Origin of the sequence: Rhizobium sp. Root482, from assembly GCF_001426565.1 — a bacterium.
GTDB lineage: Bacteria > Pseudomonadota > Alphaproteobacteria > Rhizobiales > Rhizobiaceae > Pararhizobium.
Map to the genome: position 1 here is coordinate 285,716 of NZ_LMFA01000020.1, position 55,213 is coordinate 340,928.

57 protein-coding genes (1 of these 57 only partly in view) are annotated in these 55,213 nt (G+C 62.5%); 25 read left to right on the plus strand and 32 right to left on the minus strand.

What is annotated here, in order from left to right:
- Positions 1-29, minus strand: the start of a protein-coding gene (locus tag ASD31_RS13590) for an extensin family protein (protein ID WP_056334367.1). The gene continues 766 nt to the left of window position 1, outside the view; 29 of the gene's 795 nt are visible here — the first part of the coding sequence; it begins with the start codon at positions 27-29; the stop codon falls past the left edge of the window.
- A 288-nt stretch (positions 30-317) separates the two neighbouring features.
- Here ASD31_RS13590 and ASD31_RS13595 point away from each other — a divergent pair, with 288 nt between their 5' ends.
- The 7 genes from ASD31_RS13595 (at position 318) to leuA (ending at position 9,213) form a co-directional block, all read left to right on the plus strand.
- Positions 318-2,528: a TonB-dependent hemoglobin/transferrin/lactoferrin family receptor gene (locus ASD31_RS13595; protein WP_056334371.1), complete on the plus strand. Its 2,211-nt coding sequence runs from the start codon at positions 318-320 to the stop codon at positions 2,526-2,528.
- Between the two features lie 63 nt (positions 2,529-2,591).
- A complete protein-coding gene (gene trpLE / locus ASD31_RS26350) occupies positions 2,592-2,636 on the plus strand; it encodes a trpE operon leader peptide TrpLE (protein WP_200952192.1) in 45 nt (14 codons plus the stop codon).
- Between the two features lie 105 nt (positions 2,637-2,741).
- Positions 2,742-4,931, plus strand: a complete 2,190-nt coding sequence (locus ASD31_RS13600) for an anthranilate synthase (protein WP_056334374.1) — start codon at positions 2,742-2,744, stop codon at positions 4,929-4,931.
- A 74-nt stretch (positions 4,932-5,005) separates the two neighbouring features.
- On the plus strand, positions 5,006-5,932 hold the full coding sequence (locus ASD31_RS13605) for a cation diffusion facilitator family transporter (protein WP_056334377.1): 927 nt from the start codon (positions 5,006-5,008) through the stop codon (positions 5,930-5,932).
- A complete protein-coding gene (gene queF, locus ASD31_RS13610) occupies positions 5,929-6,393 on the plus strand; it encodes a preQ(1) synthase (RefSeq protein ID WP_056334379.1) in 465 nt (154 codons plus the stop codon). The genes ASD31_RS13605 and queF overlap by 4 nt, the downstream gene beginning before the upstream one ends.
- A 143-nt stretch (positions 6,394-6,536) precedes the next feature.
- Positions 6,537-7,118: an ATP-dependent Clp protease proteolytic subunit gene (locus tag ASD31_RS13615; protein WP_056334381.1), complete on the plus strand. Its 582-nt coding sequence runs from the start codon at positions 6,537-6,539 to the stop codon at positions 7,116-7,118.
- Positions 7,119-7,503: 385 nt separating this feature from the next.
- On the plus strand, positions 7,504-9,213 hold the full coding sequence (leuA, locus tag ASD31_RS13620) for a 2-isopropylmalate synthase (protein WP_056334384.1): 1,710 nt from the start codon (positions 7,504-7,506) through the stop codon (positions 9,211-9,213).
- A 75-nt stretch (positions 9,214-9,288) separates the two neighbouring features.
- Here leuA and ASD31_RS13625 read toward each other — a convergent pair whose 3' ends face one another.
- The 4 genes from ASD31_RS13625 to ASD31_RS13640 all read right to left on the minus strand — a co-directional run bounded on the left by ASD31_RS13625 (position 9,289) and on the right by ASD31_RS13640 (position 12,409).
- Entirely contained in the window at positions 9,289-10,119 is an 831-nt protein-coding gene (locus tag ASD31_RS13625) for an anti-sigma factor family protein (protein ID WP_056334387.1), read from the minus strand.
- A 3-nt stretch (positions 10,120-10,122) separates the two neighbouring features.
- Positions 10,123-10,641 (minus strand): RNA polymerase sigma factor, encoded by a 519-nt coding sequence (locus ASD31_RS13630; protein WP_056334390.1) that lies wholly within the window; start codon positions 10,639-10,641, stop codon positions 10,123-10,125.
- Between the two features lie 170 nt (positions 10,642-10,811).
- The gene (locus ASD31_RS13635) at positions 10,812-11,363 is read right to left on the minus strand and encodes a hypothetical protein (RefSeq protein WP_413813815.1); all 552 of its coding nucleotides are present in this window, start codon (positions 11,361-11,363) and stop codon (positions 10,812-10,814) included.
- 143 nt (positions 11,364-11,506) lie between these two features.
- A complete protein-coding gene (locus tag ASD31_RS13640) occupies positions 11,507-12,409 on the minus strand; it encodes a metallophosphoesterase family protein (protein ID WP_056334392.1) in 903 nt (300 codons plus the stop codon).
- A gap of 83 nt (positions 12,410-12,492) precedes the next feature.
- Between ASD31_RS13640 and ASD31_RS13645 the strand changes: the two genes are divergently transcribed.
- The gene (locus ASD31_RS13645) at positions 12,493-12,981 is read left to right on the plus strand and encodes an NUDIX domain-containing protein (protein WP_056334744.1); all 489 of its coding nucleotides are present in this window, start codon (positions 12,493-12,495) and stop codon (positions 12,979-12,981) included.
- On the opposite strand, the gene ASD31_RS13650 is transcribed toward ASD31_RS13645, so the two are convergent.
- The gene (locus tag ASD31_RS13650; RefSeq protein WP_056334395.1) at positions 12,982-13,965 is read right to left on the minus strand and encodes a glutathione S-transferase family protein; all 984 of its coding nucleotides are present in this window, start codon (positions 13,963-13,965) and stop codon (positions 12,982-12,984) included.
- 274 nt (positions 13,966-14,239) lie between these two features.
- Between ASD31_RS13650 and ASD31_RS13655 the strand changes: the two genes are divergently transcribed.
- Entirely contained in the window at positions 14,240-14,740 is a 501-nt protein-coding gene (locus ASD31_RS13655) for a GNAT family N-acetyltransferase (RefSeq protein ID WP_056334748.1), read from the plus strand.
- A gap of 2 nt (positions 14,741-14,742) precedes the next feature.
- On the opposite strand, the gene ASD31_RS13660 is transcribed toward ASD31_RS13655, so the two are convergent.
- From ASD31_RS13660 to ASD31_RS13680, 5 genes are read right to left on the minus strand one after another with little or no spacing between them, the layout of a single operon-like run.
- The gene (locus tag ASD31_RS13660; protein WP_244483848.1) at positions 14,743-15,231 is read right to left on the minus strand and encodes a GNAT family N-acetyltransferase; all 489 of its coding nucleotides are present in this window, start codon (positions 15,229-15,231) and stop codon (positions 14,743-14,745) included.
- Complete coding sequence (locus ASD31_RS13665) at positions 15,228-17,312, minus strand: hypothetical protein (protein WP_056334402.1); 2,085 nt, start codon at positions 17,310-17,312, stop codon at positions 15,228-15,230. Before ASD31_RS13665 ends, ASD31_RS13660 begins: the two co-directional genes overlap by 4 nt.
- A gap of 10 nt (positions 17,313-17,322) precedes the next feature.
- Positions 17,323-20,127, minus strand: a complete 2,805-nt coding sequence (locus tag ASD31_RS13670; protein WP_056334408.1) for a DUF4159 domain-containing protein — start codon at positions 20,125-20,127, stop codon at positions 17,323-17,325.
- On the minus strand, positions 20,124-21,044 hold the full coding sequence (locus tag ASD31_RS13675; protein WP_056334409.1) for a DUF58 domain-containing protein: 921 nt from the start codon (positions 21,042-21,044) through the stop codon (positions 20,124-20,126). Before ASD31_RS13675 ends, ASD31_RS13670 begins: the two co-directional genes overlap by 4 nt.
- On the minus strand, positions 21,045-22,061 hold the full coding sequence (locus tag ASD31_RS13680) for an AAA family ATPase (protein WP_056334410.1): 1,017 nt from the start codon (positions 22,059-22,061) through the stop codon (positions 21,045-21,047). It abuts the gene before it with no gap.
- Between the two features lie 166 nt (positions 22,062-22,227).
- Here ASD31_RS13680 and ASD31_RS13685 point away from each other — a divergent pair, with 166 nt between their 5' ends.
- From ASD31_RS13685 to ASD31_RS13695, 3 genes are read left to right on the plus strand one after another with little or no spacing between them, the layout of a single operon-like run.
- Complete coding sequence (locus ASD31_RS13685) at positions 22,228-22,851, plus strand: DUF1285 domain-containing protein (protein WP_056334413.1); 624 nt, start codon at positions 22,228-22,230, stop codon at positions 22,849-22,851.
- Positions 22,848-23,480: a CoA pyrophosphatase gene (locus tag ASD31_RS13690; RefSeq protein ID WP_056334416.1), complete on the plus strand. Its 633-nt coding sequence runs from the start codon at positions 22,848-22,850 to the stop codon at positions 23,478-23,480. The genes ASD31_RS13685 and ASD31_RS13690 overlap by 4 nt, the downstream gene beginning before the upstream one ends.
- Positions 23,477-24,727, plus strand: a complete 1,251-nt coding sequence (locus ASD31_RS13695) for a CCA tRNA nucleotidyltransferase (RefSeq protein ID WP_056334419.1) — start codon at positions 23,477-23,479, stop codon at positions 24,725-24,727. Before ASD31_RS13690 ends, ASD31_RS13695 begins: the two co-directional genes overlap by 4 nt.
- A gap of 16 nt (positions 24,728-24,743) precedes the next feature.
- On the opposite strand, the gene ASD31_RS13700 is transcribed toward ASD31_RS13695, so the two are convergent.
- Entirely contained in the window at positions 24,744-24,929 is a 186-nt protein-coding gene (locus tag ASD31_RS13700; RefSeq protein WP_056334422.1) for a DUF1059 domain-containing protein, read from the minus strand.
- 306 nt (positions 24,930-25,235) lie between these two features.
- Between ASD31_RS13700 and ASD31_RS13705 the strand changes: the two genes are divergently transcribed.
- Complete coding sequence (locus ASD31_RS13705) at positions 25,236-25,670, plus strand: DUF4168 domain-containing protein (protein ID WP_056334425.1); 435 nt, start codon at positions 25,236-25,238, stop codon at positions 25,668-25,670.
- Between the two features lie 176 nt (positions 25,671-25,846).
- Complete coding sequence (locus ASD31_RS13710) at positions 25,847-26,392, plus strand: adenine phosphoribosyltransferase (protein WP_056334750.1); 546 nt, start codon at positions 25,847-25,849, stop codon at positions 26,390-26,392.
- Between the two features lie 124 nt (positions 26,393-26,516).
- On the opposite strand, the gene ASD31_RS13715 is transcribed toward ASD31_RS13710, so the two are convergent.
- From ASD31_RS13715 to ASD31_RS13755, 8 genes are all read right to left on the minus strand, one after another.
- Positions 26,517-26,984 (minus strand): MaoC family dehydratase, encoded by a 468-nt coding sequence (locus ASD31_RS13715; protein WP_056334430.1) that lies wholly within the window; start codon positions 26,982-26,984, stop codon positions 26,517-26,519.
- A complete protein-coding gene (locus ASD31_RS13720) occupies positions 26,981-27,436 on the minus strand; it encodes a MaoC family dehydratase (protein WP_056334432.1) in 456 nt (151 codons plus the stop codon). The genes ASD31_RS13715 and ASD31_RS13720 overlap by 4 nt, the downstream gene beginning before the upstream one ends.
- 31 nt (positions 27,437-27,467) lie before the next feature.
- Positions 27,468-28,571 carry a redox-regulated ATPase YchF gene (ychF, locus tag ASD31_RS13725; protein WP_056334435.1) on the minus strand — a complete coding sequence of 368 codons (1,104 nt, stop codon included), beginning with the start codon at positions 28,569-28,571 and terminating at the stop codon, positions 27,468-27,470.
- A gap of 307 nt (positions 28,572-28,878) precedes the next feature.
- Entirely contained in the window at positions 28,879-29,286 is a 408-nt protein-coding gene (locus tag ASD31_RS13735; protein WP_082520569.1) for a GNAT family N-acetyltransferase, read from the minus strand.
- A 59-nt stretch (positions 29,287-29,345) separates the two neighbouring features.
- On the minus strand, positions 29,346-30,059 hold the full coding sequence (pth, locus tag ASD31_RS13740) for an aminoacyl-tRNA hydrolase (RefSeq protein WP_056334439.1): 714 nt from the start codon (positions 30,057-30,059) through the stop codon (positions 29,346-29,348).
- Positions 30,060-30,161: 102 nt separating this feature from the next.
- Positions 30,162-30,881 carry a substrate-binding periplasmic protein gene (locus ASD31_RS13745; RefSeq protein ID WP_056334440.1) on the minus strand — a complete coding sequence of 240 codons (720 nt, stop codon included), beginning with the start codon at positions 30,879-30,881 and terminating at the stop codon, positions 30,162-30,164.
- A 22-nt stretch (positions 30,882-30,903) separates the two neighbouring features.
- Entirely contained in the window at positions 30,904-33,270 is a 2,367-nt protein-coding gene (locus ASD31_RS13750; RefSeq protein ID WP_056334757.1) for a putative bifunctional diguanylate cyclase/phosphodiesterase, read from the minus strand.
- Between the two features lie 232 nt (positions 33,271-33,502).
- A complete protein-coding gene (locus tag ASD31_RS13755) occupies positions 33,503-34,114 on the minus strand; it encodes a 50S ribosomal protein L25/general stress protein Ctc (RefSeq protein ID WP_056334444.1) in 612 nt (203 codons plus the stop codon).
- 316 nt (positions 34,115-34,430) lie between these two features.
- On the opposite strand from ASD31_RS13755, the gene ASD31_RS13760 reads away from it, so the two are divergent.
- Positions 34,431-36,515, plus strand: coding sequence for a putative bifunctional diguanylate cyclase/phosphodiesterase (locus ASD31_RS13760; RefSeq protein ID WP_056334447.1), 2,085 nt, complete (start codon positions 34,431-34,433; stop codon positions 36,513-36,515).
- A 9-nt stretch (positions 36,516-36,524) separates the two neighbouring features.
- Here ASD31_RS13760 and ASD31_RS13765 read toward each other — a convergent pair whose 3' ends face one another.
- The 7 genes from ASD31_RS13765 to lgt form a co-directional block, all read right to left on the minus strand.
- Positions 36,525-37,709, minus strand: coding sequence for a benzoate/H(+) symporter BenE family transporter (locus ASD31_RS13765; RefSeq protein WP_056334450.1), 1,185 nt, complete (start codon positions 37,707-37,709; stop codon positions 36,525-36,527).
- 199 nt (positions 37,710-37,908) lie between these two features.
- Complete coding sequence (locus ASD31_RS13770) at positions 37,909-38,841, minus strand: ribose-phosphate pyrophosphokinase (RefSeq protein WP_056334453.1); 933 nt, start codon at positions 38,839-38,841, stop codon at positions 37,909-37,911.
- Positions 38,842-39,133: 292 nt separating this feature from the next.
- Positions 39,134-40,015 carry a hypothetical protein gene (locus ASD31_RS13775; RefSeq protein WP_056334457.1) on the minus strand — a complete coding sequence of 294 codons (882 nt, stop codon included), beginning with the start codon at positions 40,013-40,015 and terminating at the stop codon, positions 39,134-39,136.
- A 79-nt stretch (positions 40,016-40,094) separates the two neighbouring features.
- The gene (locus ASD31_RS13780; RefSeq protein WP_056334460.1) at positions 40,095-41,246 is read right to left on the minus strand and encodes a M24 family metallopeptidase; all 1,152 of its coding nucleotides are present in this window, start codon (positions 41,244-41,246) and stop codon (positions 40,095-40,097) included.
- A 1-nt stretch (position 41,247) separates the two neighbouring features.
- The gene (gene pgeF / locus ASD31_RS13785; protein WP_056334759.1) at positions 41,248-42,042 is read right to left on the minus strand and encodes a peptidoglycan editing factor PgeF; all 795 of its coding nucleotides are present in this window, start codon (positions 42,040-42,042) and stop codon (positions 41,248-41,250) included.
- Between the two features lie 157 nt (positions 42,043-42,199).
- Positions 42,200-43,294, minus strand: a complete 1,095-nt coding sequence (locus tag ASD31_RS13790) for a class I SAM-dependent methyltransferase (protein ID WP_056334462.1) — start codon at positions 43,292-43,294, stop codon at positions 42,200-42,202.
- Between the two features lie 10 nt (positions 43,295-43,304).
- Positions 43,305-44,117 carry a prolipoprotein diacylglyceryl transferase gene (gene lgt / locus ASD31_RS13795; protein ID WP_056334762.1) on the minus strand — a complete coding sequence of 271 codons (813 nt, stop codon included), beginning with the start codon at positions 44,115-44,117 and terminating at the stop codon, positions 43,305-43,307.
- A 214-nt stretch (positions 44,118-44,331) separates the two neighbouring features.
- Between lgt and ASD31_RS13800 the strand changes: the two genes are divergently transcribed.
- From ASD31_RS13800 to ASD31_RS13825, 6 genes are all read left to right on the plus strand, one after another.
- Positions 44,332-44,592, plus strand: coding sequence for an accessory factor UbiK family protein (locus ASD31_RS13800; protein WP_056334466.1), 261 nt, complete (start codon positions 44,332-44,334; stop codon positions 44,590-44,592).
- 429 nt (positions 44,593-45,021) lie between these two features.
- Positions 45,022-45,522: a YbjN domain-containing protein gene (locus tag ASD31_RS13805; RefSeq protein ID WP_056334469.1), complete on the plus strand. Its 501-nt coding sequence runs from the start codon at positions 45,022-45,024 to the stop codon at positions 45,520-45,522.
- 2 nt (positions 45,523-45,524) lie between these two features.
- Positions 45,525-46,343, plus strand: coding sequence for a pyrroline-5-carboxylate reductase (proC, locus tag ASD31_RS13810; RefSeq protein ID WP_056334471.1), 819 nt, complete (start codon positions 45,525-45,527; stop codon positions 46,341-46,343).
- A 14-nt stretch (positions 46,344-46,357) separates the two neighbouring features.
- Positions 46,358-46,699 (plus strand): tRNA-binding protein, encoded by a 342-nt coding sequence (locus ASD31_RS13815; RefSeq protein ID WP_056334474.1) that lies wholly within the window; start codon positions 46,358-46,360, stop codon positions 46,697-46,699.
- An 87-nt stretch (positions 46,700-46,786) separates the two neighbouring features.
- The gene (locus ASD31_RS13820; protein WP_056334477.1) at positions 46,787-47,089 is read left to right on the plus strand and encodes a hypothetical protein; all 303 of its coding nucleotides are present in this window, start codon (positions 46,787-46,789) and stop codon (positions 47,087-47,089) included.
- Positions 47,073-47,354: a hypothetical protein gene (locus tag ASD31_RS13825; protein WP_056334480.1), complete on the plus strand. Its 282-nt coding sequence runs from the start codon at positions 47,073-47,075 to the stop codon at positions 47,352-47,354. Before ASD31_RS13820 ends, ASD31_RS13825 begins: the two co-directional genes overlap by 17 nt.
- Before the next feature lie 19 nt (positions 47,355-47,373).
- Here ASD31_RS13825 and ASD31_RS13830 read toward each other — a convergent pair whose 3' ends face one another.
- From ASD31_RS13830 to ASD31_RS13840, 3 genes are read right to left on the minus strand one after another with little or no spacing between them, the layout of a single operon-like run.
- Positions 47,374-48,750 carry an ATP-binding protein gene (locus tag ASD31_RS13830; RefSeq protein ID WP_056334483.1) on the minus strand — a complete coding sequence of 459 codons (1,377 nt, stop codon included), beginning with the start codon at positions 48,748-48,750 and terminating at the stop codon, positions 47,374-47,376.
- A 23-nt stretch (positions 48,751-48,773) separates the two neighbouring features.
- The gene (locus tag ASD31_RS13835; protein WP_056334486.1) at positions 48,774-49,475 is read right to left on the minus strand and encodes a response regulator; all 702 of its coding nucleotides are present in this window, start codon (positions 49,473-49,475) and stop codon (positions 48,774-48,776) included.
- A 41-nt stretch (positions 49,476-49,516) separates the two neighbouring features.
- On the minus strand, positions 49,517-50,002 hold the full coding sequence (locus ASD31_RS13840; RefSeq protein WP_413813816.1) for a MarR family winged helix-turn-helix transcriptional regulator: 486 nt from the start codon (positions 50,000-50,002) through the stop codon (positions 49,517-49,519).
- 252 nt (positions 50,003-50,254) lie between these two features.
- On the opposite strand from ASD31_RS13840, the gene ASD31_RS13845 reads away from it, so the two are divergent.
- The gene (locus tag ASD31_RS13845; RefSeq protein ID WP_056334764.1) at positions 50,255-51,145 is read left to right on the plus strand and encodes a branched-chain amino acid aminotransferase; all 891 of its coding nucleotides are present in this window, start codon (positions 50,255-50,257) and stop codon (positions 51,143-51,145) included.
- A gap of 298 nt (positions 51,146-51,443) precedes the next feature.
- Positions 51,444-52,592: a DUF930 domain-containing protein gene (locus ASD31_RS13850; RefSeq protein ID WP_056334491.1), complete on the plus strand. Its 1,149-nt coding sequence runs from the start codon at positions 51,444-51,446 to the stop codon at positions 52,590-52,592.
- 18 nt (positions 52,593-52,610) lie between these two features.
- Here the strand turns inward: ASD31_RS13850 and ASD31_RS13855 are convergent, their stop codons facing one another.
- Positions 52,611-53,066, minus strand: a complete 456-nt coding sequence (locus ASD31_RS13855; protein ID WP_056334495.1) for an SRPBCC family protein — start codon at positions 53,064-53,066, stop codon at positions 52,611-52,613.
- A gap of 56 nt (positions 53,067-53,122) precedes the next feature.
- Between ASD31_RS13855 and ASD31_RS13860 the strand changes: the two genes are divergently transcribed.
- Both ASD31_RS13860 and ASD31_RS13865 read left to right on the plus strand, forming a co-directional pair.
- Positions 53,123-53,452: an ArsR/SmtB family transcription factor gene (locus ASD31_RS13860; protein ID WP_056334499.1), complete on the plus strand. Its 330-nt coding sequence runs from the start codon at positions 53,123-53,125 to the stop codon at positions 53,450-53,452.
- 188 nt (positions 53,453-53,640) lie between these two features.
- Positions 53,641-54,087: a hypothetical protein gene (locus ASD31_RS13865; RefSeq protein WP_056334502.1), complete on the plus strand. Its 447-nt coding sequence runs from the start codon at positions 53,641-53,643 to the stop codon at positions 54,085-54,087.
- 236 nt (positions 54,088-54,323) lie between these two features.
- Here ASD31_RS13865 and ASD31_RS13870 read toward each other — a convergent pair whose 3' ends face one another.
- Entirely contained in the window at positions 54,324-54,911 is a 588-nt protein-coding gene (locus ASD31_RS13870; RefSeq protein WP_056334507.1) for an Imm42 family immunity protein, read from the minus strand.
- Positions 54,912-55,213: the final 302 nt, after the last annotated feature.

Here is a 55,213-nt window from a genome sequence, read left to right on the forward strand (position 1 = left end):
AGCAGGAGGAAGATCAGTCGAAAAGCCATGAAGAACTCCGCTTCTGCCGGGGCGGCAGGGTGAAGGGACAACGCATGAGGGCGGTGCGTGGTTGCATCGCAGGCGGTGAACGATGCGGCACGGATGCGTCGGTTCCAACTGAATGCCCGTCAGCGGCGGCAAAACCGGGGCAAATGTGGTTTTTATATGTTGACAATTATAGTCATGTTTAATAGCAAGCTGAGCAGGCCGCAATTTTCTGCGGCCGATACCTAGCCAGCAATGGAGCCCATGGGCTCGCCAGCCAGCCCGGTGCAATTTCTCAAAGGACTGGCCCCATGATTACCCGGCATCATCGCTCGGCTCTTTTGGCGTGCGCGACGTTTTGTTTCGCTGCCTTCCCGCTTCAATCCACCCATGCCCAGCAGGCGGACGACGTGCCGCCGGCGGAAACGCAGAACGGTGCCACCGTCCTGAAAAAGCTTTCCGTCAGGGCGCCCGTGACCGGCGTTGCCGCCACGCCGCTGGCCAGCGAGACCACGGCCGAGCAAATCCGGGACAACCAGATTTCCAGCTTCGAGGATCTGGGCCGAAGCCTGCAGCCGGGCGTCGGGTTTAACCGCGCCAATGGCAGCGTCAATGTTCGCGGGCTGGACGGTCCGCGCGTCCAGACCACCATCGACGGCATCGTCATTCCCTTTCTCGATGATGGTGCCCGCGATGCGAATGGCGGTATCGACAGCTTCGATTTCGACGCGCTGTCCGCCGCCGATATCGTTCGCGGTGCGGATTCGAGCCGGGCCGGCGATGGCGCGCTTGGCGGTGCCGTCGTGCTGCGTACGCTGGAGCCGGAAGACCTGATCGGCGAGGGAAAGACCTGGGGCGGCATCTTCAAGTTCACCTATGACAGCGAAGACAGGAGCTGGGGCACATCGGCCGCGGCTGCAGCCCGCTTCGACAATACCGCCATCCTGTTCCAGGGCGGCTACAAGAAGGGCCATGAGCGCGACAGCAGCGGCGATGCCGATCTCTACGGTTCGGGCCGCACCGAGCCAAACCCTGCCGATTTCGACCAGAAGAACGTGCTGGTCAAGGTCAAGCAATATACCGATACCGGCCACATTTTTACCCTGACCGGCGAGCGCTTCGACCGCGACAAGGATATCGATCTCAGGCATCTGCAATTCAACAATTTCGCGCCGAACGGCCTAGATGGCATAGAGACCGTGAAACGTGACCGCATTTCCTTGAACTACGAGTTCGAGGCGACCGACGAAGGCGCCTTGATCGACGCCGCCAATGCGGTTTTCTACTGGCAGGACCTGGTGCGCGAAAGCGGCAGCAGCGGTTATCGGGTCAAAAGCCCCATCGGCGACTATTCGCGGTTGAGCGAAGTCGAGAATCGCTCCTTCGGCGGCGCCGGCTATGCCGAGAAGGGCTTCGATACCGGACGCCTGCATCACACCGTCCGTCTTGGCGGCGATTTCTCCATCGGCACGACCAGCCAGTATTCTTCCGGACGAGACAATTGCCCGGCCGGGCCGCTCCCGCCCTTCGATCCCTGCAACTTCCTTCATACCAATCAGGCGGATATGCCTGATGTCGATACCAAGAAGTTCGGCATCTATCTCGAAGACGAGATCGCCTTCGGTGACAGCGCTTTCTCGCTGACGCCGGGCCTGCGCTACGACTGGTACGACCAGTCGCCGCAGGAGACCCCCGCCTATACCAGCAATCCGAACTATGACGGCATGCCGCCGGGCCAGAATGGCGAGGCCTTCTCGCCCAAGCTGCTCGCCAAATACCAGGCGGCGCCGGACGTGGAACTGTTTGCACAATGGGCGATGGCTTTCCGTTCTCCGACGGCCACCGAGCTCTATCTCGATTACGGCGCGCCCGGCACCTATCTCAGGATCGGCAATCCCAATCTGAGGCCGGAAACCAGCAATGGTTTCGAAATCGGCGCCAATCTCGGCGACGAGGATTTCGGCGGTCGGATTACCGGCTTCTACAATCGCTATCGTGATTTCATCGACACGGAAGCCGTCCCAGGCTTCGATCCGACCTATCCCTTCGGCATCACGCGCAGCATCAACCGCGACCGGGTGCGCATCTACGGCGTCGAGCTTTCCGCTTACAAACGCTTCGACAATGGCTTCCACATCAACGGCTCGCTGACCTATGCCGATGGTGAGGATCTGACCACCAATGTGAAGCTCGGCTCGGTGGCGCCCCTGAAAGGCGTGATCGGCGCGGGATATGCAACCGATACCTGGGGCGCCGACGTCACCTTCATCGCGGCCAAGTCGGTCTCGCAGAACAGCGACGCGACGCTCAAGGCGCCCGGATATGGCATCGTCGATCTCACCGGCTGGTGGAAGCCGGAACAGGTCGAGGGCCTTGCCGTGCGGGCAGGGGTCTACAACCTGTTCGACAAGGAATATTACGACGCCGTCAATGTTCGCGACGCCGTGCTTTCCAGCGCCGGACAATCCTATTTCTCCGAGCCGGGGCGCACCTTCAAGCTGTCGCTGACGCAAAGGTTCTAAGCCGTGCCGATTTCTCGCCCGTGGCGCTTGCGCAATCTCGCGTCACGGGCTAACAATTCCGCGATGACACAGGCACGCAACATTTCGATCTGGTGGTGGGCTCGCTAAGGCGGCCTTGACCAGTCATGCGTGATTGAGACCAAAAGCCGCCCGGATTTCGAGGCGGCTTTTTGTATTCCGCCACGGATATGACGGGCTTCAACGGAGCGAAACATGGCGACGACAATTCTTGCAGACGGCGCGGAAGCCTATGTCACCAAGGGCGGTATTTCCGTTGCCCGTAAGCGGCGCGAAGCGCCCTATGGCGATGCGATTTCCAGCTATGTCGACAGGCTCGACGAGCGCCGCGGCGCGGTATTTTCCTCCAATTACGAATATCCGGGCCGCTATACGCGCTGGGATACGGCGATCATCGATCCGCCGCTCGCGATTTCCTCCTTCGGCCGTTCCCTCTGGATCGAGGCCTATAACGAGCGTGGCGAGGCCTTGCTGGCTATGGTTTCGGCGCATCTGGCCGGTGTTGTCGATATTACGCTCGGCACTTCCAGCGCCCGCCGCCTGGACTTGACGATCAACAATCCGGACCGGGTGTTCACCGAGGAGGAGCGCTCGAAGATCCCGACGGTCTTCACCGTGCTGCGCGCCGTCACCAGCCTGTTCTTTTCATCCGAGGATGCCAATCTCGGGCTTTACGGCGCCTTCGGCTATGATCTCGCCTTCCAGTTCGATGCGATCGACCTGAAGCTCAAGCGCCCCGACGACCAGCGCGACATGGTGCTCTTCCTGCCCGATGAGATCCTGGTGGTCGACCACTATGCCGCCAAGGCCTGGATCGACCGCTACGACTTCGCCAAGGGCGATCTCACGACCCGTGACAAGGCCGGCGATATCGCGCCGGAGCCGTTCCGCACGGTCGACAGCATTCCGCCGCATGGCGATCACCGGCCGGGCGAATATGCCGAGCTTGTTACGAAGGCCAAGGAGAGTTTCCGGCGCGGCGACCTGTTCGAGGTGGTGCCGGGGCAGAAATTCTTCGAGCGCTGCGAAAGCAAGCCGTCGGAAATCTCCAACCGGCTGAAGGCGATCAATCCCTCGCCCTATTCCTTTTTCATCAATCTGGGCAATCAGGAATATCTGGTCGGCGCCTCGCCGGAAATGTTCGTGCGCGTCTCCGGCCGGCGCATCGAGACCTGCCCGATCTCCGGCACGATCAAGCGCGGCGACGATCCGATCGCCGATTCCGAACAGATTCTCAAGCTGCTGAATTCCAAGAAGGACGAGTCGGAGCTGACCATGTGCTCCGACGTCGATCGCAACGACAAGAGCCGCGTCTGCGTGCCCGGATCGGTGAAGGTCATCGGCCGCCGTCAGATCGAGATGTATTCGCGGCTGATCCACACCGTCGATCACATTGAGGGCCGGCTGCGCGACGACATGGATGCTTTCGACGGGTTCCTGTCCCATGCCTGGGCGGTCACCGTCACCGGCGCGCCGAAACTCTGGGCCATGCGTTTCATCGAAAGCCATGAAAAAAGTCCGCGGGCCTGGTATGGTGGGGCGATCGGCATGGTCGGCTTCAATGGCGACATGAACACCGGCCTGACGCTGCGTACCATCCGCATCAAGGACGGCATCGCCGAGGTGCGGGCCGGCGCCACACTGCTCAACGACAGCAACCCGGAAGAAGAAGAAGCCGAAACCGAACTGAAGGCCTCCGCCATGATCTCAGCGATCCGCGACGCAAAATCCGCAAACAGCCGTGGAACCGGCCGCGACGTCGCCTCCGTCGGCATGGGCGTCAACATCCTGCTCGTCGATCACGAGGACAGTTTCGTCCACACGCTGGCCAATTATTTCCGCCAGACGGGTGCTGCCGTGACCACGGTGCGCTCGCCTGTCGCCGAGGAGATCTTCGACCGGGTAAAGCCCGACCTCGTCGTCCTGTCGCCCGGTCCGGGCATGCCGAAGGATTTCGATTGCAAGGCGACGATTACCAAGGCGCGCGCCCGCAACCTGCCGATCTTCGGTGTCTGCCTGGGCCTGCAGGCACTTGCCGAAGCCTATGGTGGGGACCTGCGCCAGCTGGCCGTGCCCATGCATGGCAAGCCCTCGCGCATTCGAGTGCTCGAGCCCGGCATCGTCTTTTCCGGTCTCGGCAAGGAGGTGACCGTCGGGCGCTACCATTCGATCTTCGCCGATCCATCGACCCTGCCACGCGATTTTACCATCACCGCCGAAAGCGACGACGGCACGATCATGGGCATCGAGCACACGAAAGAACCGATCGCGGCTGTGCAATTCCATCCGGAATCGATTATGACGCTCGGCGGCGATGCCGGCATGCGAATGATCGAGAATGTGGTGGCGCATCTTGCGCGGCGGGTAAAGACCAGGGCCGCCTGAACGATCGGGACGCGCGCACTCACCGCCGTGCCCGAAAGGTGCGGCGGTTTTTTTTATTGGAATGGAGGCCAGCGATGGCAACTGAAAAAATCCGCCGCGCCAGGGCGCAGCGGCTGGCCTTCTGGGGCATCCCGCTGTCGATTGTGGTGCTGGGGCTGAAACTGCTCGCCTGGCGGGTCACGGGGTCGGTGGCACTGCTGTCCGACGGCCTGGAATCGATCGTCAACGTCATCGCCGCCATCGTCGCCTTCGTCGTCATTGGTTATGCGGCCAAGCCGGCCGATGCCGATCATCCCTTCGGGCATCACAAGGCGGAATATATCTCGGCCGTCATCGAGGGCGTGCTGATCGTCGTGGCTGCGTTGCTCATCCTGCGCGAGGCCGTTCCCGCCGTTCTGTCGCCGCGTTTGCCGAATGCGCCGGTGCTGGGGCTCGCCATCAATTTTCTGGCAGGCGTGATCAATGCGGTCTGGGCCTATGTGCTGATCCGGGCCGGAAAAGCCTGCCGCTCCCCGGCGCTGACGGCGGACGGGCATCATATCCTTTCCGACGTGGTGACCTCCATCGGCGTTCTGGTCGGCCTCGGACTGGCGTTCACCACCGGCTATGCGGTGCTCGATCCGCTGCTGGCGCTCCTCGTTGCCTGCAATATTCTCTATCAGGGCGGCAAGGTGATCATGCGTTCGGTCGATGGCCTGATGGACCGGGCTGTCTCGTCCGACGAGGAGGCCGCCATCAAGGAGGCGATCGCCGCCCACGCGGCCGGCTCGCTCGGCGTCCATGATCTGAAGACGCGTCAGGCAGGGCCGGCGATCTTTGTCGATTTTCACATGGTCGTTCCGGCGAGCATGGCGGTCGGCGAGGCGCACGACATTTGCGACCGGCTGGAAGATTCCATCCGCGAGGTCAATCCAGGTGCAAGAATAACCATCCATGTCGAGCCGGAAGGCGAGAAGGCGCATGGCATAAGGGTCAAGGTGATCGAAGGAATGAAGAGATGACGCAAACCGATGTTTCGGGGCTTTCCCAGCTTGGCCGGGCGGTGGCGACGCCTCGAAATCCGCAGGAGGCCGTGCTCGAGCGCGTGCCGACCAGCCATGCCGGGACCGATTTCGTCGTGCGCTTCACCGCGCCCGAATTCACCTCGCTCTGCCCGATGACCGGCCAGCCGGATTTCGCCCATATCGTCATCGACTATGTGCCGGACGGCTGGCTGGTCGAATCGAAATCGCTGAAACTCTATCTGCATTCCTTCCGCGACCACGGCGCCTTCCATGAGGATTGCACGATCGATATCGCCCGGCGCCTTGTCGATCTGCTTGCGCCCAAATGGCTGCGGATCGGTGCCTACTGGTATCCGCGCGGCGGTATTCCGATCGATGTCTTCTGGCAGACGGGAAAACCGCCCGAGGATCTGTGGCTGCCGGACCAGGGCGTCGCGCCCTATCGCGGCCGCGGCTGAGATTGCCGCCGATCTTTACCATGCCGCAAGACCGTCTGTGTTTGGCCTTTCGCCGGCATCCGCTTTTGTTGCATTGTTTTCACAGTCGAGTCGCCTTATCTGACAGCGGCAGGACATTTGATTTATTTTGCGGGAGACTTCGCATGAACGAAGAAGACGACGACAAGACAAAGGAACTGCCGCTCGGCAAGGAAACGGAGGCGAACCTTTTCAAGTCGCGTTCGATCTTCATCTATGGCCCGATCACGCAGGAACTGGCGCAGAAGGTCAACACGCAACTCGTGGCGCTGTCAGCAGCCAGCGACGAAGACATCCGCGTCTACGTGAACTCGCCCGGCGGTCACGTCGAATCCGGCGATTCCGTCCATGACATGATCAAGTTCATCAAGCCGAAGGTCTGGATGATCGGTACCGGTTGGGTCGCCTCCGCCGGCGCGCTGATCTATGTATCGGCTCCGAAGGAACGGCGTATCTGCCTGCCGAACACCCGCTTCCTGCTTCATCAACCGTCGGGCGGCACCCGCGGCATGGCTTCGGACATCGAGATCCAGGCACGCGAAATCATCAAGATGAACGAGCGCCTGAACAGGATCTTCGCCGAAGCCACCGGTCAGTCCTACGAGAAGATCGCCAAGGATACGGACCGCGACTACTGGCTCTCTGCCGAGGAAGCCAAGAGCTACGGCCTGGTTTCGCGGATCGTGACGTCGCAGGCTGATATCTGATTTGTTCACCGGTGCATTAGAATTGAAGGCGCTTGCTTCGGCAGGCGCCTTTTTCATGTCGGCCTTGCCCTTCGTTTCTTCTGCGGTTATACACGTCCCATGTCGAAGACAGGCGCCAACATCGTCGAGCAGGTTTCCCGCGGGCAAATCGCCTTTGCGGAACGTTCGCGCGCCTTTACCTCTCTTCTTCTTCTCGGCCTTACACGCGGTTGCCGGGTTCTTTGAAGGAGCGCCCGGTGGCCGAAAGCCCACCGGCCCCAGCTCCTTGCCTTCCCTGAATTTCAGAACCGAAAAGAACCAGAGAGCCGGCATTTGCCATCGCCATGCGACCGATGATCGGTTATTGCAGGCGGGCCATGCGCCTCACAGACGAAGAGAAGCCGCGATGATCATGAAATCCCATACCGTCAAGCAGGGCATGCCCGAGGCAGCGGTCAAGTACCAACCCTATCCGCAGATCAATATCGCCGACCGGACATGGCCGGGCAAGACGATCACCAAGGCGCCGATCTGGTGCTCGGTGGACCTGCGCGACGGCAATCAGTCGCTTGTCGATCCGATGGGCCACGACCGCAAGGCACGGATGTTCCAGCTGTTGCTCGACATGGGCTTCAAGGAAATCGAGATCGGCTTTCCTTCCGCCTCGCAGACGGATTTCGACTTCGCGCGCTGGTGCATCGAGGCAGGCAATGTTCCGGCGGACGTGTCCCTGCAGGTCCTGGTCCAGTGCCGGCCCGAACTGATCACCCGTACCTTCGAGGCGCTTGAGGGCGCCACCCGGCCGATCGTGCACTTCTACAATTCCACCAGCGAATTGCAGCGCCGCGTGGTCTTTGCCAAGGATGTGGCCGGCATCAAGCGGATCGCCACGGATGCCGCCAAGATGATCGCCGACATGGCGGCCAAGGCTGGTGGCGGCTTCCGCTTCGAATATTCGCCGGAAAGCTTTACCGGCACCGAACTGGAGGTCGCGCTGGACATCTGCAACGCGGTCACCGAGATCATCCGGCCGACCCCGGACAACAAGCTGATCCTCAATCTGCCCTCGACCGTCGAGATGGCCACCCCCAACGTCTATGCCGACCAGATCGAATGGATGTGCCGCAATCTCGACAATCGCGAGAGCCTGATCATCTCGGTCCATCCGCACAATGACCGCGGCACCGGTATCGCTGCCACCGAACTCGCCCTGATGGCCGGCGCCGACCGTGTCGAAGGCACGTTGTTCGGCAATGGCGAGCGTACCGGCAATGTCGATGTCGTCACCCTGGCGCTCAACATGTTCACGCAAGGGGTCGATCCGCAACTGGATTGCTCGGATATCCAGCGGATCAAGGATGTCTTCGAATATTCCAACCAGATGATCATCCCGGAGCGTCATCCTTATGTCGGCGAACTGGTCTATACGGCCTTTTCCGGCTCGCACCAGGATGCCATCAACAAGGGCATGAAGGCGATCAAGGTCGCCAACAAGCCGCTTTGGGAGGTGCCCTATCTGCCGATCGATCCGCAGGATGTCGGCCGTTCCTATGAGGCGATCATCCGCATCAACTCGCAATCCGGCAAGGGCGGCATCGCCTATATCCTGCAGCAGGACTACGGCATCAACCTGCCGCGCAACCTGCAGGTGGAATTCCGCGAGGACATCCAGCGCATCACCGACGAAGAGGGCAAGGAACTGCCGTCGAAGGCGATCCATGAGCGCTTCATCGAGCGCTATGTCGATCAGCCGGGCGGGCGCATCCGTTTCGTCGATCACCACACCTATCCGCTCGGTGAACACAAGGGCGTCCGGCTTGTGACCGCCGATATCACCGATAATGGCGAGGCAAAGCAGATCGAGGGCAGGGGGACCGGCCCGATCGACGGCTTCATCAATGCCCTGTCGCAGTATATCGGTATCGAGATGTCGGTCGCCGACTATTCCGAGCATTCGCTCCAGCATGGGTCCAATGCCGCGGCCATCGCCTATGTCGAGGTCGAGCATCCCGGCGGCAAGCTGTTCGGCGTCGGCATCAGCACCAATATCGTCGGCGCGTCGCTGGAAGCGATCGTCTCGGCGGCAAACAGGCTCCTGGAACAAGCGTCGGCTTAATCGAGCCGGAGCCTGCTCTCCATAGGTGAGGAGGCTGCGCCCATGGCGCGGCCTTCACGATGATTTCACCGAAGTTCATATGGAGGTCGATACGGTCTCTGCGAGCGTATGGAGATTGGCGTCGGCCGAAGGGCCGACCACCACATAGGCGGCACCGGCCTTCTGCCAGGAGATCATCGCGATATCGTCGCGGATGCTCTCGGCCATCACTCCCTCCGGTGCGCCGGGCTTGCCCTTGAGGAAACAGATGGCGAAGACATTACCTTCGTCGTTCCTGTAGATCAGCTGCGCCACCGGCTTTCCGACGGCGACGAGCAGGCGGGCGCCCTCAAAGGTCAGGCCTTCGTCCTTCAGGTCCGGCAGGGCAAAATTCACCCCGACGCTGGCGGCAAGCCAGGGCTCGATCTTTGCGCCCTCTTCAGCCGGCACTTCGACGAGATGCTCGGTCTGGCGCGAATAGATGCGGTGATAGGCGGCGATATCGTCGAGCCAGGTGCGGGCGGTGGTGAGGCTTGCCGGCGGCGCGCCGTCATTACCGGTCTTGCCGATGATGAAACCGGTCGCGCCCCCGACGATCAACAGCACGATGGCCGCGGCAAGCGCCCGTGGCCAGAAGCGGGCTCGCGGCGGGCGCGGTGCGGCCTTTACCACCCGCTCGGCCTTCGGATTGATGCCGGGGCCCTGCTTGATCCGCCTGACGAGCGAAAGCGGGACGGGGTCGTGCAGGAAATCCTCGAAAGCCTTGTCGCCGAAGGTGTTGCCGGCCTTCAACATTTCGAGAACCAGCCGGGCCTCGTCGTTGCGCGCCACCAGATTTTCCAGTTCCCTGCTCTCGGCGTCACTTACCTCGCCGTCGAGATAGGCCGAAAGACGGGCCTCCAGCGCGAGCCCTTTCGTATTCTGCAATCTTCAGGCCCTCCTTTCCGTCGTTTCCGTGATCATCGCGGCAAAGCGCATGCGCGCCGCCGAAAGCCTGCTCATGACCGTGCCGATCGGGATTTTCAGGATATCGGCGGCTTCCCGGTAGCTGTGTCCCTCGACATTGACCAGCAGGAAGACGCTTGCCAGCCCCTCAGGCATGGATAGGACCATCTTCTGCAACTGGTTGGCATAAATGGCCTTTTCGGCGGATGCCTCGACCGACAATGCGTCCTGCTCGGACACGTCGATCGTGCCTGCGCCGCCGCGCACCTTGCGCTTTCTGATTTCGTCGATCCATAGATTGCGGGTCATCGCATATATCCAGCTTTCCAGCCGCCCTTCGCCGTTCCAGAGGTGATGGCGGGTGATCGCCCGCTCGCAGGCCTCCTGGACCAGATCGTCGGCATCGGCGGCGTTGCGGGTCAGTGTCATGGCGAAGCGGCGCAACCTGGGCAGGACACCGACCAGATTGCGCCTGAATTCGCTTGATTCCGCCGCTGGACGCATTGCTCTTCCAAGGAAACGTTCCGGATCGGGATCTCTACGTCCGGGTCGAATACACACTTCCCTGATATGAAACATTTTGCCCCATGCTTCGCAAGCCGGGCAGATGGAGGCATGCGCATATTTCGGCGCGCATACCCGTCCTGTCGCTGGAAGATGCCAGGCCGATCCGATCAATAATGGCGGACGCCGCCGATCGATCCGAGCAAGGCACGATAGGCCCAACTGTTTTCGCCGCCGCGGTCGCGGATCTCGATCAACTGGATTTTTGCCTCCTGCACCTTGCCCTGCTCCATCAGCGCCTGGCCCATATAGGAGCGGGCGAGGATATAATTCTCGTCGGCCTGCAGCGCGCGCCTGTAGAAGCGCATGCCAAGCTCCATGCGCCCGGCCTTGCGGTTCGAATAGCCGCGATAGTTGAGAATGCGGGCGCTCTCCTGGTCCTTGACCGCGTCGAGAACCTTCAGCGCGTTTTCATACTGGCCGGCATAGGCGAGTTCCCGTGCCGCGTTGAACAGGATATCGTCGTCAAGGCCGCTCTTCTTGGCATTGACGCATTCCTTCTTCTTGGCGTCCCAGATCTTTCCGTCCTGGCACTCGGTCGATGTCTTGGTCTTTTTCGGCGGCGCGGTGGTGTCTTCGCTGACAGCCCCGGCGGTCTGGCAGAGGGTAAATGTAGAGAGAGTGGTAAGCAGGACGAACAGTGCTGACATGCGTTTGGTCATGACGATCATCTCCTGGTGGAATCTCTGGCGGCAGACGTCAGCCCACCGCGATCCGGTGCAAGTGCTGCCCTGCTGTCAGTCTTCTAATGACGGGCGACCTTGGCCGAATATTCCCGGCGGAGATAATTTCGCCATAAGGGGCGTCAGAAGCGCGTGGTTTCCGCAAGCGTCACCGAACGGCCGTCCGGGGTCAGTTCGAAACGTTCGCGCAGAAGGTTCCATTGGCCCGGGCTGCCGGCGATGGAAAACAGGTTGAAGGCGGCCGGCGGTTTCCTGCCGCCGGGTCCCTGCGAGGCAGAGGCGATGCCGACGACGGGCACGGGGCCGACCTGGCCCTTCAATTGATAGACCGTATTGAGATGCGTATGGCCATGCAGCACCAGTTCGGCGCCGCCGGCTGAAATCGTTGCGGCGAACCGCCGGATGCCGAGCATGCGCTTGTGCATGGAAGCGGCGCCGCGGATCGGGGGATGGTGGATCATTACCACGCGAAACAGGCCGGCTTCGCCCGTGGCACGCAACAGATTGACCGTTTCGCGCGCCTGGCGGCTGCCGAAATAACCGCTGGCGGCAAAGGGCGGGGTGGCAAGCGCCGTCGAGCAGCCGATCAGGGCGACAGGCCCGCGGACGCGCAGATAGGGAAAGCAGTGGAAATCCTCGTCCCATTCCGCCGGGCCGCGCTCTCCGCACATGAACGGATACCAGGCCTTGGTGGTCTTCTCGTAGGCGCCCGGCACATAGGCATCGTGGTTGCCCGGCACCACGGAAATGTTTTCCGGCTCGCCCGCCTCCTTCAGCCATTCCGTCACCACCTCGATCTCGCGCGACGAGGCGAGATTGACCAGGTCGCCGGTGATCGCCAGATGATCGGGATCGACCCGGACGATCTCGTCCATCAGGAGATTGAGTGTATTGCCGACCAGATGGTTGCGGCGATTGCGATGCCAATTGACGAAACCGGTGATGCGCTTGGAAAAAAGTTCGCGAAATGAGAGATCGGGCAGGGGGCCAAGATGGATGTCGGAAATATGGGCAAGTTTGAACATCACTGGTACCTAGCGCATATTCCGCCAAAGGGGAATCGATCCGGATGCATTATCCCTGGTCGTGGAAAGACAGGGACATCGGCATGACACAGGGACCGCCGGAACTGCGCAACTGGAAGGCAAGGCTCGTCACACGGCTGATGCACGGTTATTTTGCGCTTGCCCGCGGCATGACCATGGGCGTGCGCGCCGCCTGCTACGACGCGGAAGGCCGGATTTTTCTCGTCCGGCATTCCTATGTGCCCGGTTGGCATATGCCGGGCGGCGGGCTGGAGCGGCACGAGACGGCATTGAGCGCGCTTGCCAAGGAATTGAGGGAAGAGGGCAATCTGGAACTGACCGGCCCGCCCGAGCTTTTCCATGTCTATTTCAACCGCGCCACCAGCAAGCGCGATCATGTGCTGTTCTATCGCTGCCGCGACATCCGCCAGGTTTCGCCGAAGGTGCCGGATCGCGAAATCGTCGAGACCGGGTTTTTCGCCCTCGACGACCTGCCGCCCGGCACCACTGCCGCCACGCATCGGCGGCTGGCGGAGCTTTCAGGAAGCACGCCACCCGCCGAATTCTGGTAATCAGGCCGAGAGGTTTTCGCGCCCATGGGGGGCGTCGAGCGCGAGAACAGGGCCGGCGGGAACGACGCCGGTCGGATTGATCGTCGCATGGCTGCGGTAATAATGCTCCTTGATATGGCGCAGATTGACCGTTTCGGCCACGCCTTCCACCTGGTAGAGGTCCTGCAGATAGGCCTGCAGATGGGCATAGTCGGCGATGCGGCGCAGATTGCATTTGAAATGGCCGACATAGACCGGGTCGAAGCGGACAAGCGTCGTGAACAGCCGCCAGTCGGCCTCGGTGATCGTCCGGCCGGTGAGGTAGCGACGCGTCGCGAGCCGCTGGTCCAGTTCGTCCAGTACCTCGAATAATGTCGTTACATTTTCCTCATAGGCTTCCTGTGTGGTCGCAAAGCCTGCCTTGTAGACGCCGTTGTTGACGGCGTCGTAGATGTGTTCGTTCAGGGCGTCGATCTCGCCGCGAAGAGCTTCGGGGTAAAAATCCTCGCGCGATCCGGTCAGCCCGTCGAAGGCGGAATTGAACATGCGGATGATTTCGGCGGATTCGTTGGAGACGATGCGGTTCTGCTTCTTGTCCCAGAGCACCGGCACCGTGACACGGCCGGAATAATGCGGATCGTCCTTGACATAGACCTGCCAGAGCGTTTCAGCGCCGAACAGGTGATCGACGGTGCCGCCGATCTCGTTCTTGAATTCCCAGCCCTTGGAAAGCATCAGCGGATCGACGATCGAGACGGAAATCAGGCCTTCCAGCTTCTTCAGCTTGCGGAAGATCAGGGTGCGGTGCGCCCAGGGGCAGGCGAGCGACACATAGAGATGATAGCGCCCGGCCTCTGCCTTGAAGCCCGCCTCGCCGGTGGGACCCGCCGTGCCGTCGGCGGTCACCCAGTGGCGGAACTGCGATTGCGAGCGCTTGAAATGTCCCTTGGTCTCGTTGGTGTCGTACCAGACGTCGTGCCAGACGCCGTCAACCAGCATACCCATTTTTCTTCTCCTGCGGCCAGATGCCGTTCGTTGTTGAAACTTATCCTCCAAGATAGTCTGGAAATCCGGCAAATGCAGTCGGCTAGGGATGAACAGTGCGTTTTTGACTTTGACGCCACGTTTTTTTCTGCTATCGGGCCAGACAGACTTTCTGCAACCGGATTTTTCCATCGATGCTTTTTTCGGGAACCCCACGACGACGCTGATGCTGAAAACGCCTTGAGGGCGAAGCCATCACCTATTTCCGTCTCGTATGCCCGGTTTCCCGATGTTCATGAACAAGCACGACCTCGTCTATCTCGCCGAAGACGCCTCCCACGACGCTGCCATCGAAATCATCAATGAAGAGGCCTTCGGTCCCGGCCGTTTCACGCGCGCCGCCGCCCGCATCCGCGAGCAGGGGCCGCACGATCTGTCCATGTCCTTCGTCTGCGCCGACAAAGGCGAGGTCATCGCCTCGGTGCGGATGACGCCGGTTCTGGCCGGGTCGATCAGGGGGCATCTGCTCGGGCCACTTGCGGTGCGCCCGTCGCACAAGAACAGGGGCATCGGCCGGGAACTGGTGCGCATCGCCGTCGAGGCGGCCCGGCGCAACGGGTCCGAAGGTGTCATCCTGGTCGGCGATCCCCCCTATTACCAGCCGCTCGGCTTCGAGAAGGTCGCCTATGCCGCGCTTGATTTCCCCGGGCCGGTCGACCCCAACCGCGTCCTCGTTGTGCCGATCGGCGAGGATGTGCATGCCGGCCTGAAGGGCGAAATCCGCTGGCGTGGGTAATCTCAGGTCAATGCGGCGACATCTGACTGCATCCGGAAGACGATGAGGCCGTCGCCATCGACATTCTCCTCGAGGACCTCCCATCCCATGGCGGTGTAGAAGCCGCGTCGTTGCGGGGTGGCGCAGAGATAGATGGTCTCGAAACCCAGCGCGAAGGCGCGATGCGCCGCTTCGAGGACGATTGCGCGGCCGATGCCGGCGCCACGCGCCTGCGGCTCCACCCAGACCGCTGCAACCCAGGGTGACAGAGCCGGCCGCTCGTCGCAATCCGACACGATCACCGAGGCCGTCGCAAGGAAGGCATCGCCACGATGGGCAATAAGCGCGAAGGGCAGGGCTTCGGCGTCCAAATTGTCATCGACCAGCGCGGCGATCTGCGCCAGTGTCGTGCCCTTGTCCTCCCACCAGGCTTTCCAGATGCGCTGCGCCATCGGGGCGGCGAAGTCCGGCCGTGCGCGCAAATCCGAGAGCGTAACGGCGACGGTGGTCACCGTCCCTCGCGGTGCCAGGTGGCGGAGAGAACGAGGAGCAGGGCGGCAAGGCCGAGGAAGCCGGCAAACAGCGACAGCGAGTTGATGCCCTTCAGGACCGTTTCCTCGGTCATACGCAGCGACATGCGCCGGTCGTCGGCAACCCGTACAGTGCCGCGCACCGGCAGGATCGACGGCAGGTCCACCGCGCCATCGGCGTCGGCCAGGCGCTGCACCAGTCCCTTGGTCTTCCGGGCCCAGGGGGCAAGCAAGTCCGGTGTCGAAATCGCCGCCTTGAACTCGGGCGCATCGACGCTGCCGACATGGACCAGTGTTTCGAGATCGCCATTGGTGATTTCGAACAGGCCGGTTTCGGTGGTATCGAGGCGCGCCGTGTAGAGGCCGGGCTCGCTTTGCGCCAGCGTCACCCTCTCTGTCTTGCCGGAGGGGGCTGTCAGCACTGCCTGGCCGGGTTCGCCGGCGATGGTCTGGCGGGCGATCTCCAGCGAGCGGCCGCTGGCATGGGCTGTCAGCGCCTCTTCCTCCAGCGCCGGTTCCTGCATCAGCCAGTGGGCGGTGCGGCGGTAGAGGGAAACGCTTGGGCCGCCGCCTTCAAAGCCGCGCGCCCAGAGCCAGCCCTGGTCGGACAAGAGCATGGCGACGCGGCCCTCGCCGACGCGGTTAAGCACCAGCAGCGGCTTGCCATCGGCCGCCGTCATCACCGTCTGTCCCTGCGGTTGGTCGACGTCGACGGTGCGGAACCAGCGGCCCCATTGCGGCGGCTCGGCTTCGGCGCCTTCCAGCCCGCGTGTGACCGGATGCTTCTTGCCCTCGTCCGAAAGGCGCGGATAGAAGGCCTCCTCGCTGACGGCGCCGGTGGGATTAGCCGGAAGAACCGCCGACAGCGGCGTGGTGGCGATCGAATCCTCGCCCGCATGCTCAGGCCCGGCCGCAATCAGCAGCGCTCCGCCGTTTTCGACATATTGGGCGATATTGTCGTAATAGAGGATCGGCAGCACGCCGCGATGCTGATAGCGATCGAAGATGATCAGGTCGAATTCCTTGATCTTGTCGACGAACAGCTCGCGGGTCGGAAAGGCGATCAGCGACAATTCGTTGATCGGCGTGCCGTCCTGCTTTTCCGGCGGCCGCAAAATGGTGAAATGAACGAGATCGACGGCGGCGTCCGATTTCAGGAGATTACGCCAGGCCCGCTCGCCGGCATGGGGCTCGCCGGACACCAGAAGCACGCGCAGATTTTCACGGATGCCGTCGATCACATGGACGGCTCGGTTGTTGGCCTGTGTCACTTCGCCAGCGACGGGGGCGACGGCGAATTCCAGGATATTGTTGCCGCCGCGCGGAACGGTGAAGGAAAACGGGATGTCGGTTCCCGGCTGCGCCATTTCCGTGGCGATCGGGTTGCCATTGAGGCTGACGGTTACCTCCGCCGTCCCGCCGGGCGCCATCTCACCGGGCGCCTTGCCGTCGTCCGCGACCCGGAAGCTGACGGTCTGTTGCTCGCCGACAATGCCGAAGCGCGGGCCGCTGACAATCTCGATGCGCCGGTCGAATTCGTCGGGCTTGCCGGTGATCAGCCCATGCACGGGAGCATCGAAACCGAGCGGCTGGTTGATGTCGGGGACATCGTGGATCTGGCCATCGGTGATGAAGATCGCGCCGCCGACGCGGGCAGGCGGCACGTCCGAAAGGGCGGTCGAAAGGGCCGAGAACAGCTTTGTCGAAGGCGTCTCGGTGTCCTTGTCGTCGGCCGCCTCGACGATGCGCGCCTCTATCTGCGGGAATTTGGCGAGCCGCTCCTTCAATGTCGCCAGCGCCGCATCGGTGGCGGCGCGGCGGCCGGCATTGTCCTGACTCTGGCTGCGGTCGACGACGACGCCGACGATGGTCGAGAGCGGCTCGCGTTCCTCCTGGAAGATCACCGGATTGGCGATCGCCAGGCACAGTGCCGCCAGCGCCGCCGTGCGCAGCACAGCACCGCGAATGCCGCGCCAGAAGCCGAGCGCCGACAAAAGGATTGCGGCGGCGGCGAGGATTGCGATGAACGGCCAGGGCAGAAGCGGCGAAAAATCGAGTGTCATGGCGCCGCCCTCATTGTCCGAGCCGTTCGAGCAGGGCGGGAATATGCACCTGGTCGGCCTTGTAGTTGCCGGTCAGCATATACATCATGATGTTGACGCCTGAGCGGAAGGCGAGTTCGCGCTGATGCTCGTCCGGCGGCACCGTCGGCAGGAGCGGCACGCCATTGATGTCGATCGCCCAGGCGCCGGCAAAGTCATTGCCGGTGATCATGATCGGCGACACGCCATCGCCGGAACGGGCGGGCCGGCCGGCCGGCTGGGAGGCGTTGTCGGGCTGCGCCTCGATCCACAGCGGGCTGCCGCTATAGCGTCCCGGAAAGCTGGACAGGAGATAGAAGGATTTGGTCAGCACATTGTCGATCGGCACCGGTTCCAGCGGCGGGATGTCGAGATCGGCAAGGATAGCCTGCAGCCGCTCGCCGTTCGGGCTGGTGCCGGAACCGGGTTCGAGCGATGAGAACTGGTCGCGCGTGTCGAACAGCACCGTGCCGCCGGAGCGCATATAGGCATCGACCCGGCTGATCGCCTCCTGGCTCGGCATCGGCGCGGTGGCGGACACCGGCCAGTAGATCAGCGAATAGAAGGAGAGTTCGTCCGAGCCGATATCGAGGCCAACGGGGGCGCCGGGCTCCAGCGTGGTGCGGTAGGTGAGGAAATCGGTCAGGCCCGCAAGGCCGCGCTCCGACAGACGGTCGACCTCGGCCTCGCCGGTGATCACATAGGCAAGATGGGTCTTGTCCAGCCGTTCGAAGATGACATCGTCGCCGGGCTTGCTGTCGTCGGCAAGCGAGGAGCCGGGTGTAGCCACAAGCGCTCCCACGGCAAGTGCCAAAAGGACGGTTGCCGCCGCCGGCATTCGCCGCCGCGCAAAGGCGCCGCCCATGAACAGCACGATCGCCGAATCGATCAGGAGCAGGATGAAGGCGAAGGTCAGCAGGGCCGGCTTCAGCGACCAGGCCTCGGCGCCGATCAGCGGCTCCACGGTATAGGGCATGGGCAGGCCGGCCGCCTCGAGCGGCTTCAACTCGGTCTCGGGGGGCATGAGGTTGAGCGCGGTAAATCCTTCCTGCGAGCCGTAGAGGCCAGGCGGATGCTCGGCGCTGGAGACGGGGACCGTTCCGGCATTGATCTCCAGCGGCCGTGCCTTGCCGGTTTCGCTGACAAGAACGCCATCGGCATTGAGCAGCCGGTAGGGCGCAAGCGTCTGGCCCTTGCCGGTCTCGTCTCCCGTCACGCCGCCGCTGCGCGACAATTGCACGCTGCGGCGCAACATCTCGACGAAATCGCCGGAGATCGGCAGGTTCGACCAGGTTGCCTCGGCGCTGACATGGAACAGGATGATCCGGCCGGAGCCTTGCGTCTTCGTGGTCACCAGCGGCGTTCCGTCGGCAAGGCTTGCCCAGGTGCGCGCGGAGAGATCGGCGGTGGGCTCGGCCAGCACCTGGCGGCGAACCAGGATGTTTTCCGGGCGCGGCATGCCGGCAAAGGGGCTGAGTGCCGGATAGGCGGCCAGCGGCTGCGGCTCCGACCAGGACATGGCGCCGCCGAGCGCCCGTTCGCCCTGGCGAAGCGTCACCGGCACCAGCGGATCATCAGCCGGGGCGGCGGCAAGGCGCGGCCCGGCGAAGCGGACCAGCGTGCCGCCATTCTCGATCCATTTGAGAACCGGCGCATAGGTCTGTTCCGGCAGGCGGCCGATATCGGCCATGATCAACATGGAGGGTTTTTGCGCCAGAAGCTCGGGGATGGAGATCGCCAGGTCGGCCTCGTTGGGCTGGATGAGGTCGGCATAGGGGGCGAGCGCCCGGTTGATGTAATAGAGCGGCGACAGGAGCGGCTGCGACTGGTCGCGCGCCTCGCCGCTGAGCAGCGCCACGCGGCGGCGGCGGAAGCCGTCGTCGAGCAGGAACGTTCCCCCCGCCGTCGCCGCGCCGTCGATGGCGATGCGGGCGAAATCGTTGCGCAGTTCGAACGGAGCCGCAAGCCTGCCCTTGGCAAGACCTTCGCCGGCGGCAAAGGCGAGCGTGCCATTGGCGATCGCCCGGCCGCGCGTGTCATAGGCGGTGATCGGCAGGGTCCGCGCACCGGTGGTTTCCAGCCGGCTGGCGCTGACCACCATGGATTCCGCGTCATTGGTTGAACCGGTGATCGCCACGGCCTGGTTGCCGTCACCCTCGATCAGCCTGAAACCGGCGGGTGAGAGTGCCGCAAGCCCGGCCATGATCCCGTCGCCGCCATCCATGCCGTCGGAGAGAAAAGCGAGCGTTCCGGGCGCTGTTCCGTCGAGGCCGGTCGCCAGCGCCTCGAGCGCCCGCTTGCGGTCAGGCCGCAGCGGTTGCGGCGCGGCCGCGGTCAGCCGGTTGCGGGCGGTGGTCGCCGATCCTAGCGCGGCATTGTGCTCGGTGTCGGCGGTGAAGACGACCGACACCGGCAGGTCGCGCGCCTGCGCATCCTCGATCAGCGCGTCGGCGGTTTCCACCCGCCGTTCCCAATCGCTGGCCGTCGCCCAGCCATTGTCGATCACCAGCGCCAGCGGGCCGTCGGTCGAGAGCGTGTTGGCGCGTGGATTGAGGACCGGCTCGGCAATGGCGAGGATGATGGCAGCCGCCATCAGCATGCGCAGCAGCGTCAGCCACCAGGGGCTTTTCGAGGGCGTCTCCTCGCGCTTCAGAACGCCGGCAAGGATTCTGAGCGGCGGAAACACTTCCGTCACCGGCTTGGGCGGCGTCATGCGCAACAGCCACCAGATGGCGGGCAGGGCGACCAGCGCCGCCAGCATCATCGGATTGGCAAAGATGAAGGGCAAGAGGCTCACAGCTGGCCTCCATGGGTGGCGCGCGCCGGCAGGCCGGAGAGATACATATGGATTGCCACCAGCGCCTCGGAAGCGAGATGGTCGGTGCGGTGCGGCGTAAATGTCCAGCCGAGATGGCGCAAAGTCTCGCCAAGGCTGTCGCGGCGCGCGACATAGGCGCGGCGGTAATCGTCGCGCAGCGTCTCGGCGCGCCCGGCGGTCAGCTTCTGGCCGGTTTCCGGATCTGTGAATTCGGTGCGCCCGGCATAGGGAAAGCTTTCCTCCGCCGGATCGGCGATCTCGACTACATGGCCGCGCAGGCCTCGGCGGGCAAGCGGCGAGAGCTCGGCCATGATGCTGTCGGCCGGATCGAGAAAATCGCCGATCAGAACCAGGTCGCTGGCGCCGCGGATCATGCCGGTCTGCGGCAGGCCGCCGGAGAGCGGCGTGTGCATCAGCGCGGTTGCCAGCCGCTCGGCCGCATTGCGGGCCGAAACCGGCTCCATGACGCCGGGGCAGCCGATGCGCTCGCCGGAGCGGGCGAGGATTTCGGCCAGCGCCAGCATCAGCACCAGGGCGCGGCTCTCCTTGGACACAGCGGCGAATTTCGATTTGTACATCATCGACGGCGAGAGGTCGGCCCAGAGCCAGATCGTGTGGGCCGCCTCCCATTCGCGGTCGCGCACATAGGTATGGTCGTCGCGGGCCGAGCGGCGCCAGTCGATGCGCGACAGGCTTTCGCCATCGCTATAGGGCCGGAACTGCCAGAAATTCTCGCCGATGCCGCGCTTGCGCCGGCCATGCCAGCCGGAGATCACCGTATTGGCGATGCGTTTCGCCTCGACCATGCAGTCCGGGATCAGCCGGGCACGGCTCTGCGCCCGGGAAAGAACCTCACCCGACGGCGTTTTTTCGACGATCTGCCCTATCGAGGCCATTCACTGTCCCTTGGCTTGGCTGACCAGACCGGCGATCACATCGCGCACCGTCATGCCTTCGGCCCGTGCCGCGAAAGTGAGCGCCATGCGGTGCTGGAGAACCGGTTCGGCCAGCGCCATGATATCGTCGATGGATGGGGCGAGCCTGCCGTCATAGAGCGCGCGGGCGCGGGCGCACAGCATCAGCGACTGGCCGGCGCGCGGGCCGGGGCCCCAGGCGACATTCTTGTCGGTGGCGGCATTGCCGTTGCCGGGGCGGGCCGAGCGGACCAGCGACAGGATGGCGTCGACCACCTTTTCGCTGACCGGCATCTGGCGGATCAACTGCTGGATATCCTGGAGCTGGCGGGCATTGATGACGCCGCGTGCGCCGGATTCCTGCATGCCGGTGGTCTCGAGCAGGATCTGCCGCTCGGCGGCAAGCTCGGGATAGCCGACATCGACCTGCATCAGGAAGCGGTCGAGCTGCGCCTCGGGCAGGGGATAGGTGCCTTCCTGCTCCAGCGGGTTCTGCGTGGCGAGAACATGGAAGGGCCGCGGCAGATCGTTGCGCTGGCCGGCAACCGTCACATGATATTCCTGCATGGCCTGCAGGAGCGCCGATTGGGTGCGCGGGCTGGCGCGGTTGATTTCGTCGGCCATCAGCAATTGCGCGAAGATCGGCCCCGGCACGAAGCGGAAGGAGCGGCGACCGTTCTCGTCCTGGTCCATCACCTCGGAGCCCAGAATATCCGAGGGCATCAGGTCGGGGGTGAATTGAATGCGGCTGGAATTGAGGCCAAGAACGGTGCCGAGCGTCGAGACCAGCTTGGTCTTGGCAAGGCCGGGAACGCCGACCAGCAGCGCATGGCCGCCGGAAAGCACGGCAAGCAGCGTCTGCTCGACCACGTTTTCCTGGCCGAAGATCACCTTGCCGACTTCCTTGCGAATGAGCGCGATCTCGTCCAGCGCCTTTTCCGCCGCGGCGATGATGGCCTTGTCATCGACGGCGCCGTCCTTCGTCTTCATTACATTCATCGCCTGTCTCCCTTGGCCGCCGGCGGTGGCGATTCGCAAAAAGCGCGCATTCCGTCCGTGTTTTTCAATCTAAGCCCCACCCGGTGGCTGACAAGCCGCCCGTGACGCACTATCTCGTGAGCCAATGCCCGATAAAACGCAACATAAAGCCAAACGGGACGGAACAATGGCGGATGCTCAGACAGACGAGACAGGCAGCGCTGCGGGACTGGCGGCGCTGATCGCGCGCGCGGCCGCGCAAACCAATGGCAAGGACAAGGGGCCGCCGCCCGTCGAACGCTGGAATCCGCCCTTCTGCGGCGATATCGACATGGAAATCCGTTCCGATGGCACCTGGTTCTATATGGGCTCGCCGATCGGCCGGCAGCCGCTCGTCCGGCTGTTTTCCACCGTGCTGCGCAAGGACGAGGATGGCCGCACCTATCTCGTCACGCCTGTGGAAAAGCTCGGGATCCGCGTCGTCGATGCGCCCTTCGTCGCCGTTGAGATGAATGTGTCCGAGCGGGAGGGCGAGCGGGTCATCACCTTCCGCACCAATGTCGGCGATATTGTCGAGGCCGGGCCGGAGCATCCGTTGCGCTTCGTCGTCCATGGCGAAAACAACGAGCTGAAACCCTATCTGCATGTGCGCGGCCGGCTGGAAGCGCTGGTTTCGCGCGCCGTCATGTATGATCTCGTCGCGCTTGGCGAAACCGTCGATGTCGATGGCATCTCGATGTTTGCCCTGCGTTCCGGCGGACAGGTGTTTCCCGTCATGCCGGCGGGTGAGCTGGAAGCGCTGTCTTCATGACGGATATGCTGTTTACCGCCGATGAATTCCGCCGGCGCGCCTTCAGTCAATCGGGCAATCCGGTCGAGGAGGCCTGGCGCGAGCATGGCGATTTCCTGCTCAATCCCGATGCCGTGCCCTATCTGGAAACCCTGAAGCTGCGCGATGCCGCCGTGCTGGTGCCGGTCGTCGACGAGGGCGCCGATGCACGGGTGATCTTCACCCAGCGCACCATCACGCTGCGCAAGCATTCCGGCCAGGTTGCCTTTCCGGGCGGCGCCGTCGATCCTGAGGACGAAACCCCGGAAATTGCCGCCTTGCGCGAAACCGAGGAAGAGATCGGCCTCGATCGCCGCTTCGTCGAGACCGTCGGGCGGCTGCCCTATTACATGGCGATGTCGGGTTTCCGCATCACGCCGGTGCTCGCCGTGGTGCAGCCCGGTTACGAGATCGTCCCCAATCCGGCCGAGGTCGATGCGGTTTTCGACGTGCCGCTGTCCTTCCTGATGAACCCCGACAATCACGGCCGCGGCCAGGCCACATGGAAGGGCGCCGAGCGGCATTTCTACAGCATGCCCTATGGCGAGCGGAATATATGGGGCATTACGGCGGGCATTGTCCGCATGTTGTATGAAAGGCTTTATGCATGACCTCCGTTGCCTCCGAAACATGGTTTTCGGCGCCCGCGCTGCGGCGCGTCTTCGATCTCCTGAATGCCGATGGCGGCGAGGTCCGCGTCGTCGGCGGTGCGGTGCGCAACAGCCTGATGGGGCTGGCGGTCGCCGATATCGACATGGCGACGACGCTCCTGCCGGAAGAGGTCGTCGCGCGGGCAAAAACGGCCGGCATCAAGTCTGTCCCGACCGGGATCGCGCATGGCACGGTGACGCTGGTGATCGACGGCATGCCCTTCGAAGTCACCACCCTTCGCCGCGACGTGGAGACGGATGGCCGCCATGCCGAGGTCGCCTTCGCCACGGACTGGCGGGTGGATGCCGAGCGTCGCGACCTCACCATCAACGCGCTCTATGCCGATTCGAGCGGCGCGGTGATCGATCTCGTCGGCGGTCTCGCCGATATCGAAAAACGCAATATCCGCTTCATCGGCAATGCCGCCGAGCGCGTCGCGGAAGATTATCTGCGTGTGCTGCGCTTCTTCCGCTTCTTTGCCCATTACGGTGCCGGCCGGCCGGATGCCGACGGATTGCGCGCCTGCGCACAGGCGCGCAGCAAATTGTCCGGCCTGTCGGCCGAGCGCGTCTGGTCCGAGATGAAGAAACTGCTGTCGGCACGAGATCCCGGCCGGGCGCTCCTGTGGATGCGGCAGGCGGGTGTGCTCACCGAAATCCTGCCGGAAAGCGAGAAATGGGGTATCGACACCATTCCGGCGCTGGTCGCTGCCGAACAGGCCTTCGGCTGGTCGCCCGATCCGCTCCTGCGGCTTGCCGCCATCGTTCCGCCGGATGCGGAGCGGCTGGAGGCGATGGCAAAACGGTTGCGGCTGTCGAAGGCCGAGGCGGCGCAACTTGCGGCCTGGGGAAAGGCGCCCCGCCTGCCGGACACGATCGCCGACACGGCCTTCGACCGGTTGCTTTACAGGCACGGAAGGCAGGGGCTGGCAACGTTCCTGCAACTGGCGCTGGCGACATCAAGGCAGAAATCGGAAAACGACCCGGCGCAATTGCCGGAGACGGCGCGACTGCATCGCCTGTTCACGCGGGCGGAAAAATGGCACAAACCGGTCTTCCCGCTGACGGGCGCCGATGTGCTGGCGCTCGGCATTCCGGCCGGGCCACGGATCGGGGAAATGCTCGGCGAAATCGAGCAGCGCTGGGTGGAAGGGAATTTCAACGCGGACCGGGCAACGCTCATTGCCCGGCTCCAGTCGATGGCCTGATCTGAGGGATCCGACCTCAGGCCGCCTGGCTTTCTTCGACGATCCGAACCTTGATATTATCGATCATGTTCTCGCGGATCAGCGTTTCTCCGTGCGCCTGGCGCATATGATCGACAGTGCGTCGCACCACCTCGGCGTCGTTATCGGCCCGGGTGTGCCAGGCGCATCCGGGAACGAGAGAACCGCATTCGAACAATCGCATGATGCTTCCTCCTTGCGTTGGTCGCCCACCTGAAACTCGTGCCAAACGGTGGACTGCCGGTCCAGTATAACCGGAAACCGCCTTCAATGGTTCCTCAAATCGACCTTTTTGGCTCGACCGGCCGATCAGGTGGCGCTTGAGGCCGGGTTTTATCGTCTCGACATGGTCACGAACCTTCCCCGGGAGGGCCACATTGTCGCCCGATCCTTCCCTGACCCTTCGCCTGGGATCAAATCCCTTCGGACGGGTGGCGTAGGCCGCCCGAGAGGCCCAAGGCCCGAGAAAGACCTAAGGAAGGACATGCCTATGACCATACGCCACATGCCCGTTGCAGCGCTCGGCGCTGCCGCATTGAGCCTGATCGTCATCAATGCACCGGCTTTCGCCCAGACCGCAGCCGAGCCGCAGGCAAGCCAGCCGGTACAGGGCCAGCCGGCACAGGGCCAGCCGGTGCAGAGCCAGGCGCCCGCCATCAGCGACCAGAAACTGGAGGCTTTCGCGGTCGCCTATCTGCAGGTCGACAAGGTCCGCAAGGATTTCGCCGCCAAGATCGGCGCCGAGGAGGACAAGGTGGCAAAGCAGAAGCTCCAGAACGAGGCCAACAAGCAGATGATCAGCGCCGTCGAGACATCGCCGGACATGTCGCTCAACGAGTACAAGACGATCATCACCGCCGCGCAGTCCGATCCGGACGTTGCCCGGAAAGTCCAGGAAAAGCTGAAGACCACGACCGGCCAGTAGCGCCACGGAAAACGAACGGCAAGCGGGACGGAAGGGCTGTCGTCCCGCCTGCCGTTTCTCATGGCGCTGTTTCGCAGGCCAGCTTCGCTTGCCGCGTCAGAAACTCCTATAGAGTTTTCAGGCTTTGGTGCTATGCCTTCGCTCTCTTTGAAGCGTCGAAAGGCATGCCGCCCACCATGAGCTCTTCCCTCAACCAAGACCTGATCGCCTCGATCCGCAACATCCCGGATTATCCGAAGCCCGGCATCATGTTCCGCGATATCACCACGCTGCTCGGCAATCCCCGCGCCTTCCGCCGGGCGATCGACGAACTGGTGCATCCGTTTGCCGGAACGAAGATCGACAAGGTTGCCGGCGTCGAGGCGCGCGGCTTCATTCTTGGCGGCGCGATGGCGCATCAGATGTCGGCCGGTTTCGTGCCGATCCGCAAGAAGGGCAAGCTGCCGCACGATACGGTGCGCATCGCCTACAGCCTGGAATATGGCGTCGACGAGATGGAAATGCACCGTGACGCGATCAAGCCCGGCGAAAAGGTGGTTCTGGTAGATGACCTGATCGCCACCGGCGGCACGGCCGAAGGGGCGACGAAACTTCTGCAGCAGATGGGCGCCGATATCGTCGCCGCCTGTTTCATCATCGACCTGCCGGACCTCGGCGGCCGCCGCAAGCTCGAGGCGCTCGGCGTCGAGGTGCTGACGCTGGTCGAATTTTCCGGGCACTAAAGCATGTCGCGCAAAAGTGTGCAGCGGTTTTGCGACAACGACATGCGTAGAAACAAAGACTTCAAGTGCGGAAGCGAATCCGAAGGATCGCGACGCGCTTAAGATGAGTGCGGCGTGCCGATGCTCAGGGGAATTCGATGACCCTGCTCTCGAAGCGAATCACCGGCGCGCCGTCCTGGTTCTCGCCTTCGCACAGGATGGTGTTGATGCGCCATCCCGGCCGCGATTCCAGCTCCTTGGCGGCGATGAAGGTCACGAAATAAGTGATCGTATCGCCGGCAAAGACCGGCCGCAGCCAGCGCATGTCGCGAAAGCCGGGCGAGGGGCCGAGCTTCGGCGCGGTAATGCCCTCGGCCGCCATCCGCTTCATCTCGTCCAGCCAATAGGGAACGAAACATTTCATCCAGCCGGCGCAGGTATGCCAGCCGGAAGCGCAGAGCCCGCCAAACAACGACGCGCTCGCCGCGTCCGCGTCGAGATGGAAGGGTTGGGGATCGAATTTCTCGGCGAAGCGGATGATGTCGTCGGCCGTGAAAATCACCGATCCGATGGTTTCGCGCGTGCCTTCGGGGTGGAGATCCGCCAGCTTCATGGCTTTTCTCCCGTCGGCCTGCAGCGGATCATATTGGCATAATCGCAGATCGCCACCGTCTCGTCCTTCTGGTTGGTGACGACGGCCCTCAGGCGGACGATGCCGATCTCCGGTCGCGACCGGGAGACGCGCGCCTCAAGCACGGTGCAGGTGCCCGACAGCGTATCGCCGGAAAGCACTGCCTTCTTCCATTCCATGCTGTCGACGCCGGGCGAGCCTTCCGAGGCCGCCTGGCCGATATAGCCGTCGCACAGCATGCGCATCATCATGGCGCTGGTATGCCAGCCGGAGGCGGCAAGCCCGCCGAGGATGCTCGCCTTGCCGCCGTCTTCCGACATATGCATCGGCTGCGGATCGAATTCTGCGGCAAAGGCGATGATGTCTTCAGCCTTCACCGTCACCGGCTTGAAATCGAACTGCCGCCCGACCGGAAAATCCTCGAAATGAAGCATGGGCTTGTCCTTCTGAAAGGCCCGCCTAAGATCAGGTGTTGAAGCGGAAGTGGATCACGTCGCCGTCCTGCACGACATATTCCTTGCCTTCGTCACGTGCCTTGCCGGCCTCCTTGGCGCCGGTTTCGCCGTTGAAAGCGATATAATCGTCATAAGCGATGGTGAAGGCGCGAATGAAGCCGCGTTCGAAATCGGTGTGGATCACGCCGGCCGCCGCGGGGGCCTTGGTGCCGCGCTCGATCGTCCAGGCCCGCGTTTCCTTCGGGCCGACGGTGAAATAGGTGATGAGGTCGAGCAGCGTGTAGCCGGCGCGGATCAACCGGTCGAGGCCGGCCTCGTGCAGGCCGAGCGCCTCTAGGAATTCCTTGGCTTCCTCGTCGGGCAATTGCGCGACTTCGGCCTCGATCGCCGCCGAGATCACCACGGTCTGCGCGCCTTGCGCCTTGGCCATGTCCTCGACTGCCCTGGTATGAGCATTGCCGTCCACGGCATCTGCCTCCGCGACATTGCAGACATAGAGAACCGGATGGGCGGTCAGGAGATTGAGGCCCTTGAGGATGTCGCGTTCCTCGGCGCTCAGTGTCGACAACAGCGTGCGGACCGGCTTGCCATCCTGAAGAAGTTTCAGGGCGGCATCCATGACCGGCAGCAGCGTCAGCGATTCCTTGTCCTTGGAGGCGGCGCGCTTGCGGGTCTGCTCGGTGCGCCGCTCCAGGCTTTCGAGGTCCGCAAGCATCAACTCGGTCTCGATCGTCTCGGCATCGCCGACCGGATCGATACGGCCCTCGACATGGGTGATGTCGTCATCCTCGAAGCAGCGCAGCACATGCACGGTCGCATCGACTTCGCGGATATTGGCGAGGAACTTGTTGCCGAGGCCTTCGCCCTTCGACGCCCCGCGTACCAGGCCGGCAATATCGACGAAGGAAATGCGCGTTGGAATCAGTTCCTTCGACTTGGCGACATCGGCCAGCTTGCGCATGCGCGGATCGGGCACCGCCACTTCGCCGGTGTTCGGCTCGATGGTGCAGAACGGATAATTCGCGGCCTGGGCCTGCGCGGTCCTGGTCAGCGCGTTGAAGAGAGTGGACTTGCCGACATTCGGCAGCCCGACGATACCGCATTTGAAACCCATGGCCTTGATACCTGTCCGATCGAATTCTGTTGCTGTGCTTTTGCGGAAACTCGGCCCGGGGTCAAGTCTAAGTCCGATTTTGTGGCTTTATATAGGGTTCATCACGGCATACCGCTTGGCTCCAAGCATAGATAAGACAAAAGACGATGGGGGCTGCGCATGGCTCGGCGTCCGCGACATCGCCGTCTACGCCCGCGATGTCGCCTGAACGAAGCCGCGGAGGTGGCCGACCTGAGCAAGGAAGCGGGTTTCCGGTGATGTTACGATCGAGGCGCAGGGATAAAACCGAAACAGTAACTGGCTATGTTTAAATCTCGCGGGGTCGTCTGATCTGGAAGCCTGTCTTGCTCTGCACAAAACCGCAGCCCTCGTAGAATTTCAGCGTTGCCGGATTGGTGGAACCGGTGAGCAGCATCACCTTGTAGCATCCTTGCTGCCAGGCGCTTTCGAAGGCATGCCTGATCAGAGCGCCGGCATGCCCGCGTTGTCGAAACCGGACATGGGTGACAACGTTTTCGATGAGCGCATAGGGTGCGCCACCACGCGTGAGATTGGGTATGGTGACCAAGGTCACCGTGGAACTGGTTGTCTCGTTCACGGCGCCGATGAAAATGGTCATGCCGGGATGGGCCAGCATTTCACCAAACCTTCCGGCGGCCAGTTCCTCATCCAATTCGGGATCATCGGGGTTGAGATGTCGATAGAGGGCCAGCATTCCGGGGAGATCGTTTTGATCAGCGGGGCGGATGTTGAAAAAGCCGGACGGCGTCACGCCTATTCGCCCTTGTTGCCGAACAGCTTCTTCAGCATTTCGGCCATCGGTCCGGTGGTCGGGAGGATTTTCGGCTGGGCATTGTTGCGGGTCTGGCGGATATGGGATTTGCCGGCAGGCTTGGCTGGGGCCGGGTCGGGTTCCGGCTTGCTGCCGGTGGCCAGCGCCAGCTTGTTCAGGAGCTGCGAATCCTCGCCCTTCACCAGCATCTCGGCATTGTCGGCGAGTGCCTCCAGCAAGGGCTCCAGCCAGAGGCGGTCGGCCTTGGCGAAGTCGCCGAGCACATGGTTGTGCACCTGTTCCTTGGAGCCCGGATGGCCGATGCCAAGCCGCAGGCGGCGGTAGTCCTTGCCGCAATGGGCATCGAGCGACTTGATGCCGTTATGGCCGCCATGGCCGCCCCCCAGCTTGATCCGCGCCTTGCCGGCCACGAGATCGAGTTCGTCATAGATGGCAAGCACCTGCCCTGGCCCCAGCTTGTAGAAGCGCATTGCTTCTCCGACGGCCTCGCCAGACAGGTTCATGAAGGTCTGCGGCTTCATCAACAGCACCCGCTCGCCGCCGATCTCGCCCTCCGAAATCAGCGCCTTGAACTTCTTCGACCAGGGCGAAAACCCGTGGCGTCGCTGGATCTCGTCCACCGCCATGAAGCCGATATTGTGGCGGTTGCCGGCATATTGGGCACCGGGATTGCCAAGACCTGCGAAAATCAGCATGGGAACATCTCTAAAAAATCGTCTGTGGTCTTGCACCGCGTCGGGGCGGGGATGTCAACCGCTTGCCGCGGCATGCGCGCGTTTTTGCGGCGAACCTTACGGTTACCGGCGGTTTGGCCGCACGCCGTAGCGGGTCAGGATACGGTCCTGCGTGCCATCGGCGATCAGTCTGTCGAGTTCTTTCTGCATGCGGGCGATCAACGCGTCCGGCAGGGCAAGATTGCAGGCGAAGCCATATCGCTGTCCTTCAAGCGTGAGCGCCGATTCGACGGCGCTTCCCCGGTCGCGCATGGCTTCGAAGGTCTTTTCGGAGGTCACCATCAGATCGACGCGGCCGCTCAGCAGCTTCTTCTCCGTCGTCTCCAGGTCTGTCGCGAGATCGATCTTCGGGAAATTGTTGTTGCGCAAGAAGCCGATGGCGAAATCCTCGCGCTGCGCGCCCACGATGAAGCGTTTGGCCTCATCGATCGTGGCCGGATTGACGCCGGAGCCGGCCTTGCGCACCATGATCATCTGGTCGACCAGCAGCGGCTCCACCCATTTGAATCGCTTGTCGCGGTCCTGGTCATGGCCTGTCGTGAACAGGCAGGTATGCGGCTGCTGCTCGGTCCGCGACAGCGCCCGCGCCCAGGGCAGGATTTCAAGCGAATAGCCCAGCCCGAGCGCCTTCATCATCAGTTCGGCCTGCTCGACCGAGGTGCCGGTAATGGCGCCGTCCTTGCTGAAATTATAGGGTGCATATTCCTCGGTGAGCAGGGTCAGATCCTCTGCGTGGGCCATGCCGGCAAGGAAAAGAACGAGCGTGAAAACCAGATGCTTCATTGCTGGTCTCCTCCGGACCTGGTCATGCGATCGTGCTGACCTTGGCTTCTGACTCCATCTCCAGCATCAATAGCATGTTTTCGATCGGCATCGGCTTGCTGAAGAGGTAGCCCTGGCCGAAATCGAGCCCCAGCTTGCGCAGAAGCTCCCACTGCTCCTTGGTCTCGACGCCCTCGGCGACGACGGTGCAGCCCATCTGGTGGGAGATGGTGCGGATGCCCTTGATCAGCATGCGGCTCTTGCGGCGGATGTCGGCCGTTCCGACCGTGAGCGAGCGGGTGAAGGACTGATCGACCTTGACGATATCGACCGGGAAGCGATTGAGGTAGCTCAGCGAGGAATAGCCCGTGCCGAAATCATCGAGCGCGATGCGGCAGCCGAATTCGCTGAGCTGTTTCAGGACTGCATGGACGCCCGGATTGTCGGCCATCAGCACCGCCTCGGTGATCTCGATGACGATGCGGGAAGGGGAAATGTGATGCTTGAGGAGCAGCGCCGCGAGCTTGTGCGGCAGCGTCTCCTCGAATTGCAGCGGCGAGAAATTGACCGCCAGATAGGTTGCGTCGGCGCCTTCCAGCCCGCTGAGGCGGGCAAGATGCCTGATCGCCTTTTCCAGGACCTGCTCGCCGATCCGGGCGATCGTGCCGGTTTCCTCGGCGATGCCGATGATTTTTCCCGGCGGCAGAATGCCCTTTTCCGGATGGTTCAGCCGCATCAGCGCCTCGAAGCCGGCAATGCGCCCGTCGCCGAGGCTGACGATCGGCTGGAGATAGGCTTCGAACCAGTCCTCTTTCAGCCCCGCCTCGATATATTGCTCGATTTCGTGGCGTTCCCGGGCCGTGTCGAGCATGCTGGTATCGAAGACCAGCATGCCGTTCTTGCCGTCGCGCTTGCGCGCATACATCGCCATGTCCGACTTGAGCAGCAGTTCGGCCGCATTGGCGGCGTGGTCGGGATAGAGCGCAACCCCGATGCTGGCGCTGACGGAAAGTTCGGCCCCCTCGACAAGGATCGGTTCGCGCAGGCTGGCGCAGATGCGGCCACCGATCTCGCTTGCCAGCGCCTCGACTTCCTGCGCGCTGACGAGGATGGCGAATTCGTCGCCGCCGAGCCGCGACATGGTGTCGTCCGGGCGCAGCGTCGTCCTGATGCGGGAGACGACCTGCTTCAGCACCGCATCGCCGGCGGCGTGGCCGAAATTGTCGTTGATCCACTTGAAGCGGTCGAGGTCGATGAAGATGCAGGCCAGTTGCATCGCATTTTCGTCGGCATTGCGGATGGCGTCGTCGAGCGCCGCCTCGAAGCCCTGGCGGTTGAGAAGGCCGGTGAGGTGATCGGTGATCGCCTGGGCATGGTTGCGGCTTTCGGCCTGCTTGAGCGCGGTCACGTCGGTCATCACCGAGAGCGACAGGCTGCTCGCGTCCTTCGTCTCGAGGATCAGCACCGTCATCGTCTCGCCATTCGCCTTGACGAAGGGAACCGTCACCTCGCAGATATTGGCATGCGCCGGGCTGATATTGCTGCGGCGCGCGCGGTAGGTCTCGCGCCAGTGTTCGTCGACGAAGTCGGTGAAGATGCAGCCGATGACGTGGCTGCGATCGTAGCCGGTGGCCATCAGCCAGTAATCGCTGACGGCGGTGATGCGGTTGGCGGGATCGAGCGAGAACAGCATGGACGGCGTCAGATTGTAGATTTCCGTAGCCCGGCCATGCGCCAGCTTCAGCTCTGTCTCCTCGCGTTCGAGCTTGCTTTGCATCTCGTTGAAATTATGGGCAAGCATGCCCATCTCGTCCTGCGCGGTCCAATCGACCTGATGGCGCGATCCGAGCCTGCGCGTGGCTTCGATGGCTGCCGTGAGGCGCATCAGGGGCCGGATGACGGTGATGCGGTTGCCGATGATGGCGGAGGCAAAGACGATGCCGACGGCGACGATCAGGATGAACAGGACGCTCAGCTCGTCCTTGCTGAAACGGGAGAGAAGACCCGGCATCGCCCGCTTGAGTTCCAGCGTTCCAACGGATTTTCCTCCGTCCTGGGACGTGTAGAAAATCGTCCTGGTCAGCGTCTTGTGCGCCAGGCCCTTGTCCACGGAGTTAGTCGGCAGCCGCACCGAGATGGATCCCGAGCTGTCCCTGACCTCTACCGAGATGACATCCGCGCCGGCGAGCAGCGATCTGGCGATCTGCTCGATGCCGTCGGTATCGAAATCCCAGAGCGGCTTTCCAAGCGCCTGGGCGCTGGCTTCCATGAGTATCTGCGTATTCTGCAGATGCTCACGCGCGACGCGCTCCGACGACAGGCTCAAAAACAACACGATCAGGGGAGCGATGAAAACGAGCATCGCGCCGCAGACGATCGCAATGAAGCGATTTTCGACGGAATGCATCATCGGACGCATCCGGGCGCTTTACTGGCGTCATCTTTCATTCGGATTCTCATACGCTGAAATCGGACTGGTTCCCCGTCATCAACACATCATGAAAATCTTAAATGTTGCTGAAACTCCTGCATAAAAGATCAAAAGGCCAAGACTGGATGTCGTCTTGCACCAATCGCCAGACAATAAAAAACCCGCCTGCGCAGGGCTGCGCGGCGGGTTTTCATGCCGTGCTGTCGGAGTTTTATTCTTCCGAAGCCGTCTCTTCTTCCTCTTCCGAAACGCCGCCGGCCGGAGTGGCGATGGTGGCGATCGTGAAGTCGCGGTCGGCGATCACCGGAGTGACGCCAGCCGGCAGCTTGATGTTCGAAATATGGATGCCGTCGCCCAGCTTCAGGCCGGTCAGGTCGGCCGTCAGGAATTCCGGGATGGCGTCGGCGGAAACCGACACTTCGACTTCGTGGCGAACGATGTTCAGGACGCCGCCGACCTTGAGGCCCGGGGACTTCTCTTCGTTGACGAAGTGAACCGGAACCTGGACGGTCACCTTGGAGTCCTTGGACACGCGCAGGAAATCGACATGCATGGTGAAGTCACGGACCGGATCCAGCTGGTAGTCCTTCGGCAGGACGCGGATCTTCTCGCCGCCGACGTCGATCGTGGCGACCGTGGTCATGAAACCACCGGCGTGAATTTTCTGGGTGACTTCCTTCGTGGAGAGGGCGATGGAAATCGGAGCCTGCTTGTCGCCATAGATGACAGCAGGAATAAGACCGTTGCGGCGAAGTTCACGGGAGGACCCCTTACCAACCCGTTCGCGCGTTTCGGCCTTGAGCTCGTAGGATGCGTGGCTCATGGCAGTACCTTTCTGGTGTTTTGGAGAGTTCGTCCGCTCGTGTTCGAAACGGAATGAACCGAGGCCTTTGACCGCCTCATCCGCGTTTGCCTCCAAGGGTGTCTGCGCGGACGCGCGTCCTTAACCGAGAACCCGGCGAAATGCAAGGGCGGCTGGTCGGCCCGAATGCGCGTCTCGTGGTGGCCGAGGACGATCGATACACGCCCGGCGCGATCATTTTCAAGCCTTGATAACCTTCATCGCATCGCGCCTGAACGGTGTTAATCTCTCTTAGTGTCTTTTCGGCACAGTCCGCCCAATTCCAAACGGGTGTCCCATGCTGAAAGTCCTTTCCTGTATCGCAACCGAACATGAATACGGTTTGCTGTCGCTGGCCGTGCTGGTCTGCGTCCTCGGCTGCACGCTGACGCTCAGGCTTTATGCCCGGGTCGGGCGCACGGTCGGCGTGCAGAAGCTGAACTGGCTGTTCATGAGCGGCGTCATCGGCGGCTCCACCATCTGGACCACCCATTTCATCGCCATGCTCAGCTTCAAGTCGTCGCTGCAGCACGCCTATGAGCCGGTGTTGACGATGGCGTCGCTCGGCGTGGCGATCGCCGTCACCACGCTTGGCCTGTTCGTCACCGCTCTCAGGAAGTCCGGCCTCACCGTCGAACTGGGCGGCGCCGTGGTCGGCGCGGGCATAGCGCTCATGCATCATATGGGCATGGCGGCCTACCAGATCGGCGGGCGGCTGGAATGGGACATGACCTATTACACCGCCTCGGTCCTGCTTGGCATCGGCTTCGGTGCCTTTGCCACCCACTGCCTTTCGCGGCCCGCAGGCCATTTCTCCCGATATGGCGGCATTTCCGGGCTCATTCTGGCGATCATCGCGGTGCATTTCACCGGCATGTCCGCCGTCACCATCGTTCCCGATCCGATGCTGCAGCCCTCGGCGGCGCTCATTCCCGACACTTTGCTGACGATCATGGTCGTATCGCTGATGTGCGTGATGCTGGGGCTCGGCGCCTCCACCTATGTGATCGATCTCCACACCACCCACCAGGCGGCCGAGCGCTTCCGCCATCTGTCGCTGCACGATCCGCTGACCGGACTTCCGAACCGCGTCGCCCTTGGCGATCGCCTCGAAAACGTTACCCGCCAGTGGAGGGACGAGGGCCTGCGCACTGCCGTCCTTTCCTTCGACCTCGACCGCTTCAAGGAGGTCAACGACGTGCATGGACATGCTGCCGGCGATGCGGTCCTGCGCATCATTGCCGAGCGCATGACGAAAATCCTGGGCGAGGGGGAATTCGTCGCGCGCATCGGCGGCGACGAATTTGTCGCGCTGACATCGAACCTCTTCATGAAGAACGAAGCGAAAAGCTTTGCCGCGCGCCTGATCGGCGAGATCGTAAAGCCCATCATATGGCAGGACAAGACCCTTCTCGTCGGCACCAGCGTCGGCATTTCCGTGTTTCCCGTCGATGCGCTGTCTGCGGAAGACCTTCTTGCCCAGGCCGATCTTGCCATGTACCGGGCGAAGGCCAGCGGCAGCAATGCCATCCGGCTTTACGAGTCCTCGATGGACGATGCGGCCCGCAAGCGCAGCATCCTCGCCATGGATATGCGCCAGGGCATCGAGCGCGGCGAGTTCGAGCTTTATTACCAGTATCAGAACAATTCGCTGACGCGCGACGTCATCGGTTTCGAAGTGCTGCTGCGCTGGCACCATCCGGCGCGCGGCATGGTGCCGCCGATGGATTTCATCCCGATCGCCGAAAGCAACGGCTTTATCCACGAACTGGGAGACTGGGTTCTGCGCACCGCCTGCCGGCAGGCCGCGTCCTGGACGAATCCGCTCAAGATCGCCGTCAATGTCGCGCCGACCCAGCTTGCCGATCCGAACTTTCCGCTGCGTGTCGGCGAGATTCTCGCCGAGACCGGCCTCGATGCCTCCCGTCTCGAACTGGAAATCACCGAAACCGGGATCATCGGCGACCAGCAGCATGCGCTGAACATCATCCGACAACTAAAAAAGCTGGGCGTCGGCATCGCCATGGACGACTACGGTACCGGCTATTCCTCGCTTTCGACCCTGCAGAACTTTCCCTTCGACAAGATCAAGATCGACCGTGCCTTCATCGATGGCGTCACCAGCAACAGGCATTCCGCCGCCATCGTGCGCTCGACCATCATCCTTGCCCAGAGCCTCGATATCCCGGTGCTGGCCGAAGGCGTGGAAGATGAGGACCATATGCGCTTCCTCTGCGGCGAAGGCTGCCTCGAGGTCCAGGGCTATCTGTTCGGAAAGCCGATGCCCTTGCGCGACATCCAGCATGTGGTCAACAGGGTGCCGGACCAGCCTGAGATGTCGCAAGATCCGGTTTTTCCGCCGGACGAACAGGAGGCCGCCTGATGCCTTTGCTCAGTGTCGGCGCGCGCGCGTAAAGCGTGCGAGCGCCAGCATCAGTCCGCCGGCGAGGAGGCCCCAGAAGGCGCCGGAAATACCGGCAAAGCCGACGCCCGAGGCCGTGACCAGGAAAGTGACCGCGGCCGCTTCCCGGCTGTCGGGTTCCTTGAAGGCGGCCATGGCCGAGCCGGCGAAAGCGCCGATCAGCGCAAGCCCCGCGACCGCCTCGATCAGGATCGGCGGGGCCAGCCGGACGAAGGCGATGACGCTCGCCGCCAGAAGGCCGAACACCACGTAGCCGGCGCCGGCGACGACGGCTGCCCAGTAGCGTCGCGCCGGATCGCGGTGCGCATCTTCGCCGGCGCACATGGCAGCCGTGATGGCGGCGAGATTGACCGCATGTCCGCCGAACGGGGCGCTCAGGATAGAGAAGACGCCGGTGGTGGCAAAGAGCGGGCCGGGCCGCGGCTCGTAGCCGTTGACCTTCAGCACGGCGATGCCCGGAATATTCTGCGATGCCATGGTGACGATGAACAGCGGCAGCGCGATGCTGACGAGGCCGGCCGTGGTAAAGGCGGGGCTCACCCATTCTCCCTGAGGAACGAGCGTCGCCGAAAGACGCGCCACGGCATCGGCCGGCATGTCGATACCGAAGGCGAGCACGAGCGCGAAGGCGAGGAGGGCGGCGGGAACGGCAAACAGGCGGTTGACGCTGCCGACGATCGCCCAGGCGAGAACGATCGGCAGGCCGAGCAGCGGATCGAAGGCGACCGCCTTGACCGGTGCAAAGCACAGCCCGATCAGCACGCCCGCCAGCATCGCATTGGCCAGCGCCGCCGGGATCGCGGCCACCGCCCGCCCCAGCGGTTTCCAAAGGCCGGCCATCACGACCAGAACGCCGCAGACCAGAAAACTGCCGACAGCCGTGGCAAAGCCGCCCGCAACCGGCACCGAACTTGCCAGGAGGGCAGCACCCGGCGTCGACCAGGCGATGCTCACCGGCAGGCGGGTGGAAAGGCTGAGAACAATGGCGCAGAGCCCCATGGAAATGCAGAGCGCCATCAGGCCGGAGGCCGCCTGCGTCTCGGTCGCGCCGACGGCGGTCAATCCCTGCAGCACCACGGCGAAGGAACTGGCGAAACCGACAAAGGCGGTGAGCAGGCCCATGAAAAGGCTCTGGAGCGAAAAGTCCCGGAACATCGAGCGGCAACCATGATGGGATGAAATGAGGGCGAGGAATCTGCCTATCACATCACGGTGCCCGCGCAAGCCCGGCCATTCTTAAACCGCCGTGGTTGCGCACAATCCGACCCATGACGATGCAGGACGCGCCAAGACGCGAAGGCGGCAAAGCAGTAGCCAGTAATCCGCGATCATCCCCGGGAAGCGGGCAGGACGATCAATCGAATAGGCTGGAGACGGATTCTTCGAGGCTGGTGCGGTGGACGGCCTCGCCGATCAGGCTGGCTGTCGAGATGACGCGTATATTGTGGGCCGATTGCACCGCCGTCGTCGGCTGGATCGAATCCGTGATCACCAGTTCCTTCAGCATGGAAGAGGTCACGCGGGCAACCGCGCCGCCCGACAGGACGCCGTGGGTGATATAGGCGGTGACGCTGGTCGCGCCGTTCTTGAGCAGCGCCTCGGCGGCGTTGCACAGCGTGCCGCCTGAATCGACGATGTCGTCGATCAACAGACAGTCCTTGCCGATGACCTCGCCGATGACGTTCATCACTTCGGATTCGCCGGCGCGTTCGCGCCGTTTGTCGACGATCGCCAGCTGGCAGCCGAGGCGCTTGGCAAGCGCGCGGGCGCGCACCACGCCGCCGACGTCGGGCGAAACCACCATGACATTGCTGAGTTCGTAATGTTCCTTGACGTCGCGCGCCAGGATCGGGACGGCATAGAGATTGTCGGTCGGAATGTCGAAGAAGCCCTGGATCTGTCCGGCATGAAGGTCAAGCGTCATCACCCGGTCGGCGCCGGCCTCGGTGATCAGGTTGGCGACCAGCTTGGCGGAGATCGGCGTGCGCGGACCGGGCTTCCGGTCCTGGCGGGCATAGCCGAAATAGGGGATGACGGCGGTGATGCGGCGGGCCGAGGAGCGACGCATGGCGTCGATCATGATCAGCAGTTCCATCAGGTGGTCATTGGTCGGGAAGGAGGTGGACTGGATGACGAAAACATCCTCGCCGCGCACGTTTTCCTGGATTTCCACGAAGATTTCCTGGTCGGCAAACCGTCTGACGGTCGCTTTGCCCAGGGGCAGGTTGAGATAATTGCAGATCGCTTCGGCGAGCAGCCGGTTCGAGTTGCCTGCGAAAACCTTCATCGATGGTCCGCCTGTGCTGGCGCGGGTCGTTCCACGCAATTCCGTATACCGCCGGGCCCCGATCGCCCCGGCCAATGCGGGCTTCATAACGCCCTTGACTTCGAATGCAAGGGGATTGCCGCGTCGCAGCGCGGTTTATCCTAAAAACTTTTGCCTTGGCGTGGCGAGCCTACGACAGCGATAACGCAGACCGCGCAAAACTGTGCGGCGGTTTTGCGATAACGACATGCGCAAAATCAAAGACCTAAAGCGCGGGAAACCTATCGGAAAGATCGCGATGCGCCTGAGGTCGTCAGCCGGCCTGCCCGGCGCGCCAGTCGAGATAGGCGCCGATGGTCTTCGTGGCGATCGTCTGCATGGTCTGCGCGGGCACCACCGACCAGAGATCGGCCGCACTTGCTTCGACCGTGTCCTGGCCCTGGATGCGGTGCAGCCGGTTGCCGGAGCCGTCGAGCACGTCCCAGACATAGACGATGGTGGTGCTGTCGCCGTCCTTCAGGGCCGAGAAATAGCCTTTCAGTATATGCTGGCTGCTCGGATCGGAGGCGCTCTTGATGGTGATGCCGTGCGCGCGGGCCTCAGCCCCCAATTGTTTCGAAAGCGGCGTCACGGCCTCTACCGGCGCGCCGATGATCGGCAGGAAGCGGATCGTGCTTGCCGCCGCCGCGGGAGCGAGGGCTGCCGCCTTTTGCGGTTCCTCGACCGGAGCGTCCTCGTCGGCGAGCCTGATCGGGGCAGGGGAGCGCTCTTCCGCAGCCGCCTGTTCGCGCGGGGTGTCGTCGATCGGGTCGGCAAGCGGTGCGGCACGCGAGACCTGCCGTTCCTGCATCGGCATCTCGCCCTGCCGCAGGCGGCTGGCCTGCGCGCCGAGCGATCCGGCCGGGTCGGTATAGTCGGCGTCGCCCTGTACCATCAGCGTGCCGTCCGGCCCTTCGACGAAGCCTGCGGGCGGCGTCGTGGCGGCAAGCGGCGCGTTTTGGGCATAGGTCGAGGATGGCGGCTCGACATAGGCGGTCTGCTGTTCCATGGCGGCCAGATCGCGCTGGTTGACCGGCGGCGAATTGAAGGTGCCGCCGCCGACATCCACCTGCGGGGTCAGTGCATCCATGCTGTTACAGCCGGCAAGGGCCGCCACATATCCAAGGCCTGCGAGAAGGGTGATCAGCGTGCGCATCGTTCTACCGTCCGGTTGATCGGCGAAACGGGCCGGAGCCCGTTCTGCCCGTCGATCCGGCAAGGATAGAGCAATTTTCCTAAGCAGAAATGAAGTCCAGCCCGTAGCGCGAAAGGGCCTTGGGCGCGCCCTCGGTGGTCAGATAGGTCTGGCCGAGCGTCATCGCCGTGCCGCTGTCGCTGTCCATGATGATCATGTGCACGAACAGCGACATGTCCGGCTCGATCTCCTGCGGATTGCCGATATGGAACATCTGGTGCTCCATCCAGGACGGCGAGAAGCGGGCGCCGAGCGAATAGCCGCAGGCATTCAGCCGGTGGCGGGCAAGGCCGCGCTCGTCCATGATCTTGGAATGGACGTCGAAGACCGTGCCGAACGTATTGCCGGGCCGCAGCACCATCTCGATCGCCTGGATCGTATCGCGGCAGGCGCTGTAGAGTTCGCGGTGGCGGTTCGTCGGTTCGCCGATCACCACGGTGCGCATCATCGCGGCGTGGTAATGGGCGCTGACACCGGCCCATTCCAGCGTCAGCTGGTCCTGCGCATCGAGCGTGCGCCGGCCGGCCTTGTAGCGGCACAAAAGCGCGTCGGCGCCGGAGCCGATGATGAACTCATTGGCCGGATAATCGCCGCCGCCGGCAAAGACCGCGCCTTGCATGGCGGCAAGGATCGCCGCCTCGCTGCCGCCGGCCTGGATCAGCGGCAGGGCCGCATCGAGCGCGTCGTCGGCAAGGCTCGCGGCCTTCTCGACATGAAGGATTTCCGCCGGGCTCTTGACCAGCCGCAACCGGCTGACCAGCAGCGAGGCGTCCACCAGTTCACCGAAGCTCGTCAACTGCTGGTCGAGCAGGCGGGCGATGCGGCCGGTCATGCCATGCGTGTCGTATTCGATGCCGATGCGTGCGCCGAGCAGGTCGAGATCGCTCAGCAGGTTTTTCAGGTCCATGGTCGGATCGGCATTGACGCGGTCGATCCAGACCTCGACCCGTTCGATATTCGACGTGTGCTTGGCCTGGCGCAGGTCGGCCGAGCGGGTGAGCAGCACCATGGAGCCATCGGCCTTCACCACCAGCGTCTGGAAGAAGCAGTAGCCGAACGTGTCGTAGCCGGTCAGCCAATACATGCTTTCCTGCGCAAACAGCAGCATGGCGGCAAGCTTTTCTTCCTTCATTTTGGCGGTCAGCCGGTCCAGCCGGCCTGCGAATTCGTCCTGCGTGAAATGCAGTGCCATGTCATGTCTCCCGAATCGATAGTGCGGAAATCTGCCGGCCGTAATCCGGCTCGCCGCGATGGGTGGTCCGGCGGTAGGAAAAGAAATTCTCCTCGTCCGCATAGGTGCAGAGATCGAGGTTCTCGGCCGCGACGCCGGCGTCCATAAGCCGCTTCAGCGTCAGCCCCGGCAGGTCGAACATCGCATGGCCGGGCTTGGGCGAGGGCGTGAAGAAGACCTTGTAGTCGGGATCCTTCTCCAGGAACCGCTCGACGAATTCCGCTCCGACCTCGTAGTTCCTTCGGCTGATCGATGGCCCGAGGCAGGCGGCGATGGTCTCGCGGCGGGCGCCGAGCGCGACCATCGCCTCGATGGTGCTTTCGAGGACGCCGCCAAGCGCGCCCTTCCAGCCGGCATGGGCAGCCCCGATCACGCCGGCCTGCGCGTCCGCGAACAGCACGGGGCCGCAATCGGCCGACAGCACGCCGATGACCAGCCCCGGCGTCGCCGTCACCAGCGCGTCGGCCTTTGCCCGCGTGCCGTCGTAGCCTTCATCGACGATGATCGCGTCCGGCGAATGGACCTGGTGCAGGGTTGCAAGCTTTTCCGGACCGGCTCCGAACCAAGCGCTGACGCGGGCGCGGTTCTCCTCGACATGGCCGCGCTCGTCGTTCGAGCCCAGCCCGACATTGAGGCCGCGATAGATGCCCTCGGACACGCCGCCCTTGCGGGTGAAATAGCCGTGCCTGATCGTCTTTCCGGCCCGCCGGGACAGGAGTGGGCTTTGAACGGGCAAGGGCAAGGCATCATCCTTCATCGGTGGTTCTGCCCTTTCGGTGGAGTGCTGCATGATGGATTTTTCAGGCCTGTCAGTGTTGCGGCCCGGGTGATTTGGCCGGATGTTGGCCTTCGCGAAGGCTGCTGTCAATCCGCCGCAACGACCGCGAATGTCGCCGCCGCCACTTCACCTGGCCCTATTTCTGGAAGGGCGCAAGCGCCAGGCCGGGGCTGCTGACGACCAGCACCTTGAACAATTCGCCCATCCGGCCGATGCCGGCGCCGGCCAGCCGCTCGGCGTCGGCGCGGATGTTTTCCTGGGTCCCGGCATCCTTGCCGCGACCAAGGGCCGCGGCGCGTTCGGCAAGGCCGAGCGCCAGCAGGAAATCGCCCTGATAGGTCAGTCCGTTGACCTGCAGGCCCTCGGTGACCGCCCGCCTCGCGAGTTGCTCGAAATCGACATGGCTGGTGATATCGGCCTCGCCCGGATGCGCCAGCGGCGGGTCGAACTGATGGGCGCGCACGGCCTGCAACGTATCGCCGAAGCCGGTGACCATGTGGCCGTAGTCGATGATCACGGCGGTGCCGCCACCGGTACGGATGCGTTCGCTCAGCATGGCCATGATCGCGTCGCGGGCGGGTCCCGTTTCGAAGATGGTACCGAGCGCAACCGTTTCGGCGGAGGGCGGCAGAAGCGCCGGATCCAGGCCGGCGACACCGGCGGCGAAGGTCAGTTCGCCGTCGCCATCCAGTCCGACGAGCCTCTCGCGAAAACCTTGCGCCGTCTTGACGAACTGGCGGATGGGGATGGCGTCGAACAGTTCGTTGGCCGCCAGCAGCAGGAAGCCCTTAGGCAGCGTGTCGAAGCTTTCGTGCCAGGAGATCTTGAACTTGTGGGCCACCAGCGCCTGGCTCTGGACCTTCCGCAGCCTTTCGCTGGTTTCCACCAGATGGACACTCAAGACATCGTAGAGAGCCGGCGAAAGCTTGCCGATGACACGCAGGATATCGGCCATCATCGTGCCGCGGCCGGGGCCGATCTCGGCCAGAACCACGGGAGCGGGTTCGCCATGCCGCTGCCAGGCCTGGACGAGAAAGATGCCGATCATTTCGCCGAACAACTGGCTGATATCCGGCGCGGTGATGAAATCGCCGGAGGGACCGAAGGGTTCGCGGGTGCGGTAATAGCCATGTTGCGGATCGGCCAGGCAAAGCGAAAAATAATCGGTGACGCTGATCGGACCGCCGGCGAGGATCAATGCCTTGATTTTTTCGGCAAGCGGCGTCGTCATCGGCGCTCCTTCAACCGGCAGCGCTTGCGCGGCGGGCCCGCAGGATGGCCCAAAGCCCGATAAAGACCATCGGCAGCGACAGGAGCATGCCCATGGTCAGCCAGCCGCCGGCAAGATAGCCGATCTGGGCATCCGGCTCGCGGAAGAACTCGACGAAGATGCGGGCCAAGCCGTAACCGGCAACGAAGACGCCGCAGACCAGCCCCGGCGTCTTCAGCGCATGTCGGCGAGAGATCATCACGGCAAGGACGACGAGCAGGACGATGCCCTCGAGGCCGGCCTCGTAGAGCTGGCTCGGATGGCGCCCGAAGGGGCCGCCGGTCGGAAACACGACGGCCCAGGGCTGCGATGACAGGCGCCCCCAGAGTTCGCCGTTGACGAAATTGGCGACGCGGCCGAAAAACAGGCCGATCGGCACCACCGCCGCGACGATGTCGAAAAGGCTCCAGATGGCGATGCCGTTGCGCCGGGCAAAGATCAGCATGGCGATCATGGTGCCGATCAGGCCGCCATGGAAGGACATGCCGCCATTCCAGATTTCCAGCGCGCGCAGCGGGTTCTGCAGCACGCTGGCGAGATCGTAGAACAGGATATAGCCGATACGCCCGCCGCCGACGATGCCGGCCGCAACCCAGAGCAGGAAGTCGTCGATCTGCGTTTCGCTTGCCGGGCTTGCGCCATTGCGCCACAGCGAGGGATTGGCCACCAGCCGGCGGGCATAGCGCCAGCCGAGGAGGATGCCCGCCACATAGGCCAGCCCGTACCAATGGATCTGCAACGGGCCAATGGATAGTAGGACCGGATCGATTTCCGGAAAGGGCATGATCGAGAACAGCGTCGTTATTGTTTCCAAGGTCTTGGTTCATTTCCTGCTGTTGTTTGGCGGAACATGGCCTTACCGCCGGGCCCGGTCAAGGCGCGGGCGGGGCCGGAAAGCCGGTCATCACCGGTATTTTTTCTTGCATCGGCCCCCATGTCCCCCTACCTCCTTTGCAGGATCCGGCAACGGACAGGCGACGAGAGATCGGAGACGAGAGATGAGCACGGGCGCAAACCGCATATTGGACGATTTTGCCAAGTTGATGACGGATGCCGCGGGCGCGGCGCAGGGCGTGCGGCGGGAAATGGAGACCGCCTTTCGTGCGCAGGGCGAGCGGCTGCTGAATTCCATGGACATCGTCAAGCGCGAGGAATTCGAAGCCGTGCGCGAAATGGCGCTCAAGGCGCGCGAGGAAAATGACGTGCTTCTGGCGAGGATAGCGGCGCTCGAAGCGCGCCTGCCGGAAGCCTCCAACTGACATCGAACTCCCGTTCGACCGGGCGGCGGGGTTGCCTTGCCGCCCGTCGGCCTTGTTGCGCTCGGGGCGACGGTCGATTTTAGCCGCGCGGTCCCTCAACAACAATTTTCATAAATTTTTTACCCTGTGGACACTGTCAAAAAATGCTTACGGCAGAGTCGTTTAAGAACCCGCGCTGAATCATTTTCAGAGAGCCTATCCACAGCCTGCCGGGCGAATTTCAGCGCAGGGGGCTTTCATGCGGACTCCCGCATTATACACTGATTTTAAATGATGATTCGAAACGGGTCACGCAAGCTCCGGGCAGGGTAGACAAGCCAGGATGGTCGTGTTTCCGCAAGCATAGTGTTCGTTTCCGGCGTTTGAGTTTGCAGTTGTCGCGTAAGCGCGATGACGCATGCCTGTGTGCCGGGACTTTTGGGGTGATGCATGAGCCTGATGGAACTGGAACTTGAGCGCCAATCGAACCCGGTCGACATGATCGAGTTCGTCGCCGCCAACAATGATTGGTGCTTCGAGCGCTCGGGCGAAGACGAGATCGCCATGACCGTCGAGGGCAAATGGACGGACTATCACGTCTCCTTCTCCTGGATGGAGGAATTCGAGGCGCTGCATCTTGCCTGCGCCTTCGACATCAAGGTCCCCGAAAGCCGCGTCAACGAGGTGATCCGGCTGCTCTCCCATATCAACGGACAGGTGCTGATGGGTCATTTCGACCTGTGGCGCCAGGAAGACGTCGTGATCTTCCGTCAGTCGCTGCTTCTGGCCGGCGGCGCCGAGCCCACGAACCAGCAGGTCGAAGTGCTGCTTTCCAGCGCGCTGGAAGCCTGTGAGACCTATTTCCAGGCCTTCCAGTTCGTCGTCTGGTCCGGTGTCGACGCGCAGAGCGCCGTCGAGGCGGTCATGTTCGAAACCGTCGGAGAGGCGTGATCATGGCGGTGGCTGCGGCAGGACCGATCGTTCTCATCGGCGCGGGCAATATGGGCGGGGCAATGCTCGCCGGTTGGTTGAAGAGCGGCATTGCCGGCGAGACCATCCTCGTCATCGATCCAGGTCCGCCTCCGGCCATGGCCAGGCTGATCGCCGACAACGGCGTCCGCCACGAAACCACGGCGCCTGAAGGCGTCAAGGCCGGGGTCCTGTTTCTCGCCGTCAAGCCGCAGATGATGGCGAAGGTGCTGCCTTCCTTGAAAGCGCTTGTCGGGCCGCAGACCGTCGTTGTCTCCGTTGCTGCCGGCACCACGCTTGGCACCATGCGGTCGCATCTCGGCGAATGCGCCATGGTGCGCGCCATGCCGAATACGCCGGCGATGATCGGTCGTGGCATCACCGGCGCCTTTGCCAATGACAGTGTCTCGAAGGCGGCGCGCGATCTCGTCCACGATCTCCTGAAAGTGTCGGGCCCGGTCGAATGGGTCGAGACCGAAGCGGATATAGATGCGGTCACGGCCGTTTCCGGCAGCGGCCCGGCCTATGTCTTCTATCTCGTCGAGTGCATGGCGGAGGCCGGTCGCAAGGCCGGACTTCAGGCGGACCTCGCCATGCGGCTCGCACGAGAAACCGTCGCGGGGGCTGGTGAACTCTTGCACCAGTCCCCCGATGACGCCGCCAAGCTGCGCCAGAACGTGACCTCTCCGGGCGGCACCACGGCCGCGGCCCTTTCCTTCCTCATGGCGGATGATGGCATGCAGCCGCTGTTCGACAAGGCCATCGCGGCTGCCCGAAAGCGGGCCGAAGAGCTGGCCGGCTGAACGGGGTTTTCATAATGACCGAGACAATCGCCTATGCCGATTTCGAGCGCGTCGATATTCGTGTCGGCACGATCCTGGAGGCTTCGGCCTTTCCGGAGGCGCGCAAGCCGGCCATCAAACTGGTCATCGATTTCGGAGCGGAGATCGGCATCAAAAAATCCTCGGCGCAGATCACCGTCCACTATACGCCGGAAAGCCTGGTCGGCCGCCAGGTGCTGGGCGTCGTCAATTTCCCGCCGCGTCAGATCGGCCCGTTCCGCTCGGAAGTCCTGACGCTCGGCTTCGAGGACGAAGCCGGCGCCATCGTCCTTGCCGCTACCGACAAGCCGGTGCCGAACGGCAAGCGGCTTCTGTAGGGCCGACATCCATTGCTTCGATTGCAGGTTCATGGTGCGAACTGCGCGGCCAGTTTGACAAGCCATGCTCTGTCCATACAATAGGCCATGCCGAAATTTCTTTGGAGCATCGAGAAGAACCGTGCCCTGAAGGAGCATTCCGACAGGCATATCTGTTTCGAGGATATTGTCGCCGGAATTGACGCGGGAGGCCTGCTGGACGATATCGAGCACCCGAATTTTGAGAAATACCCGAACCAGCGCATATTGGTGGTCGCGTTCTCCGGCTATGTCTATGCCGTTCCCTATATACAGGAAGCGGATGGCAGCCTCTTTTTAAAGACAGCCTTTCCCAGTCGAAGGCTCAGGCGGATTTATCTGCCAGGAGAAGATCATGACGAAGAAACCTGAAATCGGCCATTATCTCGATGACGAAGAAGCGTCGCTGGTCGAAGCGCTTGAAAAGAGCGATGCTCCGCTCACCAGTATACTGACGGCTGAACGGCGCGGCGCCTTGGAGGCAATGGCACGCGAAGCGTTCAGCGACAGTCGTGAAAAGATCTCGCTGCGCGTATCGCGGTCCGATCTTGCCCGTTTGAAGTCGCGTGCCCTACAGGAAGGCGTGCCCTACCAGACCCTGATCAATTCCATCATCCATAAATATGTATCGGGTTGATCGCCCGTGTCGGCATTCTTCACGCCGGCACCCGGACCACCGCGCGCAATCCACCCAGCGGGCTGTCCGACAGGGTGACATTGCCGCCGTGGCTGCGGGCGATGTCGCGGGCGATGGCAAGGCCGAGGCCGGTTCCGGAACTGTCCAGATTGCGCGCCTCGTCGAGCCGGAAGAACGGCTTGAAGACATCGTCGCGGGAGGCTTCGGGAATGCCCGGCCCGTCGTCGTCGATGGTGATCGTCAGCCAACGGATGCCGTGCCTTGCCTCGATATGCACGCTATCGGCATAGCGATAGGCATTGGAGGCAAGATTGGAGACGAGCCGGGTGAAGGCGTTGGGCCGGACGCGGACATGGTCGTCTCCCTCCACCGCGGTGGTCACGGTCTTGCCGTGCAGTTCGGCTTCCAGGGTGAGCCGGTTCATCAGGTCGCTCAGCTTCAATTGCCCGACATCCTCTTCCGCCTCGCCGCGGGCAAAGGCCAGATAGGCTTCGAGCATGCTCTGCATGTCCTCGACATCCTGGTTGAGATTGTCGAGATCGGCGTTGTCGCCGGCCAGCGCCAGTTGCAGCTTGAAGCGGGTGAGGATGGTGCGCAGATCGTGGCTGACGCCGGTCAGCATCGCGGTGCGCTGCTCGATCTGGCGCTCGACGCGGTCGCGCATCTGGATGAAGGCAAGCCCGGCACGGCGGATCTCGTCCGCCCCGCGCGGCGAGAAGTCATCGATCTTCTGTCCCTTGCCGAAACTTTCGGCCGCCTTGGCAAGGTTGAGGATTGGCCTGATCTGGCCGCGCAGGAAAAGGATGGCGATGGTGAGAAGCACCAGCGAGGCGCCGACCATCCAGACGATGAAGATATGCGCATTGGACGCATAGGCCTGGCCACGTCGGGCAAAGACCCTGAGGATGCGCTCGCCGTCAAGCGCGATACGCACTTCGACCAGGTCGGAATTGCCGATCGTATCGACCCAATAAGGTCGGCCGATCTGATGCTCGATCTCCTCGCCGAGAATCCTGTCGAGAATTTCGAACAGCGCCTCCGGCTGGGGCGGCGGCAGCTTGCCGTCGGGCTCGATGCTGACGCCGAGGCCGAGCTTTTGGCGGGCAATGCGAATGATTTTCGCCCGATCGCTTTCAGGCGAGGTTTCGATCAGTTCGATAATGGCGGCGATATCGCTGGTGACGGCGGCCGAGAGGCGCTGCGTGACCATCTGCCAGTGCCGCTCCATGAAGACGAAGGCGACGACCGACTGCAGAAGCACCATTGGAATGATGACGATGAGCAATGAGCGGGCATAAAGGCCCATCGGCAATTGGCGGCGCAGCCAGCGTGTCAGCCGCAGCCAGCCGGTGTCCAGCTTCCTCGCCCGGTGGCGCAATATGTCAAGATTTGCCATGAGCGCCGGTCCCGTTCATCCCGTCAATCCACGCTCAGCCGGTAGCCGATGCCGCGCACCGTCTGCAGCCAGACCGGATTAGACGGATCGTCCTCGATCTTGCGGCGCAGGCGGTTGATCTGCACATCGATCGTGCGTTCGCCCACCTCGGCATCGTCGCTCACCAGTTCGTGGCGGGGGATGGTTTCGCCGGCGCGTTGCGAAAACAGCATCATGATCTCCTGCTCGCGATCGGTGAGGCGGATGTGGTCGGCGCCGCGGCGAAGCTCCCGGCGCACCACCGAAAAGGTGAAGGGGCCGAAGATCACCTGCTCCACCTTCGGCGCCTTGGCAGGCGCGTTGCGGCGCAGGATATTGTTGATGCGCAATACCAGTTCGCGGGGATCGAAGGGCTTTGGCAGGTAATCGTCGGCGCCGGCTTCCAGCCCCTCGATGCGGGCATTCGCCTCGGCAAGCGCGGTCAGCATGATCACCGGCACGGTCTTCACCTTGCGCAGGCTCTGGGTCAGCGAAATCCCGGTCTCGCCCGGCATCATGACATCGACGATCAGGAGGTCGTAGTCGATGCCCTCCAGCTTTCGCCGCGCCTCGCCGGCATCCCCGGCCGTCGTCACCCGAAACCCCTTTTCCATCAGGAAGCGGTTGAGCAGGTCGCGGATGCGGCGGTCGTCGTCCACCACCAGCAGATGGGGCGCGTCGTCGTCGATCCTTGTCGTCTTTGCCATCGTCGTTCTAAGCCCTGTCTCGCTGTCTGGCATGCGTGGTCCTAGCCGTCCTCGGCGTTCTTCATGCCGGCGAGGAAACGCCGGACCATGTCGCGGGCGCCCGGGCCGCTCCTTGTCATCGCCTCGGCAATGCGCCGCGATTGCGGCTCCGCCAAGGCCCGCGCCAGGGTCTTGCCTTCCTTGGTGGTGTAAAGCTTGCGCTGGCGGCGGTCCTGCGGGCCGGTCACCTGGTGGATATAGCCGGAATCGATCAACTGCTTCAAAACGCGGGCGAGGCTCTGCTTGGTGATCTTCAGCGTATCGAGAAGATCGGCAACCGTCATGCCCGGTTCGCGATCGACGAAATGCAGGACGCGGTGATGGGCGCGCCCAAAACCGCGTTTTTCAAGGATCACGTCGGGATCGGAGGTGAAATCGCGATAGGCGAAGAAGAGCAGCTCGATGATCTCGAAATCGACCGCGTCCGGATTGTCGGGATCGGCCGGAGCGGTGTCCGTACCGGCCTTCTGGTTGGGCTGTCCTGCCACGCCGTCATTTCCTTTCAACTGCGGCATGTCTGCCTTTGGAATATGTCAGTTTCATTGACATATTTTTTCGCCCTTGGTAAGCCTCTGGTCTCTGGAGGGCACGGACCGGCGTCACTATCGTTGAAGATAGGCCCTGCCGCGCCGGCCGCCAATCCAAATCAGCATGATGGATTTCCCATTCCGTTTGTCGCCCGGCAGGGCAGGCAAGAGACGCAACGCAAAGATGGCGCATGGACGCCAGGGATCAAGACGATGGCATCAGTTCCTTTTGACCGCATGGACGGACAGATCTGGTTCAATGGCGAGTTCGTGGAGTGGAAGGACGCGAAAATCCACGTGCTGACGCATGGCCTTCACTATGCAAGCGCCGTGTTCGAAGGCGAGCGGGCCTATGGCGGCCGCATCTTCAAGCTCACCGAGCACAATCGCCGCCTGCACAAATCGGCGGAAATCCTCGGCTTTTCCATCCCCTACAGCGTCGAGGAACTGGATGCGGCGACGATCGAGCTTCTGAAGCGTCAGGGATTCGCCGATGCCTATGTCCGGCCGATCGCCTGGCGCGGCTCGGAGATGATGGGCGTATCGGCCCAGAACAACCGCATCAATGTCGCCATCGCCATCTGGCAATGGGGCAGCTATTTCAATCCGGCCGAAAAGCTCAAGGGCATCCGCCTCGACATCGCCGAATATCGCCGCCCCGATCCGAAGACCGCCCCTTGCGCCTCCAAGGCTGCCGGCCTCTACATGATCTGCACCATCTCCAAGCATGCGGCGGAAGCCAAGGGCTATGCGGATGCGATGATGCTCGACTATCGCGGCCAGGTGGCCGAAGCGACGGGCGCCAACATCTTCTTCGTCAAGGACGGCGTCATCCATACGCCGATCCCTGATTGCTTCCTCAACGGCATCACCCGCCAGACGGTCATCGAGCTTGCCCAGCGCCGCGGCTACGAGGTGGTCGAACGGGTGATCCTGCCGGAAGAGCTTTCGCAGTTTTCCGAATGCTTCCTCACCGGATCGGCCGCGGAAGTGACGCCGGTCTCCGAGATCGGCCCCTACCGCTTCACGCCGGCGACCATCTGCGAAACGCTGATGAACGACTATATGAAGGAAGTCTATCCGGTGGCCGCTGCCGCCGAATAATGGCCGGTCCGAAAGCAGATCGAAGACGGCTGGTGCCGCCGCGGTCTGCCGGCATGCCGGAAACAACGGCGACCGCTGCCGGGCCGCATGATCTATGGCCTGAATCAAGCCGGGCTTTGCTTATAGCCTGACCCGACCACCGGCCGTTTTTCGTTTTGCCCGCCGCCGCCGCGCCCTGCCGCTGGGAAAGGCCGCCGCTTCGTGCTAGGCATGGCCAACAACCTGCCGCCCGAGCGGCCGGCTTCGCCCTTTCCCGCCGGTCACGATCCGGCCCGTATCGCGCCCTATCCACCAAGGCATGCAGCAGAAAATTTTCAAGGGAAGAGCAGGGTTTGGCGCGGGGCTTGCGGTCTCGCTCGTCGCGCATCTCGGTCTTGCCGTGTTCTTTCTGCTGCGCCTGCCCACCGACCAGCCAAAGCCGGAAAAAGAAGAGACGGTGCAGGTCGAGATGGTGCCGGAGCCCGAGAAGAAACCGGAGCCGGAAAAGAAGCCGCAGGAAAAGCCCGCGCCACGGCCAAAGCCGCAGGAGGACATACAGCCTGTCGAGAAGCCGGCTGAAAAGGCCGGGGAAAAACCGGTGGCCAAGGCTGAGTCTCAACCCGTGAACAAACCGGCGGAGAAGCAGCCGGAGGCGAAAAAGACCGAGGAGAAAGAGGTGAAGGCCGCGCCGCTCCCGCCGCAGGCCTTCGAGGCCGCGGTGAGGGACGGCGGCAAGGAAGCGGGCGGCGACCGTCCGTCGGAGCCGGAGAAAAAGCCGGATATCGAGCCGCGCGCCGATCGCGCCCTTCCTCCAGCGGGGCAGGAAACGCCGCAGAAAAGCGAACCGGATCTGACGAAGCCGCAGGACAAGCCGCTGGAGACACCGGCGGTCGCCAGGCTGCCGGAGCTCGATCTGCCCGAGTCCGTCAATCCCACCGACGCCCTCAACGAAGGCGAGGCGCCGATCGAGACTGTTCCGACGCCACAGGCAAGGCCGAAGGACGTGCCGACGGACAGTCAGGCGGTGGCGGTTCAGGAACTCGCTTCAGCAGAAAATCAGGCGCCGGACGCCCGCCCCAATCGCCCGCCATCGGAACTGACCTCGGCCACCGAGCTTTATTCCGCCGACACGCTGTCCGATCCGCGCGTGCGCCAGGCGCTGGGCAAGCTGCCGAGAGAGCGGCGGATCGTGCAGATCTGCATGATCGAGACGCTGGAGCAGGTCCGCCGCTCCCGGCCGGATACCGTGCCGCAGGGGTTGTTCTTCGACCCACGCAATGGCTCGCCGATCTCGGGCCTGACGATGACGGCCAATGGCGCCGCCTACAAGACCGCCGGCGGATGGATCGATGTCGACTTCAAATGCACAGTCAATAACGATATCGATAACATTACCGCCTTCAGCTTCGCGGTCGGCGGTTCGGTGCCGAAAAGCCAGTGGCAGGCGCGACGGTTTCCGAAGAATTGAGCCAGCCACGCCCGGCGGCTATTTGTAGAAGCCCTCGCGCAGATTGATGCCGTGTTCCAGCCAGGCCTTCATGGCGCAGAGCGCGCCCGTCCATCCCTCGCAATTGCCGTAGGAGCCCTTCAGCCCGGCCGGTGTCTCGCGCCAGCCTTCCTCGCGGATCGAAACCAGCGTGCGGTCGCCGTCGATCGGCTCGAAACGCATGGTCACCGTCGTGTCATAGCCGCCATCCCCGTTGCTGCCGTCGACGGCCCATTGGAAGACGATCTTCTCGTCCTTGACGACATCGATCACTTTCACCGGAAAGGCGCCGGGAAAATCGTGAAAGTCCCAGGTCACGGTCGCGCCTTTTTCCAGCCGCCCCTTGGCGCCGCCCGTGGTAAAATACCGCGATAATTGTTTGGGATCGACCACCGCCTCGAAAACCTCCGATACGGGCTTGGCAATCCTGCCGGCAACCCTGAATGTCAGTTCCATGATCCGTCCTCCGTTTCGGGCTTGTTGCTGGAAACATTATGTTGTAAAAACGTAACATGTCAATCGATGCGCAGAACGACCGTATTTTCAAGGCCCTGTCGGCGACCAGCCGGCGCGCCATTCTCGATATATTGAAGGATCAACCGCGCACCACCGGGGAACTCTGCGCCTGTTTCCCGGCGCTCGACCGCTGCACGGTGATGCAGCACCTGAAGGTGCTGGAGGCCGCCGATCTGGTGATCGTCAGCCGCGAAGGCCGCGAACGCTGGAACCATCTCAATCCGCTGCCGATCAAGCAGATCCACGACCGCTGGATCGGCCCGCATGCCGCCAGGGCCGTCGAACTGCTCGGCCGCCTGAAAGAGGACATGGAAGGGGAGGCGTAGGCTCTCCGTCAGCAACCTTTAGGACGTTTTTTCGCTCCTGAAACGAGGGCTCGTCGCCGACTGACGAGATGAGAGAATTCGGCCCATGGAGTTTGATGTGCCGTGCCGCCTGTTTTCGGCTATCGATATATTAATCCCTGAAGCAGCTTGAGGCTGGACGCTGGAGCCTGCGCAATCCTGGAAGTAAAATGGATCATCAAGTTCTCGAAGAAATCGCCAAAATCTTGAATGCCGATGCCCGGAACTACACCGTCTTCCTGCAATTTTTCGAAGTGTCCTTGCCGAAACCAGCCGGAAAAGAAACTATCATCAAAACAGCTTTGGGGGCTGATGCAACACTCGGCGGTATCCAAGAGGTCGAAAAAGCATCTGTTTGGCCCAATCTAAAACTTGCGCTGCTTTATGCGGGCGATAATGGCGCTGGTCCAGCGGCTGCTACAATTCAATCGGAAAGGTTGCTCGTATTAATGGGGGTTCTCGAAAACGAGGTCCGCTATCTTGTAGATGCAGCAAACACCACTGAATCATTTTGGCTGCAGGGCGGGCACCCCGCATACCCAGTGTTTTGGGACTTCGCCTATCTTATCTTAGGGAAGGCGGGCGCAAGCATTCTCATAGGGTCAAGCTCCGACTAGACGAGACTTTGTCAACACGACCTGAGCATACTCAACGCAGGAGAGGGCGTTAGCGCATACTTCTCCAGTCTGAGTTCCTTCCATTTGGTGGTGTTCATCAGCGAGATAAGCGTAACGCCGTCTGCTGAAGCCAGAGTGAAATCACGAATGAAGCCAGAGTGAAATCACGAAAGCCAAATACGCCATCGCCAAAAAACCACGTTGAATCACGCTTTCTTTGATTTCGGAATCCAAGCTTAAACGGCAGGCGGGCGAGTGGTTATGGCCTTCAGCCGATTTGTTCGCTCCATGGAGAATAATGTCTTCCAACCAGAAACAATGGCGTAGAAAAGGTCGGCGCCCATCCATTCTTCGCTGATGGTTTGAGGCAAATCGTCCGGCGCTCCCGTATTCAAGAACGCGATAATGCGCACGCGGCTATCCACGTCGAACTGCAAAATGTGGCTTCCATCATCAAAAGCCTCGTCCCCATCTGGAGCCCATATTGCCCCGCTCGATTGTAAAGCATCAACGAACTGGTGCCGCGAAATCCCGAAGTAGTCCGTTCGTGCAGTATCACGATAAAAGGCATCGAGGTAGGCTGCAGCAACCTCAGCGGCTGGAACATCGTCCGGGATAGGAGCCACATGCGTTCCCCGCCGTTGCAACCTATATTCGACCGCGTTGAATGAGCACCCAAGCATGGACGCATCGGGCTGTCTAACACCAAAAGCTCGTCCACCGACGTAGATTACGAAAAAGCCCAGCGCTAATTGGGAGAGATTTTCCACCGCTTCGGTAATCCCGCTTTCGATTGCGAAAACGCGGCAGTCGCCCACTATCATCGGTTACCCTTGTGCCTTCATTCTCAACAGGGCGATCAAGACTGTCCGTAGGAGACTTGTCAACAGGCCTAGATTCTTCCTGGCTCGGTCAGTCATGCCTTCCGCCGATGGCCTGTATCAACCTTGGTCGGGGGATTTCCTGTAGGGTCCGGGCGCCCGCCCCAATGCCTTTTCCGCTGCGAACTGAGCCGGCAAGGCTGTGAATGCCGGCCGCGCGCCGCCTCTCACGCTTTCATTTCCAAAAAACTTCATCCCCGTTTATCCCCGCGCCCTTCGCCCATGCCTAGAATGACCTCGTTCCA

Bases quoted from the DNA above. Each gene is read 5' to 3' on its own strand.
- ASD31_RS13650 (WP_056334395.1), bottom strand. From the start codon at position 13,965: ATGGGTATGCTGGTTGACGGCGTCTGGCACGACGTCTGGTACGACACC.
- ASD31_RS13600 (WP_056334374.1), top strand. From the start codon at position 2,742: ATGGCGACGACAATTCTTGCAGACGGCGCGGAAGCCTATGTCACCAAG.
- ASD31_RS13715 (WP_056334430.1), bottom strand. From the start codon at position 26,984: ATGAAGCTGGCGGATCTCCACCCCGAAGGCACGCGCGAAACCATCGGA.
- ASD31_RS13820 (WP_056334477.1), top strand. From the start codon at position 46,787: ATGCCGAAATTTCTTTGGAGCATCGAGAAGAACCGTGCCCTGAAGGAG.
- ASD31_RS13750 (WP_056334757.1), bottom strand. From the start codon at position 33,270: ATGATGCATTCCGTCGAAAATCGCTTCATTGCGATCGTCTGCGGCGCG.
- leuA (WP_056334384.1), top strand. From the start codon at position 7,504: ATGATCATGAAATCCCATACCGTCAAGCAGGGCATGCCCGAGGCAGCG.
- ychF (WP_056334435.1), bottom strand. From the start codon at position 28,571: ATGGGTTTCAAATGCGGTATCGTCGGGCTGCCGAATGTCGGCAAGTCC.
- ASD31_RS13850 (WP_056334491.1), top strand. From the start codon at position 51,444: ATGCAGCAGAAAATTTTCAAGGGAAGAGCAGGGTTTGGCGCGGGGCTT.
- pth (WP_056334439.1), bottom strand. From the start codon at position 30,059: ATGCTGATTTTCGCAGGTCTTGGCAATCCCGGTGCCCAATATGCCGGC.
- proC (WP_056334471.1), top strand. From the start codon at position 45,525: ATGGCGGTGGCTGCGGCAGGACCGATCGTTCTCATCGGCGCGGGCAAT.
- ASD31_RS13765 (WP_056334450.1), bottom strand. From the start codon at position 37,709: ATGTTCCGGGACTTTTCGCTCCAGAGCCTTTTCATGGGCCTGCTCACC.
- ASD31_RS13845 (WP_056334764.1), top strand. From the start codon at position 50,255: ATGGCATCAGTTCCTTTTGACCGCATGGACGGACAGATCTGGTTCAAT.
- ASD31_RS13605 (WP_056334377.1), top strand. From the start codon at position 5,006: ATGGCAACTGAAAAAATCCGCCGCGCCAGGGCGCAGCGGCTGGCCTTC.
- pgeF (WP_056334759.1), bottom strand. From the start codon at position 42,042: ATGAAGGATGATGCCTTGCCCTTGCCCGTTCAAAGCCCACTCCTGTCC.
- lgt (WP_056334762.1), bottom strand. From the start codon at position 44,117: ATGCCCTTTCCGGAAATCGATCCGGTCCTACTATCCATTGGCCCGTTG.
- ASD31_RS13835 (WP_056334486.1), bottom strand. From the start codon at position 49,475: ATGGCAAAGACGACAAGGATCGACGACGACGCGCCCCATCTGCTGGTG.
- ASD31_RS13800 (WP_056334466.1), top strand. From the start codon at position 44,332: ATGAGCACGGGCGCAAACCGCATATTGGACGATTTTGCCAAGTTGATG.
- ASD31_RS13685 (WP_056334413.1), top strand. From the start codon at position 22,228: ATGGCGGATGCTCAGACAGACGAGACAGGCAGCGCTGCGGGACTGGCG.
- ASD31_RS13595 (WP_056334371.1), top strand. From the start codon at position 318: ATGATTACCCGGCATCATCGCTCGGCTCTTTTGGCGTGCGCGACGTTT.
- ASD31_RS13655 (WP_056334748.1), top strand. From the start codon at position 14,240: ATGAACAAGCACGACCTCGTCTATCTCGCCGAAGACGCCTCCCACGAC.
- ASD31_RS13745 (WP_056334440.1), bottom strand. From the start codon at position 30,881: ATGAAGCATCTGGTTTTCACGCTCGTTCTTTTCCTTGCCGGCATGGCC.
- ASD31_RS13615 (WP_056334381.1), top strand. From the start codon at position 6,537: ATGAACGAAGAAGACGACGACAAGACAAAGGAACTGCCGCTCGGCAAG.
- ASD31_RS13645 (WP_056334744.1), top strand. From the start codon at position 12,493: ATGACACAGGGACCGCCGGAACTGCGCAACTGGAAGGCAAGGCTCGTC.
- ASD31_RS13630 (WP_056334390.1), bottom strand. From the start codon at position 10,641: ATGCGTCCAGCGGCGGAATCAAGCGAATTCAGGCGCAATCTGGTCGGT.
- ASD31_RS13710 (WP_056334750.1), top strand. From the start codon at position 25,847: ATGAGCTCTTCCCTCAACCAAGACCTGATCGCCTCGATCCGCAACATC.
- ASD31_RS13815 (WP_056334474.1), top strand. From the start codon at position 46,358: ATGACCGAGACAATCGCCTATGCCGATTTCGAGCGCGTCGATATTCGT.
- ASD31_RS13860 (WP_056334499.1), top strand. From the start codon at position 53,123: ATGTCAATCGATGCGCAGAACGACCGTATTTTCAAGGCCCTGTCGGCG.
- ASD31_RS13755 (WP_056334444.1), bottom strand. From the start codon at position 34,114: ATGAGCCACGCATCCTACGAGCTCAAGGCCGAAACGCGCGAACGGGTT.
- ASD31_RS13870 (WP_056334507.1), bottom strand. From the start codon at position 54,911: ATGATAGTGGGCGACTGCCGCGTTTTCGCAATCGAAAGCGGGATTACC.
- queF (WP_056334379.1), top strand. From the start codon at position 5,929: ATGACGCAAACCGATGTTTCGGGGCTTTCCCAGCTTGGCCGGGCGGTG.
- ASD31_RS13865 (WP_056334502.1), top strand. From the start codon at position 53,641: ATGGATCATCAAGTTCTCGAAGAAATCGCCAAAATCTTGAATGCCGAT.
- ASD31_RS13770 (WP_056334453.1), bottom strand. From the start codon at position 38,841: ATGAAGGTTTTCGCAGGCAACTCGAACCGGCTGCTCGCCGAAGCGATC.
- ASD31_RS13720 (WP_056334432.1), bottom strand. From the start codon at position 27,436: ATGCTTCATTTCGAGGATTTTCCGGTCGGGCGGCAGTTCGATTTCAAG.
- ASD31_RS13735 (WP_082520569.1), bottom strand. From the start codon at position 29,286: ATGCTGGCCCTCTATCGACATCTCAACCCCGATGATCCCGAATTGGAT.
- ASD31_RS13825 (WP_056334480.1), top strand. From the start codon at position 47,073: ATGACGAAGAAACCTGAAATCGGCCATTATCTCGATGACGAAGAAGCG.
- ASD31_RS13830 (WP_056334483.1), bottom strand. From the start codon at position 48,750: ATGGCAAATCTTGACATATTGCGCCACCGGGCGAGGAAGCTGGACACC.
- ASD31_RS13855 (WP_056334495.1), bottom strand. From the start codon at position 53,066: ATGGAACTGACATTCAGGGTTGCCGGCAGGATTGCCAAGCCCGTATCG.
- ASD31_RS13775 (WP_056334457.1), bottom strand. From the start codon at position 40,015: ATGCGCACGCTGATCACCCTTCTCGCAGGCCTTGGATATGTGGCGGCC.
- ASD31_RS13780 (WP_056334460.1), bottom strand. From the start codon at position 41,246: ATGGCACTGCATTTCACGCAGGACGAATTCGCAGGCCGGCTGGACCGG.
- ASD31_RS13665 (WP_056334402.1), bottom strand. From the start codon at position 17,312: ATGACACTCGATTTTTCGCCGCTTCTGCCCTGGCCGTTCATCGCAATC.
- ASD31_RS13675 (WP_056334409.1), bottom strand. From the start codon at position 21,044: ATGGCCTCGATAGGGCAGATCGTCGAAAAAACGCCGTCGGGTGAGGTT.
- ASD31_RS13635 (WP_413813815.1), bottom strand. From the start codon at position 11,363: ATGACCAAACGCATGTCAGCACTGTTCGTCCTGCTTACCACTCTCTCT.
- ASD31_RS13695 (WP_056334419.1), top strand. From the start codon at position 23,477: ATGACCTCCGTTGCCTCCGAAACATGGTTTTCGGCGCCCGCGCTGCGG.
- ASD31_RS13805 (WP_056334469.1), top strand. From the start codon at position 45,022: ATGAGCCTGATGGAACTGGAACTTGAGCGCCAATCGAACCCGGTCGAC.
- ASD31_RS13640 (WP_056334392.1), bottom strand. From the start codon at position 12,409: ATGTTCAAACTTGCCCATATTTCCGACATCCATCTTGGCCCCCTGCCC.
- ASD31_RS13705 (WP_056334425.1), top strand. From the start codon at position 25,236: ATGACCATACGCCACATGCCCGTTGCAGCGCTCGGCGCTGCCGCATTG.
- ASD31_RS13680 (WP_056334410.1), bottom strand. From the start codon at position 22,061: ATGAATGTAATGAAGACGAAGGACGGCGCCGTCGATGACAAGGCCATC.
- ASD31_RS13760 (WP_056334447.1), top strand. From the start codon at position 34,431: ATGCTGAAAGTCCTTTCCTGTATCGCAACCGAACATGAATACGGTTTG.
- ASD31_RS13790 (WP_056334462.1), bottom strand. From the start codon at position 43,294: ATGACGACGCCGCTTGCCGAAAAAATCAAGGCATTGATCCTCGCCGGC.
- ASD31_RS13690 (WP_056334416.1), top strand. From the start codon at position 22,848: ATGACGGATATGCTGTTTACCGCCGATGAATTCCGCCGGCGCGCCTTC.
- ASD31_RS13700 (WP_056334422.1), bottom strand. From the start codon at position 24,929: ATGCGATTGTTCGAATGCGGTTCTCTCGTTCCCGGATGCGCCTGGCAC.